This window comes from Streptomyces sp. NPDC006339 (assembly GCF_040612775.1).
GTDB lineage: Bacteria > Actinomycetota > Actinomycetes > Streptomycetales > Streptomycetaceae > Streptomyces.
Genome location: NZ_JBEXQW010000009.1, coordinates 57,241 through 113,003, shown reverse-complemented (window position 1 = coordinate 113,003; position 55,763 = coordinate 57,241). Strand labels below are relative to the sequence as shown.

51 protein-coding genes and 1 pseudogene (1 of these 52 running past the window's edge) are annotated in these 55,763 nt (G+C 72.6%); 27 read left to right on the top strand and 25 right to left on the bottom strand.

Translation table 11 applies throughout. The features are described 5' to 3' along the window. The first annotated feature begins 159 nt into the window (after positions 1–159). On the top strand, positions 160–690 hold the full coding sequence (locus tag ABZ135_RS09855) for a hypothetical protein (protein ID WP_356693677.1): 531 nt from the start codon (positions 160–162) through the stop codon (positions 688–690). Positions 691–819: 129 nt separating this feature from the next. Here ABZ135_RS09855 and ABZ135_RS09850 read toward each other — a convergent pair whose 3' ends face one another. The 3 genes from ABZ135_RS09850 to ABZ135_RS09840 form a co-directional block, all read right to left on the bottom strand. Continuing rightward, positions 820–1,404 carry a hypothetical protein gene (locus ABZ135_RS09850; protein ID WP_356693675.1) on the bottom strand — a complete coding sequence of 195 codons (585 nt, stop codon included), beginning with the start codon at positions 1,402–1,404 and terminating at the stop codon, positions 820–822. Between the two features lie 168 nt (positions 1,405–1,572). Further along, the gene (locus ABZ135_RS09845) at positions 1,573–2,337 is read right to left on the bottom strand and encodes a hypothetical protein (protein ID WP_356693673.1); all 765 of its coding nucleotides are present in this window, start codon (positions 2,335–2,337) and stop codon (positions 1,573–1,575) included. Between the two features lie 21 nt (positions 2,338–2,358). Then, the gene (locus tag ABZ135_RS09840; RefSeq protein ID WP_356693671.1) at positions 2,359–2,511 is read right to left on the bottom strand and encodes a hypothetical protein; all 153 of its coding nucleotides are present in this window, start codon (positions 2,509–2,511) and stop codon (positions 2,359–2,361) included. Positions 2,512–3,173: 662 nt separating this feature from the next. Here ABZ135_RS09840 and ABZ135_RS09835 point away from each other — a divergent pair. After that, on the top strand, positions 3,174–3,986 hold the full coding sequence (locus ABZ135_RS09835) for an SAM-dependent methyltransferase (RefSeq protein WP_356693669.1): 813 nt from the start codon (positions 3,174–3,176) through the stop codon (positions 3,984–3,986). Further along, positions 3,983–6,175 (top strand): EAL domain-containing protein, encoded by a 2,193-nt coding sequence (locus tag ABZ135_RS09830; protein WP_356693667.1) that lies wholly within the window; start codon positions 3,983–3,985, stop codon positions 6,173–6,175. Before ABZ135_RS09835 ends, ABZ135_RS09830 begins: the two co-directional genes overlap by 4 nt. Before the next feature lie 58 nt (positions 6,176–6,233). Here the strand turns inward: ABZ135_RS09830 and ABZ135_RS09825 are convergent, their stop codons facing one another. Then, complete coding sequence (locus ABZ135_RS09825) at positions 6,234–7,130, bottom strand: LysR substrate-binding domain-containing protein (RefSeq protein WP_356693665.1); 897 nt, start codon at positions 7,128–7,130, stop codon at positions 6,234–6,236. A 96-nt stretch (positions 7,131–7,226) separates the two neighbouring features. Here ABZ135_RS09825 and ABZ135_RS09820 point away from each other — a divergent pair, with 96 nt between their 5' ends. The 4 genes from ABZ135_RS09820 (at position 7,227) to ABZ135_RS09805 (ending at position 12,222) form a co-directional block, all read left to right on the top strand. After that, the gene (locus ABZ135_RS09820; protein ID WP_356693663.1) at positions 7,227–7,952 is read left to right on the top strand and encodes a succinate dehydrogenase; all 726 of its coding nucleotides are present in this window, start codon (positions 7,227–7,229) and stop codon (positions 7,950–7,952) included. A 2-nt stretch (positions 7,953–7,954) separates the two neighbouring features. Further along, complete coding sequence (locus ABZ135_RS09815) at positions 7,955–9,898, top strand: fumarate reductase/succinate dehydrogenase flavoprotein subunit (RefSeq protein ID WP_356693661.1); 1,944 nt, start codon at positions 7,955–7,957, stop codon at positions 9,896–9,898. Continuing rightward, on the top strand, positions 9,895–10,644 hold the full coding sequence (locus ABZ135_RS09810; protein WP_356693659.1) for a succinate dehydrogenase/fumarate reductase iron-sulfur subunit: 750 nt from the start codon (positions 9,895–9,897) through the stop codon (positions 10,642–10,644). The genes ABZ135_RS09815 and ABZ135_RS09810 overlap by 4 nt, the downstream gene beginning before the upstream one ends. A 63-nt stretch (positions 10,645–10,707) precedes the next feature. Beyond that, positions 10,708–12,222: a protein kinase gene (locus tag ABZ135_RS09805; RefSeq protein WP_356693657.1), complete on the top strand. Its 1,515-nt coding sequence runs from the start codon at positions 10,708–10,710 to the stop codon at positions 12,220–12,222. Positions 12,223–12,338: 116 nt separating this feature from the next. Here ABZ135_RS09805 and ABZ135_RS09800 read toward each other — a convergent pair whose 3' ends face one another. Together ABZ135_RS09800 and ABZ135_RS09795 are read right to left on the bottom strand one after the other, a co-directional pair. After that, the gene (locus tag ABZ135_RS09800) at positions 12,339–14,774 is read right to left on the bottom strand and encodes an excinuclease ABC subunit UvrA (protein WP_356693655.1); all 2,436 of its coding nucleotides are present in this window, start codon (positions 14,772–14,774) and stop codon (positions 12,339–12,341) included. 9 nt (positions 14,775–14,783) lie between these two features. Next, positions 14,784–15,167: a helix-turn-helix domain-containing protein gene (locus ABZ135_RS09795; protein WP_356693653.1), complete on the bottom strand. Its 384-nt coding sequence runs from the start codon at positions 15,165–15,167 to the stop codon at positions 14,784–14,786. A 127-nt stretch (positions 15,168–15,294) separates the two neighbouring features. Here ABZ135_RS09795 and ABZ135_RS09790 point away from each other — a divergent pair, with 127 nt between their 5' ends. Next, positions 15,295–16,206, top strand: coding sequence for an NAD(P)-binding domain-containing protein (locus tag ABZ135_RS09790; protein ID WP_356693651.1), 912 nt, complete (start codon positions 15,295–15,297; stop codon positions 16,204–16,206). 38 nt (positions 16,207–16,244) lie between these two features. Here ABZ135_RS09790 and ABZ135_RS09785 read toward each other — a convergent pair whose 3' ends face one another. Continuing rightward, entirely contained in the window at positions 16,245–16,712 is a 468-nt protein-coding gene (locus ABZ135_RS09785) for a hypothetical protein (RefSeq protein WP_356693649.1), read from the bottom strand. Positions 16,713–16,884: 172 nt separating this feature from the next. On the opposite strand from ABZ135_RS09785, the gene ABZ135_RS09780 reads away from it, so the two are divergent. Next, entirely contained in the window at positions 16,885–17,382 is a 498-nt protein-coding gene (locus tag ABZ135_RS09780; RefSeq protein ID WP_356693647.1) for a hypothetical protein, read from the top strand. A gap of 55 nt (positions 17,383–17,437) precedes the next feature. Here ABZ135_RS09780 and ABZ135_RS09775 read toward each other — a convergent pair. Continuing rightward, a pseudogene (locus ABZ135_RS09775) lies at positions 17,438–17,542 on the bottom strand (transposase); the annotation flags it as partial. Between the two features lie 95 nt (positions 17,543–17,637). Further along, a complete protein-coding gene (locus ABZ135_RS09770) occupies positions 17,638–18,678 on the bottom strand; it encodes an LLM class flavin-dependent oxidoreductase (protein WP_356693645.1) in 1,041 nt (346 codons plus the stop codon). Positions 18,679–18,974: 296 nt separating this feature from the next. Here ABZ135_RS09770 and ABZ135_RS09765 point away from each other — a divergent pair, with 296 nt between their 5' ends. The 3 genes from ABZ135_RS09765 (at position 18,975) to ABZ135_RS09755 (ending at position 21,195) form a co-directional block, all read left to right on the top strand. Next, entirely contained in the window at positions 18,975–19,991 is a 1,017-nt protein-coding gene (locus ABZ135_RS09765; protein WP_356693643.1) for a winged helix-turn-helix domain-containing protein, read from the top strand. Positions 19,992–20,089: 98 nt separating this feature from the next. Beyond that, entirely contained in the window at positions 20,090–20,644 is a 555-nt protein-coding gene (locus tag ABZ135_RS09760) for a flavoprotein (RefSeq protein ID WP_356693641.1), read from the top strand. A gap of 62 nt (positions 20,645–20,706) precedes the next feature. Further along, on the top strand, positions 20,707–21,195 hold the full coding sequence (locus ABZ135_RS09755; RefSeq protein WP_356693639.1) for a hypothetical protein: 489 nt from the start codon (positions 20,707–20,709) through the stop codon (positions 21,193–21,195). Between the two features lie 122 nt (positions 21,196–21,317). Here the strand turns inward: ABZ135_RS09755 and ABZ135_RS09750 are convergent, their stop codons facing one another. After that, entirely contained in the window at positions 21,318–21,533 is a 216-nt protein-coding gene (locus ABZ135_RS09750) for a dodecin (RefSeq protein ID WP_345484109.1), read from the bottom strand. A gap of 217 nt (positions 21,534–21,750) precedes the next feature. Between ABZ135_RS09750 and ABZ135_RS09745 the strand changes: the two genes are divergently transcribed. From ABZ135_RS09745 to ABZ135_RS09735, 3 genes are all read left to right on the top strand, one after another. Beyond that, positions 21,751–22,998 (top strand): extracellular solute-binding protein, encoded by a 1,248-nt coding sequence (locus ABZ135_RS09745; RefSeq protein ID WP_356693637.1) that lies wholly within the window; start codon positions 21,751–21,753, stop codon positions 22,996–22,998. Positions 22,999–23,148: 150 nt separating this feature from the next. Next, a complete protein-coding gene (locus tag ABZ135_RS09740; RefSeq protein ID WP_356693635.1) occupies positions 23,149–23,976 on the top strand; it encodes a GNAT family N-acyltransferase in 828 nt (275 codons plus the stop codon). Positions 23,977–23,983: 7 nt separating this feature from the next. Next, positions 23,984–24,871 carry a lysophospholipid acyltransferase family protein gene (locus ABZ135_RS09735; protein WP_356693633.1) on the top strand — a complete coding sequence of 296 codons (888 nt, stop codon included), beginning with the start codon at positions 23,984–23,986 and terminating at the stop codon, positions 24,869–24,871. On the opposite strand, the gene egtD is transcribed toward ABZ135_RS09735, so the two are convergent. The 4 genes from egtD to egtA are packed head-to-tail and all read right to left on the bottom strand — an operon-like array spanning position 24,766 to position 29,106. Continuing rightward, the gene (egtD, locus tag ABZ135_RS09730; RefSeq protein WP_356693631.1) at positions 24,766–25,731 is read right to left on the bottom strand and encodes an L-histidine N(alpha)-methyltransferase; all 966 of its coding nucleotides are present in this window, start codon (positions 25,729–25,731) and stop codon (positions 24,766–24,768) included. The genes ABZ135_RS09735 and egtD overlap by 106 nt on opposite strands. After that, the gene (gene egtC / locus ABZ135_RS09725; RefSeq protein ID WP_356693629.1) at positions 25,728–26,480 is read right to left on the bottom strand and encodes an ergothioneine biosynthesis protein EgtC; all 753 of its coding nucleotides are present in this window, start codon (positions 26,478–26,480) and stop codon (positions 25,728–25,730) included. Before egtC ends, egtD begins: the two co-directional genes overlap by 4 nt. After that, complete coding sequence (egtB, locus tag ABZ135_RS09720) at positions 26,480–27,841, bottom strand: ergothioneine biosynthesis protein EgtB (protein ID WP_356693627.1); 1,362 nt, start codon at positions 27,839–27,841, stop codon at positions 26,480–26,482. Before egtB ends, egtC begins: the two co-directional genes overlap by 1 nt. After that, positions 27,838–29,106, bottom strand: a complete 1,269-nt coding sequence (gene egtA, locus ABZ135_RS09715) for an ergothioneine biosynthesis glutamate--cysteine ligase EgtA (RefSeq protein ID WP_356693625.1) — start codon at positions 29,104–29,106, stop codon at positions 27,838–27,840. Before egtA ends, egtB begins: the two co-directional genes overlap by 4 nt. 129 nt (positions 29,107–29,235) lie before the next feature. Between egtA and ABZ135_RS09710 the strand changes: the two genes are divergently transcribed. From ABZ135_RS09710 to ABZ135_RS09700, 3 genes are all read left to right on the top strand, one after another. Further along, positions 29,236–30,057 carry a TIGR02452 family protein gene (locus ABZ135_RS09710; RefSeq protein ID WP_356693623.1) on the top strand — a complete coding sequence of 274 codons (822 nt, stop codon included), beginning with the start codon at positions 29,236–29,238 and terminating at the stop codon, positions 30,055–30,057. A 142-nt stretch (positions 30,058–30,199) separates the two neighbouring features. After that, positions 30,200–30,382, top strand: coding sequence for a hypothetical protein (locus ABZ135_RS09705; protein ID WP_356693621.1), 183 nt, complete (start codon positions 30,200–30,202; stop codon positions 30,380–30,382). A 71-nt stretch (positions 30,383–30,453) separates the two neighbouring features. After that, positions 30,454–30,840: a hypothetical protein gene (locus tag ABZ135_RS09700; RefSeq protein ID WP_356693619.1), complete on the top strand. Its 387-nt coding sequence runs from the start codon at positions 30,454–30,456 to the stop codon at positions 30,838–30,840. Positions 30,841–30,913: 73 nt separating this feature from the next. Here the strand turns inward: ABZ135_RS09700 and ABZ135_RS09695 are convergent, their stop codons facing one another. Beyond that, a complete protein-coding gene (locus tag ABZ135_RS09695) occupies positions 30,914–32,176 on the bottom strand; it encodes an MFS transporter (protein WP_356693617.1) in 1,263 nt (420 codons plus the stop codon). 123 nt (positions 32,177–32,299) lie between these two features. On the opposite strand from ABZ135_RS09695, the gene ABZ135_RS09690 reads away from it, so the two are divergent. From ABZ135_RS09690 to ABZ135_RS09680, 3 genes are all read left to right on the top strand, one after another. Then, on the top strand, positions 32,300–33,322 hold the full coding sequence (locus tag ABZ135_RS09690) for a LacI family DNA-binding transcriptional regulator (protein ID WP_356693615.1): 1,023 nt from the start codon (positions 32,300–32,302) through the stop codon (positions 33,320–33,322). Positions 33,323–33,377: 55 nt separating this feature from the next. Continuing rightward, positions 33,378–33,647 carry a hypothetical protein gene (locus ABZ135_RS09685; protein WP_356693613.1) on the top strand — a complete coding sequence of 90 codons (270 nt, stop codon included), beginning with the start codon at positions 33,378–33,380 and terminating at the stop codon, positions 33,645–33,647. Positions 33,648–33,863: 216 nt separating this feature from the next. Next, entirely contained in the window at positions 33,864–35,051 is a 1,188-nt protein-coding gene (locus tag ABZ135_RS09680) for a thiolase family protein (protein WP_356693611.1), read from the top strand. A gap of 93 nt (positions 35,052–35,144) precedes the next feature. Here the strand turns inward: ABZ135_RS09680 and trxA are convergent, their stop codons facing one another. Next, positions 35,145–35,525: a thioredoxin gene (gene trxA, locus ABZ135_RS09675; protein WP_356693609.1), complete on the bottom strand. Its 381-nt coding sequence runs from the start codon at positions 35,523–35,525 to the stop codon at positions 35,145–35,147. Between the two features lie 134 nt (positions 35,526–35,659). Between trxA and ABZ135_RS09670 the strand changes: the two genes are divergently transcribed. Then, on the top strand, positions 35,660–37,195 hold the full coding sequence (locus ABZ135_RS09670; protein ID WP_356693607.1) for an NAD(P)/FAD-dependent oxidoreductase: 1,536 nt from the start codon (positions 35,660–35,662) through the stop codon (positions 37,193–37,195). Beyond that, complete coding sequence (locus ABZ135_RS09665) at positions 37,192–38,106, top strand: hypothetical protein (protein WP_356693605.1); 915 nt, start codon at positions 37,192–37,194, stop codon at positions 38,104–38,106. The genes ABZ135_RS09670 and ABZ135_RS09665 overlap by 4 nt, the downstream gene beginning before the upstream one ends. 1 nt (position 38,107) lies before the next feature. Here the strand turns inward: ABZ135_RS09665 and ABZ135_RS09660 are convergent, their stop codons facing one another. Continuing rightward, entirely contained in the window at positions 38,108–38,665 is a 558-nt protein-coding gene (locus ABZ135_RS09660) for a TetR/AcrR family transcriptional regulator (protein ID WP_356693825.1), read from the bottom strand. Between the two features lie 210 nt (positions 38,666–38,875). On the opposite strand from ABZ135_RS09660, the gene ABZ135_RS09655 reads away from it, so the two are divergent. Next, positions 38,876–40,291, top strand: coding sequence for a cytosine permease (locus ABZ135_RS09655; protein ID WP_356693603.1), 1,416 nt, complete (start codon positions 38,876–38,878; stop codon positions 40,289–40,291). 106 nt (positions 40,292–40,397) lie between these two features. After that, the gene (locus tag ABZ135_RS09650) at positions 40,398–42,047 is read left to right on the top strand and encodes an amidohydrolase (protein WP_356693601.1); all 1,650 of its coding nucleotides are present in this window, start codon (positions 40,398–40,400) and stop codon (positions 42,045–42,047) included. A 307-nt stretch (positions 42,048–42,354) separates the two neighbouring features. Here the strand turns inward: ABZ135_RS09650 and ABZ135_RS09645 are convergent, their stop codons facing one another. The 3 genes from ABZ135_RS09645 to ABZ135_RS09635 form a co-directional block, all read right to left on the bottom strand. Next, entirely contained in the window at positions 42,355–43,017 is a 663-nt protein-coding gene (locus ABZ135_RS09645; protein ID WP_356693599.1) for a DUF305 domain-containing protein, read from the bottom strand. A gap of 85 nt (positions 43,018–43,102) precedes the next feature. Then, positions 43,103–43,591: a hypothetical protein gene (locus tag ABZ135_RS09640; RefSeq protein ID WP_356693823.1), complete on the bottom strand. Its 489-nt coding sequence runs from the start codon at positions 43,589–43,591 to the stop codon at positions 43,103–43,105. Positions 43,592–43,644: 53 nt separating this feature from the next. Further along, the gene (locus ABZ135_RS09635; protein WP_356693597.1) at positions 43,645–43,992 is read right to left on the bottom strand and encodes a tetratricopeptide repeat protein; all 348 of its coding nucleotides are present in this window, start codon (positions 43,990–43,992) and stop codon (positions 43,645–43,647) included. Between the two features lie 162 nt (positions 43,993–44,154). Here ABZ135_RS09635 and ABZ135_RS09630 point away from each other — a divergent pair, with 162 nt between their 5' ends. Continuing rightward, positions 44,155–45,120, top strand: coding sequence for a pirin family protein (locus ABZ135_RS09630; RefSeq protein WP_356693595.1), 966 nt, complete (start codon positions 44,155–44,157; stop codon positions 45,118–45,120). Positions 45,121–45,541: 421 nt separating this feature from the next. On the opposite strand, the gene ABZ135_RS09625 is transcribed toward ABZ135_RS09630, so the two are convergent. Further along, positions 45,542–46,603, bottom strand: coding sequence for a zinc-binding dehydrogenase (locus ABZ135_RS09625; RefSeq protein WP_356693593.1), 1,062 nt, complete (start codon positions 46,601–46,603; stop codon positions 45,542–45,544). A gap of 252 nt (positions 46,604–46,855) precedes the next feature. On the opposite strand from ABZ135_RS09625, the gene ABZ135_RS09620 reads away from it, so the two are divergent. Continuing rightward, a complete protein-coding gene (locus ABZ135_RS09620) occupies positions 46,856–50,071 on the top strand; it encodes a cytochrome P450 (protein WP_356693591.1) in 3,216 nt (1,071 codons plus the stop codon). Positions 50,072–50,135: 64 nt separating this feature from the next. Here the strand turns inward: ABZ135_RS09620 and ABZ135_RS09615 are convergent, their stop codons facing one another. The 4 genes from ABZ135_RS09615 to ABZ135_RS09600 all read right to left on the bottom strand — a co-directional run. Then, positions 50,136–50,780: a TetR/AcrR family transcriptional regulator gene (locus tag ABZ135_RS09615; protein WP_356693589.1), complete on the bottom strand. Its 645-nt coding sequence runs from the start codon at positions 50,778–50,780 to the stop codon at positions 50,136–50,138. Positions 50,781–50,831: 51 nt separating this feature from the next. Beyond that, positions 50,832–53,021, bottom strand: a complete 2,190-nt coding sequence (locus ABZ135_RS09610; protein WP_356693587.1) for a SpoIIE family protein phosphatase — start codon at positions 53,019–53,021, stop codon at positions 50,832–50,834. A 48-nt stretch (positions 53,022–53,069) separates the two neighbouring features. Continuing rightward, positions 53,070–53,936 (bottom strand): phytanoyl-CoA dioxygenase family protein, encoded by an 867-nt coding sequence (locus tag ABZ135_RS09605; RefSeq protein WP_356693585.1) that lies wholly within the window; start codon positions 53,934–53,936, stop codon positions 53,070–53,072. A 186-nt stretch (positions 53,937–54,122) separates the two neighbouring features. Then, a protein-coding gene (locus ABZ135_RS09600) for a transporter (protein WP_356693583.1) crosses the window boundary here: on the bottom strand, positions 54,123–55,763 show its 3' portion. 12 nt of this gene lie beyond the right edge of the window; only the last 1,641 of its 1,653 coding nucleotides appear in the window; its start codon lies off the right edge, out of view; it ends in the stop codon at positions 54,123–54,125.

The following is a 55,763-nucleotide window of genomic DNA, read 5'->3' as shown; positions in this document are numbered from 1 at the left end:
TCAGATTCCCACCCCGTTCGGCCGACATCCGGCCTCACCGGGGTGGCCCAGTGCCGAAATGCGCAGGTCGTCAGCGCTTGTGATGGTTCGTCATGGAAGACGTACTCGTCGAATCTCCCGGAGCACCGCTTTGGGGCGTCTTCCACTGGAGGTTCAACCATGCGTGCTGCACGCACTCTGGCGGTGACGGCGACCGCGTTCGCGGCGCTCGGGCTCGCGGCCCCCCTCGCCACCGCCACCAACGGGCCCAGCAGTGTCACCGTCGGTTCCTCCTCGGTCCAGCGGGGAGGTGACGGCTTCCACGTCAACGTCATGCCCTCCGCGGTTCACCAGGGGTCAACTCTCACGATCACCGTTAAGGGCTGCGCCGGGGGCACCGTCACCTCTGCCGCCTTCCCGACGGTCAGCCTTTCCGCGCCGTTCGGCGGGGTCTCGAGTGCCGTCGCCCGTGTCTACAACCACGCCACGCCCGGCGAGCACACCCTGACCGTCCACTGCACCAGCCCCAGCCGCGTGCTCACCCAGCGCTTCCGTGTGCTGGCCGGCCAGGGCACGACGGGCGGTCTGGGCGGCTCGCTCGCCCCGAGCTCCACCGAGATGGCGGTGGGCGGCAGCCTCGTCGCGGCCGCGGCGCTGGGCGGCGGCCTGTTCGTCGTCCGCCGGCGCCGCACGTCCGGCGCGGGGGTCTGACCGGCCGAACCTCCCGGTCGGCCCGCCACGCCCGTCGCCCCCGAGTCCTCTCTCAGGATTCGGGGGCGACGGGCGTGGGACGGGCCGGGGTGGTGGGCGGCGGTGCGGTTCGGGGCACCGTCGCCGCCGTCAGTGGCGCCGGCCGGCGGACGACCTGCGGCGGATCACCAGGACGGTGCCGCCGGCCGCCGCGAGCACCATGGCGCCGCCCGCCGCGTACGTCCAGGCGCTCGTGGAGTCCATCGAGCCGCCGAGGCCGCCCTGCACCCCGCGCGGGGGCGGGAGTAGCGTCGAGCTCGCCGTGGGGGTGGGGGTGAGGGTGGTGGGGGTGGCGGTCGGGGTCGGGAAACCGCTGATGGTGAGGTCGACGGTGCCCTGCACGCCGCCCGTGCAGTTGAACGAGACCGTGTAGACGGCACCCCGCTTGGCGTCGATGTCCACCGTGGCGGTGGCGGCGGAGCCCGGGGCGATCGTCACGGTGTCGAAGATGCCGGCCGAGGCCGTCGCCGTGCTCGCGCAGCCGGGGGCGCTCAGGGTGACCCGGCCCCCCGGTGCGACGACGGCGGGAGAGACGACGAAGTCGCCCGGGGCCTTCGCCCGGGCCGCCTGGGGGTTCGGCGCCGGAGCGCCGTCGGCGGCGACGGCGAGGGGGGCGGCCAGGGCGAGGGAGGCCGCCCCCAGGAGGGCGGTGGTGGCGGCACGTATCGCGCGCATGTCGGTGAGTCCTCCGGGTCCCGAGGAGCAGCCGCGGACGGGATATCCGCAAAGGGCAGGGAATGCACCTCGATGACCGAAACGCTAGGAGCCCTCTACCACAGCCGCGATCCCAGACGGGCGAATGGGGCACGCAGGTCCCCCGCACGGCCCACAGACAGGGCGCGGTCAGTCCGTGAGCCGCGGGAACAGATCGGTGAAGGGGCCTGCGGTCGCCGAGATGCCCCGCCCGTACGGGGCGTCGAAGTTCCAGATCAGGAAGAGCAGGAAGGCGATGAGCGCGCTGAACAGGCCGGCGAGCAGCAGTTCCCTTCCGGTGCGCCGGATCTGGAGGGTGAAGATCAGCCCCACCGTCACCAGGGCCCCGATGATGAGGCCGAACCACACCACCCCCGGCATCGTCTCGCCGGCACTCTGCCCGCGCGCCCCCCGGGCGTCGTCGGCGACCGACACCTGGTCCACCAGCGGTTGGTACGCCTGGCCCTCGAAGTCGTCGGCGGGCCGGTAGTCGGTCACGCTGCGGCGGACCTTCTCCAGGAGCTCCGTCCCCCGGTCGGTCAGCTCGCCGTGCTCCGCCATGTGCGGGAACTCCTCCTCGACGACGTACGACACGTACGCGTCGACATCGGCCCGGATCCGCTCCCGCACGGCCTGCGGATACACCTCCGCCCGCGCCGAGATCTCGTGCAGCGCCTGCGCCTCCTGGCGCACGGTCTCCTGGGCCGCGCTGCGCGCCTCCCAGACGCCGGCGATGGCGAGGCCGAGGACGATGGCGTACACCACACCGATCATCATCGTCATGTACTCGATGACGTCCGGGGTCTCGCTGGGGTCGTCGTCCTCGGGGATCCGGCGGTTGTTGATGACGACGATGGTGAGGACGACGGCGCACGCGGCGGCCATCGCGAGGGTCAGAACAAGCCATTCGGACACGGGTGCATCCCTCCGGAGGGATCAGCGGGAACGGGAGCGGAGGATCGCGGTCGCGAGCACCGCGGGGGCGATGATGAGCAGGGTCGTGGTGAGCACGTTCGGGGTGCTCTTCGGCTTCATCCGCGCCGCGCCCTTGTAGTGCGGCAGGGCGGCCGGTGCCGGCCGGGGGCGCACGGTCGGTGCGGGGGACGGCGCAGGCGGCGCCGGCGGCTCCGGCTCGGGAGCGGCCGGCGCGGGGCGCGCCGGTGCGGGCCCCGGCGCCACCGGTGCCGGCTTCGGCGGGGGAGCGGGCCGGGCCGTGGGCGGTGGCTCGGGCGCGGGCGGACGCGGCGTGGGTGTGGGCTTCGGCGTCGGTTTCGGCTTCGGCGGTTTGCTCGGATGGGGCGGGTGCGTGGGGTGGGGCGGATGCGGCGGGTGGGTCGGGTGCGGTGGATGGCTGGGGAAGCAGGGCCCCGGCCCGGCGGACACGATCGCGACGCTCGAACCGCCGGGACCGGTCGAGGCGTAGGCGCACGCGTCGGCGACCGCGGGCGGCGCGGGGGCGACGAGCAGCCACACCAGCGCGCCGGCCGCGAGGGACCGCGCCAGGAGCGATCCGTACCGGGTTTGACGTTTCCGCGTGTTCTGTCGTCTCACGCGTAGCCCAACGCGCCAACCGCCCCCTCGTTGCGGTCCGTTCGGAAGGAATTCGCGGCGCACGTGCCAATGGCGTGTGACCAAGAACGGATCGCGAATTTCCGTTTCTGCTCGCTCTCCCGGCGGGCGATCAGTAGCCTCAGCTCGAACGTCGGCGGCGAACACCTGGCCGCATCCCGTGGCGACTTGTTGGAGACTTGATGGAGCGTCCGGCCTGGGCTCCGCCGGGCATCGATATCTCGGTGCCGAGCGTGTCCCGTATGTACGACTTCTATCTGGGCGGCTCGCACAACTTCGAGGTGGACCGGGAAGCGGCCCGCAAGGCCATGGAGTTCCTCCCGGGTCTCCCCAAGATCATGCAGGCGAACCGCGCCTTCATGCGCCGCGCCGTACGGTACGCCGTCGACCACGACGTCACCCAGTTCCTCGACATCGGCTCCGGCATACCGACCTTCGGCAACGTCCACGAGGTCGCCCAGGCCGCCAGCGAGAAGGCCCGCGTCGTCTACGTCGACCACGACCCGGTCGCCGTCGCCCACAGCCGGGCCGTGCTCGACGGCGACGACCGCACGGCCGTCGTCGCCGCCGACCTGCGCAAGCCGCGCGAGATCCTGCTCAGCAGGGAGGCCGGCGAACTCCTCGACATGAACCGCCCGGTGGCCCTGCTGCTCGTCGCCGTCCTGCACTTCCTGGAGGACGAGGACGAGCCGTACGCGGCCGTCGCCGAACTCCTCGACGCGCTCGCCCCCGGCAGCCTCCTCGTCCTCACCCACGCCTCCTACGAGGGCATCCCGGTGTCCCAGGAGCGCGCCGGCGGCGCCGTCGGCGTCTACCGCGACATCCGCAACCCGCTCGTGATGCGCTCCCGCGAGGAGATCACCCGCTTCTTCGAGGGCACCGAGCTCGTCGCTCCCGGTCTCGTGTCGATGCCCCGGTGGCGGCCCGACCACCCGGACGAGGAGGAGGACCCCTTCGCCTTCTCCGGCTTCGCAGGGGTGGGGCGCAAGGCGTGAAGCTGCCGTCCCCGCCGGCCGGTTCCGTCGCCGACGGACCGGAGGACAGACTCAGACGGTTCGTCACCATCTGGAGCCGGGCCGTCTTCCCCGTCACCGCCACCTCGATGACCCGCCAGGAGTTGGAACAGCACCTGCTGCCGCCCGCCCGGGAGCTCTACGAGGCCCTGCACGCCCGGCCCTTCGACACCGCCCCCGCCCACCGGGTCGGCCAGGCCCTGGTGGCCGCCCACTGCACCGACCCCGACGCCCTCGCCCGCAGCCTCGGCGTCGTCGACGCCTACCTGGTGCTGTACTGCGCCGAGGACCCCGAGCACCGGGGAACCGCCGCCGCCCTGTCCACCGAGGAGCTCCGGGCCCGCTGCTCCCGGCTCCAGCACGCCATGGCCGCCGGCTTCGCCCAGGCCCTGCGCGAGCGGACCCTCGCCGAGCAGGAGTCCATCGCCCACTCGGCGCTCTCCGCCCGCAGCGCCGCCGAACTCGCCCTGCACGCCACCGAGAGCCGCTTCCGCGCGGTCTTCGACGGCGCCGCCATCGGCATCGGCATCGCCGACCTCGACGGCAACGTCCTGGAGGTCAACGAGACCCTCACCCGGATGTTCGGCGGCCTGGAGCAGACCGTCCTGTCCCGCAACATCGCCGACTGGGCCCACCCCGAGGACGGCCCGCACGTCTGGCGGCTCTACGACGAGCTGGTGCGGGGCGAGCGCGAGCACTACCGGGTCGAGAAGCCGTACTACCGCAGCGACGGCACCGTCCTGTGGACCAACCTCACCGTCTCCCTGCTGCGGGACGCGGCCGGCGCCCCCCAGTACCAGCTCGCCCTCCTCGAGGACACCACCGAACGCCGGCTGCTCAACCTGCGGCTGCGCTACGAGGCGACGCACGACGCCCTGACCGGGCTGCCCAACCGGACGCTGTTCTTCGAGCGTCTGGAGAAGGCCCTCGCGCCGGGCGAGGGCAGCCGCTTCGGCCTGTGCTACCTCGACCTCGACGGCTTCAAGGTCATCAACGACAGCCTCGGCCACTCCACCGGCGACCGGCTGCTCGTGGAGGTCGCCGACCGGCTGCAGAGCTGTGTCACCGCCCCCGGCGAGATGGTCGCCCGGCTCGGCGGCGACGAGTTCGTCGCCCTGACCACCGGACCCGGCACCGAACGGAAGGTCGCCGAGCTCGCCGACCGCATGCTCGCCGCCCTCGCCACCCCGATCAGCATCGACGGCCGCGAGCTGGCGGTGCGCGGCAGCGTCGGCGTGGTCGAGGGCCCGGCGGGCGAGCGGACCGCCGCCGAGGTGCTGCGCAGCGCCGACATCACCATGTACCGGGCCAAGTCCGCGGGCGGCAACCGCTTCGAGTACGCCGACGCCGAGGCCGACGCGCGGGCCATCACCCGCCACGGGCTGACCACCGCGCTGCCCGCCGCCCTGGAACGCGGCGAGTTCTTCATCGAGTACCAGCCGCTGGTCCACCTCGACGACGGCAGCGTGCACGGCGCCGAGGCGCTCGTACGGTGGTGCCATCCGCAGCACGGCGTCCTCGGCCCGGACCGCTTCATCCCGCTCGCCGAGAACACCGGCCTCATCGTGCCGCTCGGCCGCTGGGTGCTCCAGGAGGCGGTGCGCCAGGCCCGCTTCTGGCAGGACGGGGCCCCGGGCGGCCGCAAGGCGACCGGTCCGCTGCGGATCAACGTCAACCTGTCGCCGACCCAGCTCCACCACCCCGGCCTGGTCGCCGAGACCGTCGACGTCCTGGAGCGCTCCGGACTCGAACCGGGCGCGCTGTGCCTGGAGGTCACCGAGTCGGCGCTCATCGGTGCCGACGACGACCTGCTGAAGCCGCTGCGGCAGCTCGCCGAGATGGGCGTGGACATCGCCCTCGACGACTTCGGCACGGGCTACTCCAACCTGGCCAACCTCCGCCGGCTCCCGGTGAGCGTCCTCAAACTGGACCGCTCCTTCACCCAGGGCATGCAGCAGCACCCGGCGAACCCCGTCGACCTCAAGATCGTCGAGGGCATCGTGCACCTGGCCCACAGCCTGGAGCTCGCCGTCACCGTCGAGGGCGTCGAGACCGGCGCCCAGGCCCAGCAGCTCCGCGAGCTCGGCTGCGACACGGCCCAGGGCTGGTACTACGCCCGCCCCGGTGCCCCGGACCGGATCCACTCTCTGGTGCTGGCGGACGCGGTGTAGCCCCGAGGGCGCCCAGGCGCCGGGGGGACCCGCCCCCAGGGGGCGACCCGGTCGGCGGCTAGCCCGCGGACGTGCCCCGTCGGGTGGCCATGAGCAGTTTCTGCAGCTCGCGCGCCGCCCGCGGGGGCGCCACGTCGCTGCGGTGGGCCAGCGCGATGGTCCGGCGCAGGCCCGGCCGCGCCAGGGCGGTGACCCGCAGGTCGCGGCCCGCCCGGCCGGCCACCATCGCCGGGACGACGGCGAGGCCGAGCCCGGCCCGTACGAAGCCGAGGACCGCGTCCATCTCGCCGCCCTCCACCGTGAACGACGGCTCGAAGCCCTCCGCCCGGCAGGCCGCTACGGTCAGCTCCCGCAGGTCGTAACCGTGCCGGAACATCACCAGCGGCTGGTCGCGCAGATCCGCGATCCGCACCGGCCGCCGCGGCGCGGGCGCCGACGCCGAGGACACCACCACCAGGTCCTCGGTGAGCAGCTCCACCGTCGTCAGCGCGGGCGACGGCGTCGGCAGCGGCAGCACCACCAGCGCCAGATCGAGCGCGCCGCGCGCCAGTTCCCGTACGAGGTCGTGCGAGCCGCCCTCCTCGATGAGCAGCCGGATCCCCGGATGCAGGTCGTGGAAGGCGCGCAGCACGTCCGGCAGGAGGCCCGTGCACAGGCTGGGCGTCGCGCCGAGGCGCACCCGGCCGCGCCGCAACTGCACCAGTTCCTGCACCTCGTGCCGGGCCGTGTCCGTGTCGGCGAGGATCCGGCGGGCCAGCGGCAGCAGGGCCTCGCCCGCGTCGGTCAGGGCGATGTTCCCCCGGGCCCGGCTGAACAGCTCCGCGCCCAGCTCCTGCTCCAGGGCCTTGATCTGCTGCGAGAGCGAGGGCTGCGACACATGGACGCGCTCCGCGGCCCGGGTGAAGTGACGGGTCTCCGCGACGGCCACGAAATAGAGGAGCTGCTGGAACTGCATGACACCCACCCTACGCCGATCCATAGAAGATGCCTATGGAGATCAGCCGAACCATGTCTTGGACCTCTCAGGTCCTCCGGCCCTACCGTCGCTGGCATGGCTCTGGCAACCAAGACCGACCGGCAGTCCGGCCGGCCGCCCTCCCCCGCGCCGACCCGCGGATTCTGGGCGTCGACGATCGGCAAGAAGACGGTCATGGCCGTGAGCGGCCTGATCATGCTCGCGTACCTCGTCGCCCACGTCGCGGGCAACCTCAAGGTCTTCTTCGGCCCCGAGGAGTTCAACGCCTACGGCCACTGGCTGCGCGTCATGGGCGCCCCCGTCCTGCACCACCACTGGGGCCTGTGGATCGCCCGGATCGTGCTGCTCGCCTCCGTCGTGGCCCACGCCGTCTCCGCGTACCAGCTCAGCAGGCGCGACATCAAGGCCCGCCCCACCCGCTACGTCCACCGCCGCAAGGGCTCCTCCTACGCCACCCGCACCATGCGCTGGGGCGGCGTCATCCTCGCCCTGTTCATCGTCTGGCACGTCCTCGACCTCACCACCGGCACCCTGCACCCCGGCGGCTTCGAGGAGGGCAAGCCCTACCAGAACGTCGTGGACACCTTCTCCACCTGGTACGGCAACGTCGTCTACATCGTCGCCATGCTCGCCGTCGGACTCCACGTCCGGCACGGCTTCTGGAGCGCCGCCCAGACCCTCGGCGTCGGCAACGCCCGCCGCGAACGCCTCCTCAAGGCCGCCGCCAACGCCCTCGCGCTCGTGCTGACCGCGGGCTTCGTCTCCGTACCCGTCGCCGTCATGACCGGAGTGGTGAGCTGACCATGACCTCCCCCGACTATCGCCTCGGCGCCCCCCTCGCCGACACCAAGGCCCCCGCCGGCCCCATCGCCGAGCGCTGGGACACCCGCCGCTTCCAGGCCAAGCTGGTCAACCCCGCCAACCGCCGCGGCCACCGCATCATCGTCGTCGGCACCGGCCTCGCCGGCGGCTCCGCCGGCGCCACCCTCGCCGAACAGGGCTACCAGGTCGTCCAGTTCTGCTACCAGGACTCCCCGCGCCGCGCCCACTCCATCGCCGCGCAGGGCGGCATCAACGCCGCCAAGAACTACCGCAACGACGGCGACTCCGTGCACCGCCTGTTCTACGACACCGTCAAGGGCGGCGACTTCCGGGCCCGCGAGTCCAACGTCCACCGCCTCGCCCAGATCTCCGTCGAGATCATCGACCAGTGCGTCGCCCAGGGCGTGCCCTTCGCCCGCGAGTACGGCGGACTCCTCGACACCCGCTCCTTCGGCGGCGTCCAGGTCTCCCGCACCTTCTACGCCCGCGGCCAGACCGGCCAGCAGCTCCTCCTCGGCGCCTACCAAGCGCTGTCCCGGCAGATCGCCGCCGGCAACGTCGAGATGCACCCGCGCACCGAGATGCTCGACCTCATCGTCGTCGACGGCCGCGCCCGCGGCATCGTCGCCCGCGACCTCGTCACCGGCCGGATCTCCACCCACTACGCCGACGCCGTCGTCCTCGCCACCGGCGGCTACGGCAACGTCTTCTACCTCTCCACCAACGCCATGAACTCCAACGCCACCGCCGTGTGGCGGGCGCACCGGCGCGGCGCCTACTTCGCCAACCCCTGCTTCACCCAGATCCACCCCACCTGCATCCCGCGCACCGGCGACCACCAGTCCAAGCTGACCCTGATGAGCGAGTCGCTGCGCAACGACGGCCGCATCTGGGTCCCCAAGGCGAAGGGCGACAACCGGCCCGCGAACGAGATCCCCGAGGACGAGCGCGACTACTACCTGGAGCGCATCTACCCCTCCTTCGGCAACCTCGTCCCCCGGGACATCGCCTCCCGCGCCGCAAAGAACGTCTGCGACGAGGGCAGGGGAGTGGGCCCCGGCGGCCAGGGCGTCTACCTCGACTTCGCCGACGCCATCCGGCGGATGGGCCGCAAGGCGGTCGAGGAGAAGTACGGCAACCTCTTCGACATGTACGAGCGGATCACCGCGGAGAACCCGTACGAGGTGCCGATGCGGATCTACCCCGCCGTGCACTACACGATGGGCGGCCTCTGGGTCGACTACGACCTCCAGACCACCGTCCCCGGCCTCTTCGCCATCGGCGAGGCCAACTTCTCCGACCACGGTGCCAACCGGCTCGGCGCCTCCGCGCTCATGCAGGGCCTCGCCGACGGCTACTTCGTCCTGCCCGCCACCATCAACGACTACCTCGCCCGCCACCCGCACGCCGAGGCCGTCACCGACGACCACCCGGCCGTGCGCGAAGTCCTCGCCGAGACCGAGGACCGCCTCCACCTCCTGCTCGCCGTCGACGGCGACCGCACCCCCGACTCCTTCCACCGCGAACTCGGCGAGCTCATGTGGGAGTTCTGCGGCATGGCCCGCACCGAGGCGGGCCTGCGCAAGGCGCTGCGCCGCATCCCCGAGATCCGCGACGAGTTCTGGCGGCGCATCAAGGTCCCCGGGACGGGAGAGGAGTTCAACCAGTCCCTGGAGAAGGCCAACCGGATCGTCGACTACCTGGAGCTCGCCGAGCTGATGTGCCTCGACGCCCTCCACCGCGAGGAGTCCTGCGGCGGCCACTTCCGCGAGGAGTCCCAGACGCCGGACGGCGAGGCCGCCCGGCGCGACGAGGAGTTCTCGTACGCCGCGGCCTGGGAGTTCGCCCCCGACGGCGTCCCGGTGCTCCACAAGGAAGAACTGACCTTCGAGTACGTCCACCCCACCCAGCGGAGCTACGCATGAGGCTCACCCTGCGCGTCTGGCGCCAGAAGAACGCCGACGCCGAAGGCGCCATGGCCGTCTACGAGGTGGACGGCATCTCCTCCGACATGTCCTTCCTGGAGATGCTGGACACCCTCAACGAGGACCTCATCCTGCGCGGCGAGGACCCCGTCGCCTTCGACCACGACTGCCGCGAGGGCATTTGCGGCGCCTGCAGCCTCGTCATCAACGGCGACGCCCACGGCCCGGAGCGCACCACCACCTGCCAGCTCCACATGCGGTCCTTCCGCGACGGCGACACCATCGACATCGAGCCCTGGCGGGCCGCCGCCTTCCCCGTGGTCAAGGACCTGGTCGTCGACCGCTCCGCCTTCGACCGCGTCATCCAGGCCGGCGGTTACATCAGCGTCCCCACCGGCTCCGCCCCCGAGGCGCACGCCACCCCGGTCCCCAAGGCCGACGCCGACTTCGCCTTCGAGCACGCCGAGTGCATCGGCTGCGGCGCCTGCGTCGCCGCCTGCCCCAACGGCTCGGCGATGCTCTTCACCTCGGCCAAGGTCAACCACCTCGGCGTCCTCCCCCAGGGCGCCCCCGAACGCGAGACCCGCGTCCTCGACATGGTGGCCCAGATGGACGCCGAGGGCTTCGGCGGCTGCACCCTCACCGGCGAATGCGCCACCGCCTGCCCCAAGGGCATCCCGCTGCCCTCCATCGCGGCCATGAACAAGGAATGGCTGCGAGCGAGGCGGAAGGCCACCCGCCGCTAGGGGGGGGGCCGCTGGTAGCCTCCGTCGGGGTGTGGTGCACGGGGGCGGGACGGGGGCGGCGCAGTGGATCTGCCGGAGCGTGTGGGCGACTACACGGTGGAACGTGAGCTGGGCGCGGGCGGCATGGGGACGGTCTACCTGGCGCGGTCCCGAGGCGGGCGCACCGTGGCCGTGAAGGTCGCCCGGCCCGAGCTGGCCGCCGATCCGCACTTCCGTGCCCGGTTCCGCGCGGAGGTCGAGGCCGCCCGCAGGGTCGGCGGCTTCCACACCGCCCAGGTGGTCGACGCCGACCCCGACGCGGCCGCCCCCTGGCTGGCGACCGCCTACATCGCCGGGCCGACCCTGTCGGAACTGCTCGCCACCCGGGGCCCGATGGACGAGCCCGCGCTGCGTCTGCTCGGGGCGGCCCTGTCCGAGGCGCTGCAGGCCGTGCACGCCTGTGGTCTCGTCCACCGCGATCTCAAACCGGGCAACATCATCATGGCGGACGACGGACCGCGGGTGCTCGACTTCGGGATCGCCCGGGCCCTGGAATCGACCCGGCTCACCTCCACCGGAGCAGCCTTCGGCACCCCCGGTTTCCTCGCCCCCGAGCAGGCGCAGGGACTCCCGGTCGGTCCTGCCGCCGATGTGTTCGCGCTGGGGGCGGTGCTGGTCGCGGCGGCGGGCGGCAAGGCGTTCGGAGACGGTACGCCGATGGGGCTGATGTACCGGGCGGTGCACGAGGAGCCCGACCTGACCCACGTCCCCGAGGGCATCCGCCCGGTGGTCGCCGCCTGTCTGGCCAAGGACCCGGCGCAACGGCCCACGCCGAAGGGGCTGTTGGACCTGTTCGTGCCCGGCGCCGCTCCGCGGCCGACGGAGGTGACGCACCCGCCGACCCTGCCGGCCGGCGGGGACGTCCACCGCGCCGCGACCGTGGCCGCCCGGCCACCGGACGGCGCGCCCTGCCCCGCTCCTTCGCGCCACCCGGCCCCGGACCGGCAGGGCGGGACCGATCCCGCGCCGAGGAGGAAGAGGCGCACGAAGCCGTACGCCGCCGCAGCCGTGATCGTGCTCGCCGGTGCGGGCTACGGAGGGTACGAGTTCTCCGACCTGTCCTTCCCCGACGTCACCCACGAACTCGTCGCGCCCCCGAGCCTGTTGGGAGGCACGTACGCCCACGACGGCCGTCAGCCCCTCACCCCGGACGGGCCCTCGGACGGCTTCTTCGAGAGGGACGTGCGGAGCTTCACGGTCACGTACGTCAACACCACCGAGGGCCGCAAGTCCGAGTCGGTCAGAGTCCGGGGCAGGTTCGGCCGGTTCAAGTTCGTGGAGGAGAAGCGCGACAGCCTCATGCGGTCCTCGGAGAGGGGTGACGACGTCGTCGTCGAGGAGGCCACCACGAAGCGCCTCCCGGACGCGGGCGTGGACTTCCGCTGCGAGGCGACCACCAAGCAGACGCTGTGCGCGTGGGGAGACGCCAACACCGTCGCCGTGGTGACCTTCCCGAGCACGTTCACCGTCGAACAGGGGGCCGCGGAGACCCAGAGGATCCGCGACGAGATGCTCCTACCGGTCGCCGACGGCTCCTGACGGCTCCCGACGGGCTCCCGGGGGGCTCCCGGGGGTCCCGGGGGGCGCCCTCGTCCCGGCTCCCGGTTCGGCTTCCGGTTCGGCTTCCGGGGTGACCGGCGCGGCCGCCGCGGCCGTTACGGCGCGAGCCGGGCCGCCAGATACGGCGCCGTGCGGCTTCCCGCCGCGCGGGCCACCTCGGACGGCGGGCCCTCGGCCACGATCCGGCCTCCCTCGTCGCCGCCGCCCGGGCCCAGGTCGAGGACCCAGTCCGCGGTCGCCACCACGTCCATGTCGTGCTCGACCACCACCACCGTGTGGCCCGCGTCGACCAGCCCGTGCACCTGGCGCATCAGCACCTCGACGTCCGCCGGGTGCAGCCCCGTCGTCGGCTCGTCCAGCACGTACAGGGTGTGCGCGCGGCGCGGTCGCTGGAGCTCGGAGGCCAGCTTGATGCGCTGCGCCTCGCCGCCGGACAGCTCCGTCGCCGGCTGGCCGAGCCGCAGATAGCCGAGGCCCACCTCCAGCAGCGTCCGGAGGCTGCGGGCCGCCGCCGGGGTGTCGGCGAAGAACTCCGCGGCCGCCTCCACCGTCAGGTCGAGCACCTCCGCGATCGTCCGGCCGCGCAGCCGCACCTCCAGGGTCTCCGGGTTGTAGCGGGCGCCGTGACAGTCGGGGCAGGGAGCGTACGTGCTCGGCAGGAACAGCAGCTCCACGGAGACGAACCCCTCGCCCTGGCAGGTCTCGCAGCGCCCGCCCGGCACGTTGAAGGAGAACCGGCCGGCCTTGTAGCCGCGCGCCCGCGCCTCCTCCGTCGCCGTGAACAGCTTGCGTACGACGTCGAACAGCCCTGTGTACGTGGCCAGGTTGGAACGCGGGGTGCGCCCGATCGGCTTCTGATCGACCGTCACCACGCGGGCCACGCGCGCGTCCTGCCCGGAGGCCGCCTTCTCGGTGAGGGCGCTCACCAGCGTCGACTTCCCCGATCCCGACACGCCCGTGACGGCGGTCAGCACCCCCAGCGGGAACGCGGCGTCGACACCGCGCAGGTTGTGCCGGGTGACCGGACCGGTGCGCAGCAGGCCGGCGGGCTCGCGCACCGCCCGCCGCGGCACCGGCTCCCGGTCGAAGAGGAAGCGCCGGGTCGCCGAGTCGGCCACCTGCGCGAGCCCCGCCGGCGGGCCGCTGTACAGCACCCGGCCGCCGTGCTCCCCGGCCCGGGGGCCGACGTCCACCAGCCAGTCGGCGTGCCGCACCACGTCCAGGTGGTGCTCGACCACGAACACGGTGTTCCCGGCTGCCTTCAGCCGGTCCAGAACCACGAGCAGCGCCTCCGTGTCCGCCGGGTGCAGTCCCGCCGACGGCTCGTCGAGCACGTACACGACTCCGAACAGCCCCGCCCGCAACTGGGTGGCGAGCCGCAGCCGCTGCAGTTCCCCGCTGGACAGCGTCGGGGTCGCCCGGTCCAGGCTCAGATAGCCCAGGCCCAGCTCCGTGACCGTCGCGATCCGTGCCACCAGGTCCTCGGTGAGGACCCGGGCGGTCTCGGAACCGCCGGACGCCGCCCCCTCTGCCGCCTCCGCCAGCTCCGCCAGCGGCAGGGCCGCGAGCTCGGCGATCGTACGGCCCGCGAAGGTCACCGCCAGCGCCTCCGGCCGCAGCCGGCTGCCGCCGCACGCCGGGCACGGGGCGCTGGTCAGGAACCGCTCGGCCTTCGCCCGCAGCGTCGCGCTCTTCGAGTCCGAGAAGGTGTGCATCACATAGTGCCGTGCGCTCATGTACGTGCCCTGGTACGGGCGCTGGATGCGGCCCGCCTCCCGGACCGGGTGGACCGTCACCACCGGCTGCTCGTCGGTGAAGAGGATCCAGTGGCGGTCCTCGGCGTCCAGCTCCCGCCAGGGCCGGTCCACGTCGTGGCCGAGCGCGGCGAGGACGTCCCGCAGGTTCTTGCCCTGCCAGGCCCCCGGCCAGGCGGCGATGGCGCCCTCCCGGATCGACAGCCCAGGATCGGGCACCAGGAGCTCCTCGCTCGTCTCGTGCACCCGGCCCAGGCCGTGGCAGGACGGACACGCCCCGGCGGCGGTGTTGGGGGAGAAGGCGTCGGAGTCCAGCCGGTCGAGGCCCGGCGGATAGTCACCCGCCCGGGAGAACAGCATCCGCAGGGAGTTGGAGAGCGTCGTCACGGTGCCGACCGAGGAGCGCGCGTTCGGCGCGGCCCTGCGCTGTTCGAGCGACACCGCCGGGGGCAGCCCCGTGATCTCCCCGACCTTCGGCGCCCCCACCTGGTGGATCAGCCGCCGGGCGTACGGCGCCACCGACTCGAAGTAGCGGCGCTGGGCCTCCGCGTAGATCGTCCCGAACGCGAGCGAGGACTTGCCGGAGCCGGACACCCCGGTGAAGACGGTGATCGCGTCGCGCGGGATGTCGACGTCGACGCCCCGCAGATTGTGCTCGCGGGCGCCGCGCACGCGGACGTACGGGTCGGGGCCGGGGCCGGGGCCGGGGCCGGGGCCGGGGCCGGGGGCGTGGGCGTGGATGTGGGCGGTGCCGGGGTCGGGGGAGTGCTCGGGCATCCCTCGATCCTAGGAGTCCGCGGCCGCCGGAGGCCGACCGCCCGGCTCCGCCGCACCGCCGCTCTCCCGGATGGCCTCCAGACGCTCCAGGTGCTCCTCGCCCCACTCGCCGAGCGGGACGAGAGCGGTGACCAGCGACCGGCCGAACGCGGTGAGCGAGTACTCCACCTTCGGCGGCACCTGATGGTGGACCTCTCGGTGCACGAGGCCGCTCGCCTCCAGCTCCCGGAGCTGCAGGATCAGCATGCGCTCACTGATGCCGGCCACGGTCCGGCGCAGCTCGCCGAAACGCAGCGGTCCTTCGCCGAGCCAGAAAAGGATCAGCCCCTTCCATTTCCCTCCCATGACGTCGATCGCGGCGTCCAGACCGCAGGTATAGCTCCGCTTCTGCATCAAACCCCCACCCTCACTGAAAAAAATGTAAGTACCCGAGGAAATTGTAGGTACTTGTAGAAAAGTTGGTGCCGTCACAGCATGGTCGGGCGCAGCCATCCCCTACCGGCATCCGACAGGAGAAACCATGACCGGGCGACCCCGTACCCCCGTGACCGTCTTGGGACTGGGCTCGATGGGCCGTGCGTTGGCCGAGGCGTTCGTCGACGCGGGGCACCGGACCACCGTCTGGAACCGGACGGCGTCGAAGGCCGAACCGCTCGTCGCCAAGGGCGCCGTCCAGGCCCGCACCGTGGACGAGGCGGTCGCGGTGAGTCCGCTGGTCGTCACCTGCCTGACGACCTACGAGAACACCATGGAGGCCCTGGAACCGGCCGCGGCCACCCTCCGCGGGCGGGCCCTCGTGACGCTGAACAGCGGTGCGCCGTCCGGCGCCCGGCGGATGGCCGCCTGGGCGCTCGGGCACGGCGCCCGCCACCTCGACGGGGCGATCAAGAACGTTCCGTCCGCCGTGGGCGCCGACGACACCCTCCTGTACTACGCGGGCGACCGGACCGTCTTCGACGAGTTCGCCCCGACGCTACGGGTGCTGGGCGGCGACACCGTCCACCTCGGCTCCGACCCCGATCTCGCCGCCCTCTACGAGATGGCGGTCGGCGGCACCCTGCTGCCCGCGCTCGTCGGCTTCTTCCAGGGCGCCGCGGCCCTGCGGGCACGCGGCCTGGAGGCGGCCTCGATGGTGCGGTTCACCACCAAGTGGTTCGAGATGATCAACTCGGTGCTGCCGGTCTTCGCCGACGAGATCGACCGCGGCGACTACAGCGACGCCGCGTCCTCGGTCAACCTCTTCCTGGAGGGAGCCGCGCACGACCGGGAACTCACCGAGGAGGCGAACCTCGACGCCGAGTGGCACCGGCCCTTCCACGACCTGCTGCGCCGAGCCGTCGAAGCCGGCCACGGCGACCACAGCATCTCCGCCCTGACCGAGGTCCTCAGAAAACCCGCGCCCACCACCCCCGACCAGCCCCTGGGGGCGTGACCAGGCCACTGCAGGTGCCTTACGGCCGAGCCCCAGAGCTACTGGGCTGTCTCGGCCGACTCCTGGCTCAAGCGCAGTTCGTTCACCGCCTCTGCCGCTTCCTTGCGGACCTCGGGGTGGGGGTGGTGAAGGAACCGCTCGACGATCGGCAGTGCCGCCTGGTTGTGAGTCGAACCGAGGATTGCCAGCACGTAGTCCAGGAGCAAGGGTTCGAAGCCGTCCGCACCGACGGCGAGTGGCTCCACCACCCGGTAGGGAAGTTCGTAGTGCGTGGAGGCGATGCAGGCTGCGTGCAGCGCTGACTCCCGTACCGGGTAGCCCTCGTCAGCAAGCGCGACCGTGACGAGGCGCTCGACGGCCCGCTCGGCATCATCCGGCGTCAGGCGGCCCGTCTCCAGCACGTCGCTGACGACATCGAGGCAGAGGTCCCGGCGGCCCGCATCGGAGCCGTTCAGCTCCTCCCAGGCCGATTCGATCAATGCAGTCAGCCCCTGATACCCGTCCACGGCCAGAGCTTAGGAGACGGTCGCCATCTGTCACGTACTCGTTGAAGTGCTCAGCCAGGTAAGGATGAACGTGCTCAGCTTGGTGGACGGCAGCTTGCCGGCCTTGTCGCGGTAGACCTCAGAAAAGGAGGGCTCCTTGTTGCTCGGGTCGGAGAGAACGGATGATCGACGCATGGCCATGAACCGAGGTGCCTTCGACGACGTCCCGTTGACCATGCTCTTCCCTGTCCTGTCGCCCGCCGACGTGGAACCTCTGAGGCATGTGGCTCGGGCCGTCGATGCGGCTCGCGTCGACGGAGAGGGAGCGGAGTGGGAATGGGCACTGCAAAACGCGGTCTTCCCGGGCACACAGCCGTGGACGCCGATCATCCTCGGCCTGCATGTCATCGAGCATGCGGCTGGGAGCGATGAGCCGGAGTTCCAGCTTGAAGTGGTGTGGACAGACCAGGGCCAGCTCGCAGTCGACGCGGCGGTGAGCGTGGCCTGCTGGTGCGACACCGATCACGCCACCCATGACATCGACGCTCTCAGGCTTGTCGTCGGCGAGGAGAACTCGCTGCCTGGCGCCTTCCAAACAGGCACTGAGCGTGTGATCGGATGGCTGACCGACCCTCGCGACGCGGACTACTGGCGTGCCCGAGCGGGACTGCCCGCCCGCCAGCATTGCTAGGAAGCTGGCGGGGCGACGGATCCGGTGTCCGCGGCCTGATCGGCCCGCCAGGGCCGAGGTGGTTCTTGATCTCGTCGAAGACGAGCTCGATCTCCCGGCGTTCCGGGTAGAGCGCGACCAGCTCGGCGGCCGGATACTGCTCGGGGTCCAACAGCGTCGTGCCCGGATAGGCGACCTTCTCCTCAGCTTAAAAGCGATTGCATTGGCGTGACCAGGCCCCCGATTGTGCAACGGTGACGCCCCGGGCGGGCCCGGTCAGACCCTGGCGAGGCCCGCGAGGTGGGCGAGCCTGCGGTAGGAGTCGAGGAGGGCGGTTCGGTCGTACGTGCTCGTCGTCACCAGGATCTCCTGCGCGCCGGTCTCCTTCACCACCCGCGCCAGCTCCGCGGCGACCTGCTCCTCGGTGCCGTACACATGGCCCCGCAGGCCCGACGCGTAGAAGTCGCGCTGCTTCTCGGTCATCTCCAGGGCCTCGATGCGCTCCGGCGGGGCGAGGGGCGGGAAGACGCCCCGGGTGCGGGAGTACGCCATCGACCATGCCTCCGGCATGAGCATCCGGCGGGCCTCCTCCTCCGTCGCGGCCACCGCGACCGTGCCGGCCACGACGACGTACGGCTCGGCCGACCAGGCGGAGGGGCGGAAGCCGGAGCGGTAGCCGTCGATGGCCTCCAGCAGCCGGGACCGGCCCCGGAGGTCCCCGATGACCAGCGGCAGGCCCGCCGCCGCGGCGATCGCCGCGCCCTCACCGGTGGCGAGCACGTACGGCGGCACCCTCAGCCCCTCGGCGGGGCGGGCGTGCACCTGAGGGTGGGCGGTCTGCTCTCCGGTGAACCAGCCCAGCAGCTCGTCCAGTTGCTCGGCGAACCGGTCGGCGTCCTCCTTGTCACGGCCGAGGGCCCGCCGGATGCCGTCCGTGAAGCCGACCGAGCGGCCGAGCCCCATGGCGATGCGGCCGGGGAAGAGCGACTCCAGGACGCCGAACTGCTCCGCCACCACCATCGGCTGGTGGTTGGGCAGCATCACCCCGCCCGTGCCGACCCGGATCCGCGTGGTCGCCCCCGCCACCGCCGCGGCGAGCACGGTCGGCGCCGAGCCGGCCACCCCGGGCACGCTGTGGTGCTCCGACACCCAGAACCGGTGGTAGCCCCACGCCTCCGCCTCCCGGGCCAGGCGCACGGTGTCCCGCAGCGCCTGGGCCCCGTCCTCGCCCTCCCGGGTGCGGGAGCGGTCGAGGACGGAGAAGCGGACTCCGTCGAGGGACGCGGAGGACGCGGCGGCTGCGGAGGACTCGGTCATCGTCGTCATGGTGCTCACGCAGGGTTCAACACCGCGGGCCGCCGAGGATTCCCGGCCGGCCCCGGGACCGGCCGGGCCTGAGGCACGGACGGCGGGAGCCGAGTCGCCGACGAGGGCCATGACCGCGCTCCCGGGGAAGCGCGACGCGGCTCCCTCGTGGCCTTCCTGGCGCGGGCCTGGGGGAAGCGGCCGGGGTGGTCGGCGCCCAAGGCCGCAACCCCGGCCGCGCGCCGCCTCCCACTCGTCCCCCGGCGTGCCTAAGCTCCTTCCCATCGCGGAGAGTTGGGGGTGGAAACGTGTCCGATCGCGTCGTGCACCTGGGTCCGATGGACCGGGTGACCGTCCAGGTGCGGCGGCATCCCGGGGCGACCCTGTTCTCCGTGCTCAAGGACGTCTTCGCCGGGCACGGCCACGGTGTGCCACCCCTCTGGCGGGAGACCGTCCGCCGCGCGATCCCTCCGCGCGCGGCCGCCGTCGCCGGACCGGTGCTCGCCGCGCGTGACTGCTGGATACCCGACCGCATCGCACTCGTGGAGAATCTCCGCAGTCCCGACTTCCGGACCCTCGTCCAGGACCTGGACGAGACCGACCCGCACCTCCTGGCCGCCGAAGTGGCGGCGTACCACGCCACCGCCACGCCGCCGGGGTGGCGGCGCCTCCTCGACGACCCGGCCGGTTTCCTGACCGCGTACCGGCAGCTCGTCGAAGCCGCCTGGACGGCCTTCGCTCCGCTGTGGAAAGAGGCCGACGCGCTCATCGACAGAGAAACGGAGCGGATCGGGATCGCCGTCGTCACGGGCGGCCTGGACGGACTGCTGGCCGGCCTCGGCAGCAGTCTCCGTTACGAGACGGGGGCGCTGCGGCTGCCGCACGCCTGCCCCACCCACCTCACCGACCTGGGCCGCCGTCCCCTGGTGATGGTGCCGCTGGCGTCCGGGCCGCGCGCTCACATGTACGGCGCCGACCGCGGCGACGCGTTCTGGATCGGATACCCCGTACCGGGACTCGGCCGTCTGACAGGCCGCCGGCCCCGATCGCCCCAACCGGTGGGCGGGGTGGACGCGTTGGGAGCCGTGCTCGGCGAGGTCCGTGCGGAGATCCTGCGCCATCTCACCCACAGACCGACGGTCAGCGACCTCGCCCGCCACCTGGGGGTCGGCGTCAGCACCGCCACCTACCACTGCCGGCAACTGGCGGCGGCCGGCCTCCTGCACCGCGAGCGACACGGCAGGGAGGTACGCCTCCTCCCCACGGAGCGCGGCACCGCGCTCACCGGGCTCCTCGCGGCCCCCTTCCCCCCGGCGGGACGGTAGACCCCCTTCCCTGGGCGGGACGGTGACCGCCTGCCGTGGGCGGACGAGTCGGTGGGCTCCGGCATCGGGAGCGGTCCGGGTGTGATCGGATATCGACCATGATCACTTCGACCTTGTACCTGTTCAGCAGCGCGGCGCCGCCCGTCTTCGACGTGGCCCGGGCCATCGAGGAGGCACAGGCCGACGGCTGGGACGTGTGCCTCGGTCTCACGCCGACGGCGGCCCGCTGGCTCGCCGACTCCCTCGACGGCCTCGCCGCCCTCACCGGCCACCCGGTGCGATGGGACTACCGCCTCCCCGGCCAGCCGCCCCTGTGGCCGCAGCCGGACGCGGTCGTCGTCGCGCCGGCGACCTTCAACACCGTCAACCAGTGGGCGCTCGGGATCACGGACAAGTGGCTCGTGGGCGTCGTCGCCGAGGGCATGGGCAAGGGCATACCCATGGCGATGATGCCGTGTGTGAACACCGCGTACGCCGCCCATCCCCAGTTCGAGCGGTCGATCGAGACCCTCCGGGGCGCGGGCGTGCGGGTCCTCTACGGCGACGGCGGCTTCGTCCCGAACGAACCGGGCCGGGGCGACGCGGCCGTGTACCCCTGGCGTACCGCCCTGGACGCCGTCTCCGACGTCCTCGGCCCGGGATCCCCCGCCTGAGAGACCTTCCCCGCCGCCGGGGATTCGCCGGACGGACGGCTCGGGCTGCCTACGCTGGGGGAGTGACCCGACACCGCAGGCCCGTGGCCGTCTTCGACCTCGACAACACCCTCGCGTCCACCGCCCACCGGCAGCACTTCCTGGAACGCCGCCCGCGCGACTGGGACCGGTTCTTCGCCGCCGCGCCCGAGGACCCTCCGCTTGCGGAGGGTGTCGGGATGTGCAAGGAGGCGGCCAAGGAGTGCGACATCGTCTATCTCACCGGACGGCCGGAACGCTGCCGCCGTGACACGCTCGACTGGCTCGCCGCGCACGGCCTCCCGGAGGGGCCGGTGCACATGCGGCGGGACCGCGACTTCCGTCCCGCGCGGCAGACCAAGCTGGAGCTGTTGCGCCGGCTCGCCCGGGACCGCGAGGTCCGGGTGCTCGTCGACGACGACGAGCTCGTCTGCGACGCCGCCGAGGCGGCGGGCTTCACGGTGGTGCGCGCCCGGTGGGCGGTGCCGTCGGAGGCGCTGAAGGACGCGCAGGAGCGGGAGGGGCGGACCTGAGCGGCCGATGGCCGATGGGATCCAACCTCGATTGGATCCAACCTCGATTGGATCCAACCTCGATCGGATCCAACCTCGATCGGATTCCGTCGATTGGATCCCATCGATTGGATCCCATCGGATCAGTCGCCGTCCTCCAGACGGAAGCCGACCTTGAGCCCCACCTGGTAGTGCTCGATCGCCCCGTCCACGAGGTGCCCGCGCACCTGCGTGACCTCGAACCAGTCGAGCCCCCGCAGGGTCTGCGAAGCCCGCTGGATCCCGTTGCGGATGGCCTGGTCGACGCCCTCGGTGGACGTGCCGACGATCTCGGTGACGCGATAGGTGTGGTTCGACATGGGTGCCGGACTCCTCTCGGTGCCCTCGGTGGGTTCCCTCCACCGTGCCCCACTCCGGCCGGGTCCGCGACACGTCGCGGCCCGGGCAGGACGTGCCCGGGGACTTGACCTTCCGCTTTGGTCCAGACCAGAATCCAGGCCACATACCCGCGCGAACCTCCCGTCAGGTCCCCCCACACGTCGGGTCGACAGCCCTCCCCGCAGAAGGTGACCTCACGTGAAGAACCGCCGTCTCGCCTGCCCGCTGGCAGTCGTCTCCGCCCTCCTCCTCTCCGGCTGCGGCCTCCTCCCGGGCGACGAGAACACCACCCGCACCGTCACCATCTGGCTGATGCGCGACAGCGTGAGCGACGACTTCCTCCAGCGGTTCACGCGGTCCTTTGAGGCCGAGCACGACGACATCGAGCTCGAGGTCACCATCCAGGACTGGACCGGCATCGGGAAGAAGGTCACCGACGCCCTCGACGGCCCCGGCGGGCCGGACGTCATCGAGGTGGGAAACACCCAGGTCGCCCAGTACGCCGACACCGATAAGCTCTACGACCTCACCCTGGAGTCGGTCCGCGACCTCGGCAGGGAGGACTGGCTCCCCGGCCTCGCCGAACCCGGCAGCATCGACGGCTCCCAGTACGGCATCCCCTGGTACGCAGCCAACCGCATCGTCATCTACAACAAGGACCTCTTCGCCGACGCCGGGGTCAAGCCGCCCGCCACCCGCGCCCAGTGGCTCGACGACACCGAGAAGCTCAACCGCGGCGGCACCCAGGGCATCTACCTCGCCGGCCAGGACTGGTACACCCTCTCCGGCTTCATCTGGGACGAGGGCGGCGAACTCGCCGTCGACAAGGGCGGCCTGTGGACCGGCGCCCTCGACAGTCCCGCCGCCCTGCGCGGCATGGACTTCTACAAGCGGCTCCAGGCCCTCGGCAAGGGCCCCAAGAACGCCGACGAGCAGAACCCGCCGCAGGCCGAGGTCTTCGCCAGGGGCGACGTCGCCCAGATCATCGCCACGCCCAGCGCCCTCCCCGTGATCACCAAGGCCAACCCCGGCCTCAAGGACAAGCTCGGCTTCTTCCCCATCCCCGGCACGAAGCCCGGACAGCCCTGCGCCGTCTTCACCGGCGGCTCCGACCTCATCATCCCGGAGAACGCGCCCGAGCGCGCCGCCGCGCTCGAGGTCGTCAAGGCCCTCGCCGGCGAGAAGTGGCAGGGCGAACTCGCCAGAGCCATGAACTACGTGCCCAACAAGACCTCCCTCGCCTCCCTCGTCGCCGGCCAGGAGGCCACCGCCACCATGGCCGTCGGCGCCGCCCGCGGCCGGGCCACCCCCAACTCGCCCCAGTGGGCCGACGTCGAGGCCGACAACCCCATCAAGCCCTACATGACCGCCGTCCTCACCGGCGAGGACCCGAAGAAGGCCGCCCGGGACGCCTCCGAGCGGATCACGGACACCCTTGCCGAATAGGGCGCCCCCACACCATTCAGCGCCTCCACACCAACCGGCCCCCGGCCGGTCACGTCGAATCCAGCCACCCACGGAAGAAACGAGGAGTCGGGCCACCGCTCGCACGGCCCGGCTCCCTTCCGCCCTTCCGTACCGCCGGAGGAACCCGACATGGCCGCCGTACCCCTCGCCCCGCCCGTCGCCGAACCGGCGGGCCGGTCCCTCAGCCCCGTACCTCCCCGGCAGCGGGCCGGGGAGGAGCCGACGCCCCGCTACGTCGTGGGCCTCGCCCGCGACCAGGAGGACGTCCGCGCCGCGCAGCGGCTGCGCCACCTGGTCTTCGCCGGCGAGATGGGCGCCCGCATCGACGGGCCCGAACCCGGCCTCGACAGCGACGCCTTCGACGCCTACTGCGACCACCTCCTCGTACGGCGCGAGGACACCGGCGAGGTCGTCGGCACCTACCGGGTGCTGCCGCCCGAGCGGGCCGCCGTCGCCGGACGGCTCTACTCGGAGAGCGAGTTCGACCTCACCCGGCTGGCCCCGATCCGCCACGACCTCGTCGAGGTGGGCCGCTCCTGCGTCCACCCCGCCCACCGCAACGGCGCCGTCATCGCCCTCGTCTGGGCCGGCCTCGCCCGCTACATGACCCGCACCGGCCACGACTGGCTCGCCGGCTGCTGCTCCGTCCCGCTCGCCGACGGCGGCACCCTCGCCGCCGCCACCTGGGACGCGGTCAAGGCCAAGCACCTGGCCCCCGAGGAGTACTGGGTCACCCCGCACCGGTTGTGGACGCCCGACACCGCCACCCCGCCCGCCGCGGGCCGGGTCGAACTGCCGCCGCTGCTGCGCGGCTACCTGCGGCTCGGCGCCTGGGTGTGCGGCGCGCCCGCCCACGACCCCGACTTCGGCGTCGCCGACCTCTACGTCCTGCTGTCGCTGCGCCGCACCAACCCCCGCTACCTGCGGCACTTCCTCTCGCTCGCCCCGGCCCGGTGAGCGGACGGTGAGCACCACCGCGGCCCCGTCGCCGTGGCTGCCCACGGCACCGTGCACGCCCGGCCGGTGCGCCGCCCACCCCGGTCCCGCCACCCCGCGCGGCGCCGCCGCCCGGGGCGCGCTCCGGCTGGTCGCGGGGCTCGCCACCGTACTCCTCGGCGTGCTGCTCGCCCCGCTCACCGCCCCGCTGCCGGCGGCCGGACGCCTGCTGCTCGTGCGGTACTGGTGCCGGGCCGTGCTGCGCGCCTTCGGGGTACGGATCCGGGTCACCGGCCGGGCGGCACCCCAGGGCGTCCCGCTCCTCGTGGTCGCCAACCACGTCTCCTGGCTGGACGTCCCGCTGGTCGCCGCCGTGCTCCCGGGGCGGATGCTGGCCAAGCGGGAGGTGCGCGGCTGGCCGGTGCTCGGCCCGCTCGCCGCCCTGGGCGGCACGCTCTTCGTCGACCGCGAACGGCTCCGGAGCCTGCCCGGCACAGTGGACGCGACGGCCCGCGCCCTCGCCGCCGGCGGCCGGGTCGTCGTCTTCCCGGAGGGCTCCACCTGGTGCGGGCGGGCAGGCGGCGCCTTCCGTCCGGCCGCCTTCCAGGCGGCATTGGACACCGGATCCGATATCCAACCCGTACGGATCGACTACCGGCCCGCCGGACCCGCCGCGTTCGTCGGCGAGGACACCCTCGGGGCGTCGCTGTGGCGGATCGCGACGGCGCGGCGGCTCGAAGCGGAGATCCGGATATTGGATCCGATATCCAGTCTCCGATATCCGGACCGCCGCACCCTCGCCCGCGCCGCTCAGTCCACCGTCGCCAAGGACAGCGCGAACCGCCCCTCCCCGTCCGTCCACCAGCGGGCGAGCGAGAAGCCCGCCGCCGCCAGCTCCGCGCGCACCCCCTCCTGACGGAACTTCGCCGACACCTCCGTCCGCAGCTCTTCACCCGCCTCGAACGGCACCACCAGATCGAGCTCCGGGATCTTCACCGACAGCGCGTGCCGCGCCCGCAGCCGCATCTCGATCCACTCGCACTCCCGGTTCCACAGCGCCACGTGGTCGAAGTCCTCGGGGCGGGCGTCCGCCCCGAGCTCCCGGTCGAGGACGGCGAGCACGTTCTTGTTGAAGGCGGCCGTCACCCCCGCCGCGTCGTCGTACGCGGCCACCAGCGTCGCCTCGTCCTTCACCAGGTCCGTCCCGAGCAGCAGCGCGTCACCGGGCGCCAGCATCCCCCGGACCGCACGCAGGAACTCTCTGCGCTCCCCGGGCAGCAGATTGCCGACGGTGCCGCCCAGGAACGCCACCAGCCGCGGACCGGGCGTGTCCGGCAGGTCGAGCCCGTGGGTGAAGTCGGCGACCAGGGCGTGCACCCGAAGGCCCGGCCGCTCGGCCAGCAGCGCCTCGCCGGCCCCCCGCAGCGCCGACTCGCTCACGTCCACCGGCACATAGGCCGCCAGCTCCGGCAGCAGCGCGTCGATCAGATGGCGGGTCTTCTCCGACGAGCCGGACCCCAGCTCCACCAGGGTCCGCGCCCCGGTAGCGGCCGCGATCTCGCCGGACCGGTCCCGCAGGATCTCGCGCTCGGCACGCGTCGGGTAGTACTCGGGCAGCCGGGTGATCTCCTCGAAGAGTTCGCTTCCCCGCGCGTCGTAGAACCACTTCGGCGGCAACTCCTTCGGATCGTGGGTCAGCCCGTGGAGCACGTCGGCGCGCAGCGCGGCGTCCGTGGCGTCCTCGGGAAGGGTGCGGGTCAACCGGAACGGGCTCACGGGGAGGGCTCCTTGAGCGGGGTGAGGACGACATCGGTTTGGGAGGCGGTGAGGACCGTGCGGTCCGGCACCTCCGTCCAGCGCGGATCGTCGTCGTACGGTTCGGAGGCCACGACCGTCCGGCCGGGCCCGGTCAGGTACCAGAGCGAGTTCCCCCACGCGGTCGCGGTGATCGTCGCCCCGTCCATGAGCAGCAGGTTCAGGCGGGCACCCGGAGCGGCCTCGGCGACCTCCCGTACGGTGTCGGCGAGCGCCCGCTCGGGCGCGTCCCCGGCCCGCAGCCGGTGCAGGACCAGCGCCCACACGAGCGCGGAGTCGGTGCGCGCCTCCAGGGCGAGAAGCTCCGCCGCCGGCAGCGTCGCCGCGAGGGCGGTGAGCGACCCGGGCCACCCCGGGACGGCCCCGTTGTGGCTGAACAGCCACCGGTCGGCGGCGAACGGCGCGGCCGCCGCCTCCCCGTCCGCGCCCGGCACCGTGGCGCCCCGCACGGCGCCGAGCAGCGCTCCCGCGCGCACCACGCGGGCCAGGTCCGCGAACGACAGGTCGCCCCAGACCGGGCCGGTCCTGCGGTAGCGCGCGGGCACCGGGTCGCCCTCCGCGTACCAGCCGACCCCGAAGCCGTCGGCGTTCACCACACCGCTGCTCTGCGTGCGCGGCTGCCACGCCTGCCGCTCCAGGGAGTGCGGGGGCCGCAGCAGCAGCTCCCCGAGGGCCACCGGCGCGCCGACATAGGCGAGGTGCCGGCACATCAGGCCGGCTCCGCGTCACGCGCCGTGCGGAAGCCGGAGAAGATCTGCCGCCGCACCGGAAGGTCCCAGTTGCGGAAGGTTCCCCGGCACGCCACCGGGTCCACGGCGAACGAACCGCCCCGCAGCACCTTGTGCGCCGGCCCGAAGAAGACCTCCGAGTACTCCTTGTACGGGAAGGCCCGGAACCCCGGGTACGGCAGGAAGTCGCTCGCCGTCCACTCCCACACGTCGCCGATCAACTGGCGTACGCCCAGCGGGGAGGCGCCCTCCGGATAGCTGCCGGCGGGCGCGGGCCCCAGATGTCGCTGCCCCAGGTTGGCGTGGCCTGGCTCCGGGTCGGCGTCGCCCCACGGATAGCGCCGCGACCGGCCGGTGGCCGGGTCGTGCCGGGCCGCCTTCTCCCACTCGGCCTCGGTGGGCAGCCGCCGTCCCGCCCAGCGCGCGTAGGCGTCGGCCTCGTACCAGCTCACGTGCAGCACCGGCTCGTCCTCGGCCACCGGCTCGGTCACCCCGAAGCGGCGGCGTAGCCACTGCCCTCCCTCACGACGCCAGAACAGCGGCGCCTCGACGCCGTGTTCGCGGATCTGTGCCCATCCCTCCGGCCGCCACCAGCGCTCGTCGTGGTAGCCGCCGTCGGCGATGAAGGCCAGGTAGGCGCCGTTGGACACGGGCGTGGTGTCGATGAAGAAGGCCGGGACGATCCGGGTGTGCGCGGGACGCTCGTTGTCGAGCGCCCACGGCTCGTCGGAGGTGCCCATCGTGAACGGGCCGCCCGGCACCAGAACCTCCCGCTGCGCCGGCGGTCCCGCGGCCGTGACGGGCGGGGGAGGGGCGGTGAGCGCCGCGGGGCCCTTCCGTAGCTGATGGGTGATCAGCATGGTCTCGTCGTGCTGCTGTTCGTGCTGGGCGATCATCCCGTACGCGAAGGCCGCCTCCGTCAGCGGACCGGTCGCGTCCAGGCGGGCGCCGTCGAGGACGCCGAGGACCCGGTCGCGTACATCGGCGGCGTAGGCCCGCGCCTCGGCGGGCGTCAGCAGCGGCAGCGAGGGCCGGGTCGCGCGCGGGTGCTGAAAGGCGTCGTACAGCGAGTCGATCTCGGGCCGCAGCGCCTCGCGGCCGGCCACCGCCCGCCACAGCCACTGCTCCTCCTGATTGCCGATGTGCGCGAGGTCCCACACCAGCGGAGACATCAACGGCGAGTGCTGGGCGGTCAGTTCGTCCTCGTCCACACAGGAGGTCAGCAGCGCCGTGCGCTCCCGTGCCGTGGTCAGCGCCTCCACCGCCCGGGACCGCAGCGCGGCCTCGTCGGGCGTGCCCTCGTCGGGCGGGGCCGCGCCGGGCGCGGTCTCCGGCGCGGTCATGACGCCACCTCCTGCAGTTCGTCGGCGGGGCAGCCGCCCCCCAGCACATGCCGTTCGTGGAACGCCGCGACCGACTCCACCACCCCGGCCGACGCACCGATCCGGGGCAGCGCCTCCAGGGCCGCCCCGAACACCGCGAGCGCCGCCGTGTGCAGCAGCGGGTCCGCCAGTCCGTCCCGGGCCGCCGCCCGCCACAGCGGGTTGCGCGGAGCGGGCCCCTGGCCGGCGAGCGCCTCCAGCGGCCGCATCGCCCGATGGGCCGCCTCGGCGGCCCGAGCGTCCTCGAACAGGGCGGTCGTCACCGCCACCGGCACCATCCAGCCGTCCAGGCCCGGCTGTGCGTCGATCATCCGCAGCTCCAGATGCCCGCGCGGCCGCACCGGCGGGAAGAGGGTCGTCAGGTGGTAGCGCAGGTCGTCCGCGTCGGCCGGCCGGGGCCGGCCCGTACGCAGCCACTCCCGGAACGTCAGCCCCTCGGGCACCGCCCACGGCCCGTGCGGGGTCCGTACGCACAGCACGGGTGTGTCCAGGACGTGCGCCGCCCACTCGGCGCGCGGCTCGCCGTCCGGCGGCGGGGCGAGCGCCCGGGTCGGGTCGAGATCGGTCCACAGCGCCTGCCGGGTGGAACGCCAGCCGGTACGCCGGCCGCCGTGCACGGCGGAGTTGGCGAAGGCCGCCACGAGGACCGCGCCCAGCAGGTGCGCGAGCTTCCAGCGCCTCCGGTAGCCGAGCGGTCCCGGCCCGTCGACACCGGCGTCGAGACAGATCTGCACGGAGGCCGACTCGCACATCATGGCCCGCCCGGCCGGGCCGTTCCTGGCGAGGGCGGCCTCCATGGCGTCGTACCGCGGCTCGTGCAGCACGCGCGCGCGTGGCGCGTGCCACGGGTCGACCCCGTAGCCGCTGAGACCGAGTCCGAGGGGGGCGAGTGCCTCCCGCACCGCGCGCAGATCGGCGGCGAGCGAGTCCAGGCACTCCATGAGGGAGGCGGCGGGCAGCGAGCTGAGCTCCAGTTGCCCACCGGGTTCGAAGGTGAGGGCCGCGACCAGCGGCAGGGTCCGTACGGTGTCGATCGCCGCGGCCAGCCGGCGCGGCGGGACGGGAAGGCGGGGATCACGCAGCTCGTGGACGAGCCACTCCAGTTCGACCCCGACCGTCCGCGGTGGTCCGGTCTTGAAACAGATACATCGCAGCAGGTCCTCGGCCTCCTCCTCGGTCAGAGGAGGACCACCCCGGGGTATGCCGTCCGGCGACGGTGCCGTCATCGCTCCACCTCCTGGGAAAGCGTTGATTCCACCTAAAGCCACCCGGCACGGGCGTGCAAGAGCGCCTCAGCGGCGTGGCCGGGAAAAACCGTTGCCACCCCGGAGGCGAGTCGATCATGCTTTCGGGTCATGAGCGCACGACTGCGGGCCCTCGCCCGCGAGACCGAGGAGATCGTGGCGGCGGGCCGCTACACCGCCCCGGACGGCCGGACCGTCACCCTCGCCGAGCACCTGGCCGCGGCCCTGGCCGGAACTCGTCTGTACGGCCCCGAACCCGTCGCCGTCACCCCCGACACCGACCGCACGACCGTCCTCCAGGTCACCGCGGAGAGCAGCCTCGCCGCCGCCCGCCGCATGACCCGCGCCGACGCCGGCGCCCCTGTCGCGGTCCTCAACTTCGCCTCCGCCCGCAACCCCGGCGGCGGCTACCTCAACGGCGCCCAGGCCCAGGAAGAGGCCCTCTGCCGGTCCTCCGCGCTCTACGCCACCCTGCTGCGGGCCCCCGCGTACTACGACCACCACCGGGCCGAGAGGGACGCTTTCTACACCGACCGGGTCATCCACTCGCCCGGCGTACCGGTCTTCCGCGACGACCGCGGCGCACTCCTCGCCGAGCCCTTCACCGTCGGCTTCCTCACCTCGCCCGCGCCCAACGCCGGGGTGATCCGCCGTCGCACCCCCGAGCTCGCCGACCGCGTCCCCGCCGCTCTCGCCGCCCGCGCCGAGCGGGTTCTGGAGACCGCGGCGGCGAACGGCTACCGCAGGCTCGTCCTCGGCGCCTGGGGCTGCGGCGTCTTCCAGAACGACCCCGCCGGGGTCGCGGGCGCCTTCAAGGCACTGCTCACCGGGGACGGGCGCTTCGCCCGGCACTTCGACGAGGTCGTCTTCGCGATCCTCGACCGCACCCGCGAGCAGACCACCCTCGGTGCCTTCCGGCGCGTGCTCGGCTGAGCTGTCCGCCGGGACGTCCGTCCGTCGGGACGTCCGCCCGTCGGGACGTCCGCTCGCCCGGCCGTCTGCCCGCCCGTCCGCCCACGCGCCTGACATGCGGCTTTCGTACCCCCGTGCGAGTCTGGGAACGAGATTTCCCCCGATGGGAGGCACGATCGTGGGCAAGAAACAGACCCGGGTCAACAAGGGCGCCCGCACCGGAGGCCATGAGCACCGGGCCGCGGTCACGGCCAAGGAGACCCAGCACTCTTCCTCCTCCGAGGCGCCGCGTCCGGCCATCGACGTTCCCGCCCACCGCAAGGAACGCAAATTCGGGCACAACTGAGAGGCGCGTGAAGGCCGTCGGGACGCTGCGTGGATGATGGTCCCCCGTTCACGCACGCCCCAGGGGGGAACATGCGCACCACCCGTGTCACGGCCGTCCTCGCCGTCGCCCTGCTCGCCGGACTCACCGCCTGCACCTCCGGCGCGGAACCGTCCCGGCAGGCCGAACCCACGGCCGTCGTTTCGGTGGACACCGTCCCGACGGCCACGACGGCTCCGCCCGAGCAGCCGGCGGCGGGCGGTGGCATGCCCGACCTCATCGGCGGCAGCGTCGCCGGAGCCTACGGCCAGCTCTCGGGCAGCATGAGATTCGAGGACATCTCCGGCAAGGGCCGGATGGTCCCCGTCCAGTCGTCGGCCGCCGCCGACTGGAAGATCTGCACCCAGGACCCCGCCCCCGGCGCCGCCGTCACCGGGACCATCGTCCTGGGCGCCGTGATGAAGAACGAGACCTGCTGACGAGCGCCGGGCGTACCCACGGGGTCCGGCCCGGCACGGAGACGGGGCCAGAAGGTGCCGACCGGTCCGGGGTTCAGCGCACCGTACGGATGGGGCGCACGGCGAGCGCGCCGAGGACCGACAGGACGGCGGCGACCAGGAACAGCGCCGTGTACCCGCCGCTCAGCGAGACGATCAGCGAGGCGATGAACGGCGCCACGATCTGCGGACCGGCGTTGGCGATGTTCAGTACGCCCATGTCACGGGCGGCGTCCTCCGCCTTCGGCAGCACCATGGTCACCAGCGCCGTGTCCACCGCCATGTAGCAGCCGAAGCCGAGCCCGTTGACGACCGAGAAGACCAGCATCGCGGTCCAGCTCGACGAGACGGCCGGGACGAGCAGCGCGACGGCCGCGAGCGCGGCGGAGGCGCCGACGAAGAGCTTGCGCCGGTCGTAGCGGTCCGAGAGCCAGCCGCCGAGGACGGTGGAGACCACCATGGCCACCGAGTTGAGGGGCATCAGGATCGCCACCGCCTCCTCGGCGCTGAGCCCGGCCGGAAGCTCGGTGTGGTCCTTGAGGATGTAGAGCTGGAATCCGGCCACGGCGAAGTAACCGAGCACGAGCAGCGCGCGGCCGATGAACGCCCAGCGGAAGTCATGGGCCTTGAGCGCGCTGCCGAACGCCGCCACCTGCGCCGCGACCGGCATCGGGGCCTTGGACGGCATGCGCTCCTCGCGGGCGCAGGAGGTGAACAGGACGGAGGTGACGGCGACCACCGCGCCGAAGACGAGATAGCCGGTGCGGTAGTCCTCCGAGAAGGCGGCGCCGACCAGGGCGCCGATCGTGGATCCGACGGGCAGGCCGAGGCCGACGGCCGCCGAGGCCCTGCCGCGCGAGGCGAGCGGGACCCGGTCGGGCACCACGGAGGTGAGAGCGGCCTGATAGACGTTCATCACGGCCTGGCCGAGACACCAGGCGATCATCACCAGCAGGATCGTGTGCACGCTGCCGAGCAGCAGCATGACCGGCAACGCGAGCAGACCGCCCGCGAGGATCCACGGGTTGCGCCGCCCCGAACGGTCCGACAGCGCGCCCGCCACCGGATTGAAGACGGTGGCGAAGATCGCGGAGACACCCGAGACCAGCCCGAAGTTGGCCACCTTGTCCGCCGGGGATATGTCCTCGATGTGCAGCGCGAGGAGCATGCCGGGGACGCCGACGTACAGCGCGTACATCGCGGTGTTCCCGGCGAGCAGAAGGGGGAGCAGGCCGCGCGGGGGACGGGGACCGGTGGGGACGGGGACGGTGGTGCCGGGAGCGGTGCCGGCGGACGCGCCGGAAGAGGAAGGGGCCACGGTGCCCTCCTTGGGGGGACGGTGGGTGACACGTGTCACTGACGCGTGTAAGCCTTGTCTAGCACTCGATTCCGGCCATCCGCCAGACCCCGTGCCGGATCGTTCTGGAAAGATGCCGGATCGATGAGCCAGTCACCCAAGCAGTCCGCCGGACGTTCCGTCCCCACCAGCGCCGATGTGGCCCGGCTCGCGGGGGTCTCCCGTGCCACCGTGAGCTACGTCCTCAACAACACCGCGGCCGTACGGATCAGCGAACCCACCCGCCGGCGGGTGCGGGAGGCCGCGGAGGAGCTCGGCTACGTCCCGCACGCCGCGGCCCGCAGCCTGCGCGCGGGGCACAGCCGGATGGTTCTGATGCCCACCGCCCACGTGCCGATCGGCCCCCTGTACAGCCGTTTCTTCAACGAACTCCAGTGGGCCCTGCGCCGCTTGGACTACACGGTGGTGCAGTACGGCAGCGTCGGCCTGGACGCGGACGAGGCCGCCCGCGCCTGGGCCGAGCTGCGCCCGGTCGCGGTGGTCTCGCTGGGGCAGGTGGGGCTGACCCCGTCCGGGGTGCGGCTGCTCAAGCGCGCCGGGGCCCGGGCCGTCATCACGGTGGGCCCGCAGCAGGTCGTCGGCAGCCACGCGCTGGTCATGGACCAGACGCGGGTCGGCCGGGTGGCCGGTGACCATCTCGTCGAGCGCGGCTGTCGTGCGCTCGGGGTCGTGATGCCCGAGGAACCGGGCCTGGAGATGTTCTCCGTGCCGCGCCTCGAAGGCGTGCGGGCGGCGGCGGAGCGGACCGGCGCCACCGTCGTACCCCTGCCGCTGCGCTACGAGGAGGAGCCGGCGAACGAGTTGGCCGCGCGGTGGCGCGCGCTCGGCCTCGACGGGGTCTTCGCCTACAACGACGAGTACGCCATGCTCCTCATGCGCGCCCTCCAGGACGCCGGGATCGCGATCCCGGAGGAGACGGCCGTGGTCGGCTCGGACGACCTCGTGCTGGGACGGCTGCTGCGGCCCCGGCTCAGCACCGTACAGATCGACATGGTGGTCGGTCAGGAGCTTGCGGAACTGGTCGACCGGGCGGTCCGCGACCCCGAGGCGGCACCGGAGCGCCAGGAGCTGCTCGCCTCGCGCATCGTGCGCCGCGAGTCGAGCTGAGCCGCCCGGGCGGCGCCGGGAGGCCGCGTCCGCGCGGTCGGCTTAGCGTCGGTTCATGAGCACACATCCGAAGCGCTTCGAGATCCTCCTGGTGCCCGCCCACGTGGTGGACCGCGGTGACGCCTCCGTGGACGACAGCGCCGTCCGCTCGGCGGTCGTCGAAGCGACCGGCCGCGTCGGCGAGTCCGGCTATCCGATCTACGAGGGACACGGGCTGATGGCCGACATCGATCCCGAGACGCGGACGGTGGAGGCGCTGCTCGTGGACGGGCGCGAGCTCGACTACGGCCTGATGGCGCTGATCAGGGGACCCAGGACGGCCTGAAGGGCCGTTGACAGGAGGCCCGGAGCGGCGGAGACTCGGGCCCGCGAGGACGAAGGATGGTTCACCAGGCGAACAGCGGCGGGGATCGCAGGCGGACCCCAGGCCCCTGGACCCGCCCCCGGGCCCCGGCCCTCGGGCCCGGACACTCGGGTCCGGCTCCGGATCCCGGCTCCTCGCGCCGTTGCCCGTACGCGAAGGTCCCGTGGGAGAGAACCGATGAGCATCCACGACGTCTACATCGTCGACGCCGTCCGCACCCCGATCGGCAAGTTCGGCGGCGCGCTCTCCTCGGTCCGGCCCGACGACCTCGCGGCCCACGTCGTGCGGGCCCTCGTCGACCGCACCCCCGACCTCGACCCGGCCCGCGTCGACGACGTGTACTTCGGCGACGCCAACGGCGCGGGCGAGGACAACCGCGACGTGGCCCGCATGGCCGTCCTGCTCGCCGGCCTGCCCACCTCGGTCCCCGGCGTCACCGTCAACCGGCTGTGCGGATCGGGCCTCGAGGCCGTCATCCAGGCCGCCCGCGCGATCGCCCTGGGCGACGCCTCCGTCGCCATCGCCGGCGGCGTCGAGTCGATGTCCCGGGCCCCCTGGGTGCTGCAGAAGCCCGAGCGCGGCTTCCCGGCCGGGCACCAGCAGTTGCACTCCACGACCCTCGGCTGGCGCATGACCAATCCGCGCATGCCCGCCGAGTGGACCGTCTCCCTCGGCGAGGGCGCGGAGCTCGTCGCCGACAAGCACGCCATCGGCCGTGAGCGGCAGGACGCCTTCGCCCTCGCGAGCCACCGCAAGGCCGCCGAGGCATGGGCCAAGGGTCTGTACGACGGTGAGGTCGTCGCCTACGAGGGCGTCGAGCTCGTACGGGACGAGTGCATCCGCGACACCACCTCGCCGGAGGCCCTGGCCAAGCTGAAGCCCTCCTTCCGCCCCGACGGCGGCACGGTCACGGCCGGCAACTCCTCCCCGCTCAACGACGGCGCCGCGGCCCTGCTCCTGGTCGACGAGGAGGGGCTGCGCGAGACCGGTCGTGAGCCGCTGGCCCGCATCCGTGCCTCCGCCGTCACCGGTATCGAGCCGCAGCTCTTCGGACTCGGCCCGGTGGAGGCCGTGCGGCGGGCTTTGGACAAGGCCGGCCGTGACTTCTCCGACCTGACGACCTTCGAGCTGAACGAGGCGTTCGCCGCCCAGGCCCTCGGCTGCCTGGCCGAGTGGCCGGAACTCGACCCCGCGATCGTCAACCCGCGGGGCGGCGCCCTCGCGATCGGCCACCCGCTGGGCGCCTCCGGCGCCCGTCTCGCCGGCGCGGTCGCCCATCAGCTCGCGGCGGCGGGCTCCGGCACGGGCCTCGCCGCGCTCTGCATCGGCGTCGGCCAGGGCCTCGCCCTGGTCCTGGAGCGCTGACGCCCCGCGCGGACGCGGAAGGGGCGGCCCGGCACTGCCGGGCCGCCCCTTCCGCTCACGCGGAGGGCGGGGCGGGTCGCCCCTTCGCCGCGGTCAGCCCTGCTGCGGAGCGCCGCCCTGCGCCGCGGCGATGGACTTGCGCACCTCGTCCATGTCCAGCTTGCGGGCCTGGCCGATCACGTCCTCCAGGGCCGCCTCGGGCAGGGCGCCGGGCTGCGCGAACACCGCCACCCGGTCCCGGACGATCATCAGGGTCGGGATCGAGCGGATCTCGAACGCCGCCGCGAGCTCCTGCTGCGCCTCGGTGTCGACCTTGGCGAAGACGAGGTCCTCGTGACGCTCGGAGGCCGCCTCGAAGACGGGGCCGAACTGACGGCACGGACCGCACCAGGAAGCCCAGAAGTCGATCAGAACGAAGTCGTTCTCACTCACGATCTGGTCGAAGTTGTCCTTGGTGAGCTCAACGGTGCTCATGCTTCCTACCTTTCCGGTGTCCGGCGTCCTTGGTGCGCCGCCCTCACCGTCCCCTGGGGACCCGTCCGGCACAACGGCGTATCGAGCCGCGCTATTCCGTGCCGTTCGGGCCCCTTCCCCGCAGACTGGACGTCATGACACGAGCGGCGGAACACGAGCGCGGACACGAACGCGAGCACGAGCACGATCACGATCACGAGCGCGCCTACGACGTGGTGGTCCTGGGCGCGGGCCCGGTGGGCGAGAACGTGGTGGACCGGGTCCGGGCGGCCGGGCTCAGCGTGGCGGTGGTGGAGGGCGAACTGGTCGGCGGCGAATGCTCGTACTGGGCCTGCATGCCCAGCAAGGCGCTGCTGCGGCCCGCCATCGTCCGCTCCGAGGCGCGCAGGACGCCCGGAGTGCGCGGTCACGTCGACGGGCCGCTGGACGCCCAGGAGGTCCTCGCCCACCGCGACGCGGTGGTGGGCGACTGGAAGGACGACGGGCAGGTGGAGTGGGTGGAGTCCACCGGGGCCCACCTCTACCGCGGCCACGGCAGGCTCCACGGCCCCCGCCGCGTCACCGTCCAGGGGCCCGAGGGCGACCGCCGCGTCCTCACCGCCCGGCACGCCGTCGCCGTCTGCACCGGCAGCCGCGCCGTCCTCCCGGACCTGCCCGGGCTGCCCGGCGCCCGGCCCTGGACCAGCCGCGAGGCGACGAGCTCCGGCCGGGTGCCCGAGCGACTGGTCGTCGTCGGCGGGGGAGTGGTGGGCGCGGAGATGGCGACCGCCTGGCAGGCGCTCGGCTCGCGGGTCACCATGCTGGTCCGGGGCGAGGGACTGCTGCCCCGGATGGAGCCCTTCGTGGGCGAACACGTCGCCGCGGCCCTCACCGAACGCGGCGCCGACATCCGCACCGGCGCCGCCGTCACCGCGGTGGTACGGGACGGCGGCACCGGCCCGGTCACCGTCGTCCTGGAGGGCGGCGACCACGTCGAGGGCGACGAGGTGCTCTTCGCGACCGGCCGACAGCCGCGCACCGAGGACATCGGCCTCGACACGATCGGCCTCGAACCGGGCTCCTGGCTCTCCGTGGACGACAGCCTCCGCGTCGACGGGCACGACTGGCTGTACGCCGTCGGGGACGTCAACCGCCGCGCCCTGCTGACCCACCAGGGCAAGTACCAGGCACGGATCGCGGGCGCCGCCATCGCCGCCCGGGCCACAGGAGCCGCGGCGGGCGCCGGGGGCACGGGGGCCGCGGGGACGGCCTCCCCGGATGCCGGGCCCTGGGGCCCGCACAGCGCCACCGCCGACCACGCCGCCGTCCCGCAGGTCGTCTTCACCGACCCCGAGGCGGCCTCCGTCGGACTCACCCTGGCCGCCGCCGAGGCGGCGGGACACCGGGTGCGGGCCGTCGACCTCGATCTCTCGGCGGTCGCGGGCGCCGGTCTCTACGCCCAGGGATACCGCGGCCACGCGCGCATGGTCGTCGACCTCGACCGCGAGACCGTCCTCGGCGCCACCTTCGTCGGACCCGGCATCGGCGAACTCCTCCACTCGGCCACGATCGCCGTCACCGGAGAGGTCCCGATCGCCCGCCTCTGGCACGCCGTTCCCGCCTACCCGACCCTGAGCGAGGCGTGGTTGCGGCTCCTGGAGGCGTATCGGGACGGGGCGGGCACGGCATGAGCCCCGGGGAGCGTGCCCGGGGGGAGCGTGCCAACGAGTACGACGCCTCCTGCGCCCGCTGCGGCGGCCCGGTGCCCGCGGGCGCGGGGCTGCTGCGGCACGGCGCCAGGGCGTGGGAGGTCTACCACCCGGAGCACGCTCCCGATCCCGGCCCGCCGCCGCCCGGTGACCACCCCGGGTGGCACCGGCGGCGGCTGCTGTCCTTGGACATCGGATCCACGGGTCATCGGCCGGCCGTCGATCGGATCCGATCCGCGGCGCTGCGGGGCAGCGACGGGACGGCGCACGACTGGATCCTGGATCCAGGATCCGATATCCCGTCTGCGGAGGAGGGATCCGATGCCGTGGAGGCGATCGGATCCGATATCCAGCAGGCAACTGGATCCAATATCCCGGATATTGGATCCAACCTCCCGCAGCCCCTCCCACCCCGCCCCGCCCTCGACGAGCTCGCCACCCTCGTCGCCGCCCACCTCGCCGCCGGGGAGCTGCTGGTCGTCTGGTTCGCCCCGCACGTCCTGTCGACCCTGCACGCCGAACTCCTCCGCCACGACCTCGCTCCGCTCACCGCACGCGTCCCCGCCGGTGTGGCACCGGTGTGCGACCCGCTCGTCCTCGACCGGCACGTCGACCGCTATCGCCCCGGGAGTCGCTCCCTGCGGTCGGTGGCGGAGTGGTACGGCGTGCCGCACGTACGCCCGGGCGACCCCGGTTCGGACGCCGAGGCGGCGCTGCTCCTGGCCCGGACCGTCGCCGCCCGCCACCCGGCGCTCGCGCGGCTGTCCCGGCCGGCGCTGCACACGGAGCAGATCATCTGGTACGCCGAGCAGACGAGCCGTCATCCCGACGCCCCGGCATGGCCGTTCGCCCCCGTCGAGCCGCTGCCGTGGGAGCCGCCGCCGGAGGGCTGACTCAGGCCCGAGCGACCAGCAGCCCCGCCGCCGCCCGGGCGGCGTCCAGGGCGCTCCGGGTGTCGCGCCCCGACTCCTCGCCGAGCACCACCCGGGTGCTCAGACCGTCGAGGAGCGCGAGGAGTTCGGAGGCGCGTGCGGTCACGTCCGTCGGGGCGAAGTGCCCCTGGTCGATGCCCTTGGCGAGCAGGGCCTCCAGGTCCTCCTGCCAGCCCCGGTCGAGCTCCGCCTGCGCGGCGCGCAGTTCCTCATTGGCCGGAATGCGCGCCCACAGTTCGATCCAGAGGGTCCAGCGCGGGTCGCGCGGGCCGCGCGGCAGATAGAGCCGCAGGAACAGGTCGAGCCGGCGCGGCGCGGTGACCCTGCGGGCGAGCAGCCGCCGCCGCTCCTCGGCGAGGGCCGCCTCGCTCCACCGCAGGGCGGCGAGCAGCAGCAGGTCCTTGCTGCCGAAGTAGTACAGGATGTGGCCGCCGCTGGTGCCGAGCCGCTCGGCGAGCGCGGACATGGTGAGCGCGCCGAGGCCGTCCTCGGCGATGGCGGTCATGGCCTCCTCGAGCATCCGCTCCCGCGTGATGCTCCCGTCCCGCCGCCGTCCCGGCCGTGCTGCGCCTGCCACCGTTCCCGCCCTCGTGCCGACTCCCGCGTACGGGTCGACCCTAACCGCAATCCGCGGGGGTCTTGACGTGGCCGGATCCAGCCTCCATCTTGAATGCCGTTCAAAGAGTTAGAACGCCATTCAAGATGTGAGCGGTCACGAAGGAGGTGCGGAGTGCTCGGAAACGACACGGCGCCCGCGAGAGCGGGCGCGGACGGCGACGCGGGCGGCGACCAGGTCTTCCAGGTCGAGGGCCACGGCATCGACCCCATCCCGGACGGGGAACGGCACGGCGGGGCCAAGGACCTCTTCTGGCTGTGGTTCGGCTCGAACCTGACCTTCACCTACGTCATCAACGGCGCCCTCGCCGTCGCCTTCGGCCTCTCCTTCTGGCAGGCCACCGCCGTCGTCGTGATCGGCGGCCTCTCCTTCTTCGCCATCAGCGCCGCCGGGCTCAGCGGTGTTCGCACCGGCACCGCCACCCTCGTCATCTCCCGCGCCGCCTTCGGCGTCCGCGGCAACTGGCCCGCCGGACTGCTGAACTGGGTCGTCAGCATCGGCTACACCATCGTCAACACCGTGGTCGGCGCACTCGCCCTCGAAGCCTTCCTCGCCGAGCTCGGCTGGAGCGGCGGCCACCTGCCGCGCGCCCTCGCGCTCGCCGTCACCCTCACCCTGACCTTCGCGGTCGCCCTGTGGGGCCACGCCACCGTCCAGTGGGCCGAACGCTGGGCGGCCTACGCCCTCGCCCTCGGCTTCGCCGCCCTGCTCCTCTTCGTCCTGCCCGGCGCCGACACCACCGCCCCGGCCGCCGCACCCGGCGCCTCTGCCTGGAGCCTGGCGTTCGTCGTCATGCTCGCCGGCCCCTTCTCGTACGTACCGATGCCCGCCGACTACACCCGCTACCTGCCCCGCACCACCTCCCTCAAGGCGCTGACCTGGAGCGGCGGGCTCGGCGGCCTCGTCTCCTCCGTGGCCCTCGGTGTCGCCGGCGTCGCCGCCGCCACCCAGACCGACATGACGGACGCGGTCGCGGGCACATCGGCGCTGCTGCCCGGCTGGTTCCAGCCGCTCTTCCTCGCCCTCGTCCTCGGCGGCTCGGTCACCAACTCGATCATCACCCTCTACTCCTCCAGCCTGAACCTCCAGGTCCTCGGCATCCCCTGGAGCCGCGCCCGCGCCATCGTCATCAGCGCGATCGTCACCGCCGCAGGCTCCCTCGGCGCCCTCTTCCTCACCGACTTCACGACCTCGCTGCTCTCCTTCCTCTCCCTCCTGATCATCGTGTTCGCCCCGTGGGGCGGTGTCTTCCTCGCCGACATGGTGCTGCGGCGCTGCACCTACGACTCCGCGGCCCTGCACGCCGGCGCGGACGGGGCCTACTGGTACCGGGGCGGCTGGCACCCGGCCGGTCTCACCGCCCTCCTCGCGGGCATGGTCTTCGCCGCCGTCACCTGCGACTCCGCCCTGTGGACCGGCCCGCTCGTGGCCCCGCTCGGCGGCGCCGACCTCTCCCTCCTCGGCGCCGTCGTCTCCGCCGCCGTCCACCTCCTCCTCGCCCGCCGCACCGCCCGCCCCCTCGGCACCTGACCCGCCGAGCCCGGTCTGCGACCGCCGCGCCCCGCACGGTCGCCCGCCGGCCCGGGCCCCCGGACCCCGCCCCGTACCGCCGTACCGCACCTGGAGAAAGACCCGTATGAACCGCCCCGCCCCCGCCGACCTCCTCCTCACCCGCGCCCGCGTGCACACCGTCGATCCCGCCCTTCCCGAGGCCGAGGCGCTGGCCGTCCGCGACGGCCGGATCGTCTGGATCGGCGACGCCACCGACGCCGACGCCTGGGCCGGCCCCGGTACCCGCGTCCTCGACGCGGGCGGGCGGCTCGTCCTGCCCGGCTTCGTCGACGCCCACAACCACGTCCGCCTCGGCTCCGACGACGCCTGCGTCCAACTGGCCGGTGCCCGCGACCTCCAAGAGATCCACGCCCGCGTCCGCGCCTGGCGGGACGCCCACCCCGACGCCGCCTGGATCGAGGCCGAGGCGTTCGACTACTCCGCCATCCCCGGCGGCCGGATGCCCACCGCCGCCGACCTCGACCCCGTCACCGGGGACACCCCCGCCCTCGTCCTGAGTTACGACGTCCACACCGCCTGGCTCAACACCGCCGCCCTGCGACGCCTCGACGTCCGCGCGGACCGCACCGAGCTGCCCTTCGGCACCGCCGTGACCGACCCCGCCACCGGCGAACCCACCGGTTTCGTACGGGACTTCGCCGTCAAGGGCCTCTCCCGCGAAGGCCACCGCGCCCTGCGCGAACTCGGCGTTCCCTGGGCCTCGCCCGACCGCCAGTACGGCCGCCTCGCCAAGAGCCTCGACGCCGCCATCGGCTACGGCATCACCACCGTCGTCGAACCCCAGAACTCCCTCGACGACCTCGCCCTCTTCCGGCGCGCCCGCGCCGAGGGCCGGCTCCGCTCCCGTATCGTCGCCGCGCTCTTCCATCCGCGCGGCACCACCGACGCCGAACTGGACGAATTCGCGGCGGCGGCCAGGGAGTTCGCCGACGACCGGCTGCGTGTGGGACCGCTCAAGCTGTACATCGACGACGTCGTCGAGCCCCGCACCGCCGCCCTGCTCGAACCGTACGCGGGCTGCGGACACCACCGCGGCGACACGTTCTACCCGCCCGAGGAGTTCGCCGAACTCCTCACGCACCTCGACGCGCGCGGCTTCCAGTGCTTCGTCCACGCCACCGGCGACCGCGGCATCCGCACCGTCCTCGACGCCGTGGAGGCCGCCCGCGCCGCCAACGGCCCGCGCGACGCCCGGCACCAGATCGTGCACGTCGAATGCCTCGACCCCGCCGACACCCCGCGCTTCGCCGAGCTCGGCGTCACCGCCTGCATGCAGCCCCGGCACGCCGCCCCCGACATCGCCGGCCCCGGCCAGGACTGGGCCGAGAACATCGGCCCCGAGCGCTGGCACAAGGCATGGCCGCTGCGCAGCCTGCACCGCGCGGGGGCCCTGCTCGCCCTGTCCAGCGACTGGAACGTGGCGGAGATGGACCCCATGATCGGCATCCACGCCGCCGTCACCCGCCGCCCGCCCGGCGGCGGCGAGGCGTGGACCCCCGGCGAGACCCTCGACGTCACCACCGCCGTCGAGGGCTACACGCTGGGCTCGGCCCGCGCCAACTTCCTGGAGGGGGAGAGGGGTTCGCTCACCGTCGGCAAGCTCGCCGACTTCGTCGTCCTCTCCCGGGACATCCTGCGGGCCGATCCCGACGACATCCCCGGCACGGTCGCCGAGACCGTGGTGGTGGGAGGCGAGGTCGTGCATACGGCGTGAGGGCGCGGCCCTCGGGCGGGGAGAGGGGCGGTCCCGCGCGCGGGGCGCGGGCGCGGGACCGCCGGTGGGACGAGGCGGCCGGGCCGCCCGGAGCGCCGGACCGACCAGGCGGACCGGCGGCCGGGCCGGCCGGGCGGCCGGGATCAGCTCGGTATCGGCCCGACCAGCCGGACCTGCAGTCCGGCCGGCAGCCGGGCCGACCGGACCGGCGGGATCAGGCCGGTCAGCCCGCCCGGCCCGCCCGGCCCGCCCGGCCCGACGAGCCCGACGGGCCTCGCCGTCGGGTCGGGTCGGCCCGGGACGACGGTCAGAGTCGCTCGAGGATCTTCTTCAGCTCCGCGATCTCGGCGGCCTGCGTCCGGACCACGTCGTCGGCCACCTTCTTCGCGGCCGCGTCCTTGCCGTCCTTCTGCTCCGTCTTCGCCATCTGCACCGCGCCCTCGTGGTGCGCGATCATCAGCTCGGCGAACTTGCGGTCGAACTCCTTGCCCTTCGCGGCGGCGAGATCCGCCATGTCGGTGTCGGACACCATCCCGGCCATGCCGTGACCACCGTGGCCGCCGTGGCCCGGGGACTCGGGCTTGCCCCAGGTCTTCAGCCAGGACTTCATCTTCTGGATCTCGGGGTCCTGGGCCTTCTCGATCTCACCGACGAGCTTCTTGATCTCCGGGTCCTCGGCGCGGCCGTCGGCGAGCTTCGCCATCTGCAGGGCCTGCTCGTGATGGGGAATCATCATCTGCGCGAACGTCACGTCCGCGTCGTTGAAGGCCCCGGTCCCGGTCCCCGTGCCGGCGGAGGCGTCGGCGGAGGCATCACCCGGGGTCCGGGGGGACGTGGCGGAGGGCGTGGCGCCGTGGTCCATGCCGTCGGCGGAGTCGTCGGAGCCGCAGGCGGAGAGCAGGAGCCCGGCGGCGGCGACGGCGCCGACCAGCGTGAGCTTGCGGACGGCGGGGTGGGGGAAGGCACGCATGCGTGTACACCTCGTGTGCTGTCGTTCTGGAATCGGGTCGAACACGTCTGCGGGCAGCGTGAGGTGCCCGCGGTGGCGCGTCGGCCTAGATCCGCAGGACGGACAGCCGTGCGAGGTCGGGTGGCCGGGGCGGCGGGGCGTTCGGGCCCACGGCGGGCAGCACCCGCGCCAGGAACTCGTCGACCCGCGCGGTCCGGCGGAGGAGCGCGGCCCGGAGGAGCGCGGCGATCAGCCAGACGCCGAGGACGGCCACGCAGAGCGTGGTGACGTCCATCCCGGTGCCGCCGGGGTCGTGGGTGCCGCCGGGGTCGTGGGACGAGGACCGGGCCGGGGCCACCTCGCTCCGCGAAGCCGGGCCGGGGCTGGTGGCGGCCGGGGCCGAGTCGTGCAGGGCGCCGCCGTGGTGGGCCGCGGCGGTGACGCCGCCCGCGCCCGCCGCGCCCTCCTCACCGGACGACCCGCGCGGATGACCCACCGAGTGCATCATGAACACGCCGAGCGCGAGCACGACGACGAGCAGCAGGTGCGCCAGGGCGCCCGCTGCTCGGGTACGTCTGTGTCGCTCGCGTCCCATGTCCACGGACCGAGCTTATCGGATACCCCCGGCCGGTACCCGCGGGGTGGGTCTCACTCGGCGGTGTCGCCAGCCATGGCGGCGGCGAGCCGCAGGTGCGGCGCGGCCTCCTCGGCCCGCCCCTGCCGCTCCAGGGTGCGGCCGAGCATCAGTCGGGCGTAGTACTCGACGGGGTCCCGCTCCAGGACGGCCCGGAGCTCCTCCTCGGCCCGCGCGAGCTGGGCGGAGTGGTAGTACGCCCGGGCGAGGAGCAGCCGCTGGGCCGTCTGGTCCGGGTGCTCGGCCACCAGGCCGCGCAGGATGCGGGCGGCCGTCAGGTACTCCTTCGCCTCGAAGAACAGTTGCGCGCGGCTCCACCGGTCGGCCGCCGTGCCGAACTCGTAGTACGTGTCCTCGCTCACCGTTCACACTCTCTCTGTCGTCGCGATCGGAGTTCCGGACGCCCGGGGAGCCGGAGGTCCGTGGGTCCGCTGTCGTCAACCCGGCGAAGTAGTTTAAAATTCCACCAACATTGTGGCGTGGTCCGCCCCGCGCGGCGCCCCGACAGGAATAGGTTGAGCGGCATGAGCAATCTTGATCGCCAGGCCACCCTCCAGGTCTGCGGTGGCCGGGGCTTCGTCGTCGCCGAACCGGTACGAGAACTCCTCAGTCCCCGCCACGTCCAGCTCGGCGAATCGACCGAGGTCCGCCGTCTGCTCCCCAACCTCGGCCGCCGCATGGTCGGCGCCTGGGCCTTCGTCGACCACTACGGGCCCGACGACATCGCCGACGAACCCGGCATGCAGGTTCCGCCCCACCCGCACATGGGCCTGCAGACGGTGAGCTGGCTGCACGAGGGCGAGGTGCTGCACCGTGACTCGACCGGCAGCCTGCAGACCGTCCGCCCGCGCGAACTGGGCCTGATGACCTCCGGCCGGGCCATCTCCCACTCCGAGGAGAGCCCCCGGTCCCACGCCCGCTACCTGCACGGCGCCCAACTGTGGGTGGCCCTGCCCGACGCCCACCGCCACGTCGAGCCTCACTTCCAGCACCACGCCGAGCTCCCGCAGGTCACGGCACCCGGCCTGACCGCCACGGTCATCCTCGGCGCCCTCGACGGCGCGGTCTCCCCGGGCCTTACGTACACCCCCCTCGTCGGCGCGGACCTCACCCTCGCCGCCGGCACCGAGGCCCGCCTCCCGCTCGACCCCGACTTCGAGTACGCGGTCCTGTCCATGTCCGGCGAGGCTCACGTCGACGACGTCCCCGTGCTCCCCGGCTCCATGCTCTACCTCGGCTGCGGCCGCACCGAACTCCCCCTGCGGGCCGCCTCCGACGCGGGCCTGATGCTCCTGGGCGGCGAGCCGTTCGAGGAGGAGATCGTCATGTGGTGGAACTTCGTCGGCCGCACGGACGACGAGATCCGCCAGGCCCGCGAGGACTGGATGTCCGGCACCCGCTTCGGCGAGGTCAAGGGCTACGACGGCGCCCCCCTCCCCGCCCCGGAGGTCCCGGCGACCCCGCTGAAGGCGCGGGGGAGGGTGCGCTGACCTGGGGTTGCCTCCTCGCAGCCGATGTCCGAAGCAGGCTTGCTCGGCTGTGCCTCCGACTTTCGGCGTGCCGCCGGGAGCGATGGTTTCGCACCTTCTCTCGTGTGTGCCGGGGGAAGTGGCTTCCCCGCTTGGTAGCCGTACTGGCGACCTGGCGTGCCCGGCCCCCGAAGCAGTGCCGATCATCGCCTTGGTCAGAGGGCGGGTTTCGGGTGCTGCTCCCGTCGCGCACTGTAGTCTCGCGGGTTGGCAGCCGAAGGCGACCATCGCGTTCGTCTTCAACACGGTGATCGTGGCCGGCATGGTCGCGGCGCTGGACGGTGGGCAGGGAGGCTGACGGGTTCCGCCGGTTTCCGGGCGACGGTGGGGCGGTGGTGGTTCGTCCGCGTGTGAGGAGCGAGCTGCCACCGCCCCATGCCGCTCAGGGAGTGAGAACGAGGCGGATCGGGTCTCCGATCTTCTTCTCCAGGCGGGCGACGGCCTCCGCGGCTTCCGCCAGCGGGACGTGGGCGCTGACGGAGGGGCCGAGGTCGATCCGTCCGGCGGCGGCCAGTCCGACGAGCTGTTCCACGTGCTCCGGCTCGGAACCGTAGTGGCCGCGGACCTGGTTGACGTTGAAGCAGAATCCGATGCTGTCGGCGATCGTGACCGGCTCCGGGGTGAGTCCGGCGAGGACGAGCGAACCGAAGGGGCCGAGGACCGACGCGGCCTGGACGCGGGCGGCACCCACGCCGGCGAAGTCGAACGCGACGTCGAGGCCGCGCCCGGCCGTCGCCTCCCGCACCGCCTCCGCGAAGTCCGGGGCGAGGGGGTCCAGGGCGACGTCCGCGCCGAAGAGGAGGGCCCGCTCGCGGGCCGAGGGCAGCGGGTCGATCGCGAGGATCGGGGCCGCGCCGACCATCCGGGCGAGCCGCGCGGCGTGGGCGCCGAGGCCGCCCGCGCCCCAGATGCCGACCGACTGGGCGGGGCGGACCGCGCCGGTTCCCACGATCGCGGCGTACGGGGTGGAGACCGCGTCGGGGATGATCGCGGCCTGGTCGAAGGGCAGGTCGTCCGGGATGGGCAGCAGCGTGCCCTCGCGGGCGATCGCGTACTGCGCCCAGCCGCCGTCGTAGTCCAGGCCGCGGGTGATCGGCCGGTGGCACGTCATCCGTCGCAGGCAGCCGCCGCAGTCGCCGCACGCCTCGCCGGCCTGGAGGACCACGCGCTGTCCGGGCGTCCAGTCGCCCTTCACGTCCGGGCCGAGGGTGTGGACGACTCCGGCGACCTCGTGGCCGAGGGTGACGGCGCCCGCCTTCGTGACGGCGTCGGTGGGGAAGAAGGGGCTCAGGCTGCCGTCGATCAGATGGATGTCGGACAGGCAGACGCCGGCGGCCCGCACCTCCACGAGGACCTCGCCCGGGCCGGGGACCGGGATGGGGACCTCTTCGACGGCGAAGGTACGGGTGTCCAGGCGCAGCCGCCCGGCCAGCATGGTGTTCATGCGGAGACCTCGATGTGTTCGGTGGAGGAAGCGCGCGTAGAGCTCAGGCGCTCGACGTGGTCGACTGACCGTGTCGCTTAACCGTGTCTACTGACGCTGTCACCTGTCAAGCCGCTCCCGCCGGACGTTCACGGCATGCTCCGAGTTCCGTCCAACGACTGTGTCGTTCAGTACAGTCATTCGACATGTTCACCTGACAAAGTCGCGTGTATGTTGGCTGGTGACTGCTGGAGTGCAACGAAAGGCACGCTCATGACTCAGGTGTCCGTAGGCGCGGCGCGGGCGATCCCCGAGCGCCCCCCGCTGCCCCTCGTAGGCCACGCGTTCAACGTTCCGGCGGGCGCGGACTTCCTGGCCTACCTGCTGAAGGAGTTCAAGGAGTTCGGGCCCGTGTACCGGCTGCGGCTCTTCGGGAGGGACACCGTCATGGTCGGCGGTCTGGACCTCGTGACCGAGCTGTCGGACGAGACCCGCTTCCGCAAGCACGTGCACGCCGACCTGGTCGAGGTCCGGGCTCTGGCCGGGGACGGTCTGTTCACCGCCTACAACCACGAACCGAACTGGCGCAAGGCCCACGACATCCTGATGCCCGCGTTCTCACTCGGCGCGATGCGCAGCTACCACGACCCGATGCTCAAGGTCGCCCGTTCGCTGATCGACAAGTGGGACCGGCTGGCCGGAGTGCAGTCGGTGGACGTGCCCGACGAGATGACCCGGCTGACCTTCGACACGATCGGCCTGTGCGGCTTCGGCTACGACTTCCAGTCCTTCCGCCGCGACGACCTGCACCCGTTCGTCGAAGCGATGTCCCGGGCTCTCGTCTTCGCTCAGGAGAAGGGCGAGTCCATCCCGGGCTCCGAGCTGTTCAAGAGGAAGAAGGTCGAGCAGTTCCGCGCGGACATCGACCTGATGACGGACCTCGTCGACGACGTGATCAGGGAGCGCCGCGCCTCCGGCGACACCAGCACGGACGACCTGATGGGGCTGATGCTGCACACGAAGGACCCCGTCACCGGCGAGCCGCTGGACGACGTCAACATCCGGCACCAGGTGATCACCTTCCTGATCGCCGGCCACGAGACCACCAGCAGCGCGCTCTCCTTCGCCCTGTACTACCTGACCAAGCACCCGGAGGTCCTCGCCCGGGCCCAGGCCGAGGTGGACGCTCTGTGGGGCGACACCGAATCCCCGGACCCCCAGTACGGCGACATCGGCAAGCTCACCTACATCCGCCAGATACTCAACGAGAGCCTTCGACTGTGGCCGACGGCGCCCGCGTACGCCGTCGAGCCGATCGAGGACACCGTCATCGGCGGCAAGTACCCCGTACGCAAGGGCGAGTCGCTGATGGTGATCGCCTCGGCCCTGCACCGCGACGCGGCCTGGGGGGAGAACGTCGAGCTGTTCGACCCCGAGCGCTTCACTCCCGAGCGGGAGGCGGCCCGCTCGGTCCACGCCTTCAAGCCGTTCGGCAACGGCGAACGGGCCTGCATCGGACGCCAGTTCGCGCTGCACGAGGCCACCCTGCTGCTCGGCCTGCTGGTGCACCGCTACCGCCTGATCGACCACACCGACTACCAGATGAAGATCAAGTCGACGCTGACGATCAAGCCCGACGGGTTCAGCCTGAGGCTCGCCCGCCGCACCAGCGACGAACGGCGCCTGCCCGTCGCCGCGGCGGTGGACGCCACCGCGGGCCGGGCCGCGGCCGTGACGCGCCGGGCGAACGGGACCGCACTGACGCTGCTCCACGGCTCCAACCTCGGCACCTGCGCCGGCATCGCCCGCGACCTCGGCACGGACGGCGAGGAGCACGGCTTCGCCCCGACCGTCGCCCCCCTCGACGCGTACACGGAGAGGCTGGCCGGCTCCAAGGGCCCCGTCGTCATCGTCGCCGCCTCCTACAACGGCCGCCCGACCGACGACGCCGCCGAGTTCGTCGCCTCCCTGGAGAACCTCGCCCCCGGCTCGCTCACCGGGCTGCGCTACGCCGTCCTCGGTGTCGGCGACCGCAACTGGGCCGCCACCTACCAGCGGATCCCCACCCTGATCGACGAGCGCCTGACCGCCGCCGGCGCCGTCCCGCTCCTGGAGCGAGGCAGCGCCGACGCCTCCGGCGACTTCGGCGGAGCGGTCGACCAGTGGACGGAAGACCTGTGGAAGGCGCTCCTGGAGGAGTACGGCGAGGCGGTCGCCGGTGAAGCGGCCGCCCCCGCACCCGTGGCGGACGGGGAAGGACTGTACGAGCTGGAGGACACCTCGGAGTCGGTCCTCGGCGGTCTCGCCGAGCGCCACGGCGTCCAGCCGATGGAGGTCCTCGAAGCGTACGAACTCGTCGACACCGACCACGAGCTGGGCCGCTCCAAGCGGTTCCTGAGGCTCCGGCTGCCCGAGGGCGTCACCTACCGCACCGCCGACCACCTCGCCGTCCTGCCCAGCAACCCCGAGGACCTCGTCCAGCGCGTCGCCGACCGCTTCGGCCTCGACCTGGACCGCACCGTCCGGCTGCGCGCCCGCCGCCGGAGCCGGAGCGCCCTGCCCGTGGACCGGCCGCTGACCCTGCGCCGCCTGCTCACCGACTTCGTCGAGCTCCAGGACGCGGCCACCCAGGAGCAGGTCGCCGTGCTCGCCGAGCACACCGAATGCCCGCCCGAGAAGCAGCCGCTCACCGCCCTCGCCACCGCCGACCCCGAGACCTTCCGGGAGCAGGTGACCGTCGCGGGGCTCAGCGTCCTGGACCTCCTGGAGCGCTACCGCGCGTGCGAACTGCCCTTCGAGCGCTTCCTGGAGCTGCTCCCGGTCCTGCGTCCCCGGCACTACTCGATCTCGTCGTCCGCCGCGGCCCGGCCCGGCGAGGCCGACCTGATGGTGTCGCTGCTCGCAGCGCCCCACCGGTCGGGCGAGGGCACCTTCCGGGGCATCGCCTCGCACTTCCTGCAGACCGTGAACGCGGGTGACGTGATCCAGGCCCGGGTCCTGCCGTGCAGCGAATCCTTCCGCCTCCCCGAGGACACCTCCGTACCGGTGATTCTGGTCAGCGCGGGCACCGGACTCGCGCCCTTCCGCGGAGCCGTCCTGGACCGCCACCACACGGGCTCGACCGGCACCCTGCTCTGCTACTTCGGCTGCGACCATCCCGACGTGGACTTCCTGCACCGGGAGGAGTTCGAGGCGGCCGAGGCGGACGGCGCCGTCAGCATGCGTCCCACCTTCATGCACGCGCCCGAGAACGGTGCCCGTTTCGTCCAGGAGCGCATCGCCCGCGAGAGCGAGGAGGTGTGGTCGGTCCTGGAAGCCGGTGGGCGCGTCTACATCTGCGGCGACGGCCGTCGCATGGCACCCGCCGTACGGGAGGCGTTCATGGCGATCTACCGCGAACGGACCGGTGAGAGTGACGAGCGGGCCGTGGCGTGGCTCGCCGCGCTCGTAGGGTCCGGACGCTACGTCGAGGACGTCTGGGCCGGCTGATCCTCACGCAGAAACGGTGGTGGGTGCACCTTCCGGGTGCGCCCACCACCGTTTTCGCGTCGCGTCAGGCCATCGGTACGTCAGGGGTCATCGGTACGTCAGGCAGGTCGAGGTCCCCCTTGGCCAGCGCCACGGTCGCGCCCACGAGTGCCCTGAGTCCCGTCCGCTCGGTGGCCTCGTCCGGCAGGCACTGGAGGACCTGCATGGTGAGTCCGTCGAAGCCGGAGAGGAAGAACCGGGCCACCGTCTCCGGAGACTCGGCCAGTTCCTGCCCCGTCCTCTCGGCCGTCTCCGCGATCACCTGCGCGGTCACCTCTATGACCCGCCGGTAGTGGCTCTGCCGGGCCTCGTTGAGGCCGGGCACGCGCAGGGCGAACATGGTCAGCTCGCTGAGCAACTGGTGGTGCGACGTCGGCTCGCGCACCGTGCCCCACAGGGCACCCGCCAGCGCGCTGAAGGTCTCCTCGAAGCCCGCGTCCTCCGGCGCCGCCCGCCGCACCTGCGCGACCAGCTCGTCGGTGATCTGGTCCATGACGGCTCGGTACAGGTCCTCCTTCGTACCGAAGGTGTAGTGGACGGTGGCCTGCGCGACACCGAGCTCCGCGGCGATGGCGCGGGTGCTCCCCGCGGCGACGCCCTCCCGGGTCATGAGGTCGATGGCCGCCTTGATCAACTGAGGGCGGCGCTCCGCCGCGGAAACATGAGCCATAGGCCCACTATATCGACTTAGTCGATCGATCAAGTCGGCCCGGATCAGGCGTTACGTCACTTCGGCAATCGACGCGCTGTCCGCGGGGAGAGCCTGCTCGGCCCAGATGACCTTGCCCTCGCGGCCGTGTCGCGTCCCCCAGCGCTCCGCGCACTGGGCCACGAGGAGCAGGCCGCGACCGCCTTCGTCGAAGACGCGGGCGCGGCGCAGATGCGGGGCGGTGCTGCTGGCGTCCGAGACCTCGCAGGTGAGCGTCGACTGGAGGATCAGCCGCAGCCGGATGGGGCTCTTGCCGTAGCGGATCGCGTTCGTGACCAGTTCGCTGACGACCAGCTCCGTGGTGAAGGAAAGTTCCTCCACTCCCCAGGCCGTCAGGACGTCGGAGGCGAAGCGGCGGGCCCCGGACACGGCCGCCGGATCGGACGGGAGGTCCATCGTGGCGACGTGGTCCGGGTCGAGGGCGTGGGTCCGGGCGACGAGCAGGGCGACGTCGTCGGCGGGGCGGCCGGGCAGCAGTGCGGCCAGGAGCCGGTCGCAGATCTCCTCCAGCGAGTCCGGCGCCGAGGTGAGGACGTCGTGCAGCGTGGCGAGTCCTTGGTCCACGTCACGCGCGCGGCCGGCGATCAGCCCGTCGGTGTGCAGAACCAGCAGGCTGTCCTCCGGAAGCTCGAACTCCGCGGTTTCGAACGGGAGTCCACCCAGGCCGAGAGGCGGTCCGATCGGTACCTCGGGCAAGGCCCCGCTGATCTTCGAGGGGGTCACCACGGTCGGCGGGACATGGCCTGCACTGGCCAGCGAGCACCTGCGCGAGACGGGGTCGTAGATCGCGTACAGGCAGGTGGCGCTGGTCTCGCCCTCGTCCGCCGACTCCTCGCGCTGCATGCGGATGACCACGTCGTCCAGATGCGTGAGGAGTTCATCGGGCATGAGGTCGATGTCGGCGAAGGCGCGGACGGCTGTACGGAGCCGGCCCATGGTGGCGGCGGCGTGCAGGCCGCGACCGACCACGTCGCCGACGACGAGAGCGACGCGGGCCCCGGACAGGGGAATGACGTCGTACCAGTCGCCGCCCACGCCGGCTCGGGATCCGGCGGGCAGGTAGCGCGAGGCGGTTTCGACGGCCGCGTGTTCCACCGTGTTCCGCGGCAGCAGGGTTCGCTGGAGGGCGAGCGCGGTGGAACGTTCATGGGTGTACCGGCGGGCGTTGTCGATGGACACCGCCGCCCTGGAGGCGATCTCCTGCGCCAGCAGGAGGTCGTCGTCGTCGAAGGGGGCCGAGGTGCGGTGGCGTACGAACTGCACCAGGCCGAGGGTCTCCCCACGGGCGTGCAGAGGCACGAGGAGTACGGAGTGAAGCCCGAGGTCACGCAGCACTCGGCCGTGGAATTCCGACGGCGCCACCCACGGGGGCATCTCGGTCCCCGCGATGTGGTGCAGGACGGACCGTCCGGTGGTCAGTGCGCGAACCGGTTCGGAGTCGTCGGGGTAGGTGTGGGTCCCACCGACGCGGAGCGGGGACTCCGGACAGTCGTCGAGGACGGAGCGCTGGGCGACGCGGCGCTGCGTCAGGGCCTCCGGCGGACCGGTGCCGGTCTCGTCGAGTGCGGAGACGAAGAGGTCGACGGTGACGAAGTCGGCGAAGTCCTCGGTGCAGACCTCCGTCAGCTCCTCCGCGGTGCGGGAGATGTCGAGCGTGGTCCCGATCCGCTTGCTCGCCCTGTCGGTGAGGGCGAGCCGACGCCGCAGCAGACGGTCGCGTTCCTCCTGATAGGCGGCGACGACCTCCTCCGAGGAACGGTCCACGTAGTCGAAACCGATCGCGACCAGCCTCACCGTGGCCTGGTTGATCATGCGCCAGTCGTCGGTGAGGCGGGGAGCTTCGGCCTGGAGCTGTTCGAGCAGGGTGAGATGGTCGAGCCGGTAGGCGCGGAGGAGCCGGCTCACCGGGATCCCCCGCCGGGCGTAGAGGCGGGCGATGTCCAGGGCTGCCGGAGGAGCTTCCGGCGCGCTCGCGCCGGGGTGGGCCTCCAGGAGATCCAGCAGGGCGGTGACGTGCTGGGCGGTCTCCTCCAGGGTCAGGGCCGCGATGTCCGCGTTCTCCCACAGTTCGGGGAGTTCGCCGTTCAGACGCTGGAGAAGCAGGCCGGACAGCTTCTTCACCTCGGGTCTGAGGTGGCGGGCCATCTGACCAAGGAACGCATCGACCTCGGTTCCCATAGTGCGAATGTACGGGAAAGCCATGGCGTGCGCTCCTCGGACGGCTGTGGCGGCCTCTGATCGACCCGGACCTCAGAGACCGAGGTGGTCGCCCAGGTCGGCGTAGTCGACCTGCCACAGGCCGGGAGAGCCCGTGGGGTACTGGGAGCGGAAGCCGAGCATGCGCTGGACGCGCGGCGAGAGCGTCTTGGCGAGCTCCCTGTCGACCAGGAAGGGGTACGCCTCCTCACCGGTGAGGAAGCCCGCGTTGAACGCGAAGGCGAGGCCACGCCGGTACTCGTGGTCGGTCCGGTTCGCCCCGCCGCCGTGCGCGGTCTTGCCGCTGAAGAGAAGGACGTCCCCGGCGTTCATGACGGCGGGGATCGTCTGCTCGGGCGTCCCGCGGTCCTCGAAGTCGCTCCAGTGGTTGCTTCCGGGGATGACGCGGGTGGCGCCGTTCTCCTCCGTGAAGTCGGTCAGGGCGACCAGGAAGTTGATGGTGACTTCCGGCCCGCCGGGCCCCATGCCGATGAACGGGAACCAGTTCTCCAGGTCACGGTGGAGCATCTGCGCCTTGTTGCCGGGGCCGATCTCGATCACCTGGGCGGTGGTCATCCAGTACGTGCCCGACTCCTGGAGGAAGACCAGGTCGCTGATCTCGTGGACCAGGGGATGGTCGATGACCTCGCTGCGGAACGTGGCGCTGTGCGTCACCAGGTTCGTGAGGCGCTTGGTGTTGCTGCCGTGGAACGCGGCCACGATCTCGTCCTCGTGCAGGGACCCCGGGGCGAGCGCCCGCAGCGGCTGCTCGATCTCGGCGTTGAAACGGACGAGCTGCTCCTGTGTCAGAAAGCCCTCGATGATGACGCCGCCGTCACGCGTCACGATCTCGAGGATCTCCTCCGCCGGCGTGTCGTTCGCCACGGACGTCAGCGTCTGGGTCTTCTTCTGGGTCGTCATGCGTGTCCTCTTCCTCGATCCGAAGCGCGGTTGATCAGGTGGGCTCGGTGGTCAGGCGTTTCCGCGTTGTTCCTGTGGTGGTCGTCTCACTGTCGCCAGCCGGTACCGCAGGCGAGAACGACAGCGGGCACCTGCTTCGCCCGGGCCCGGTGCACGATGCACAGTCCGGTCGCGGGCACGGCGGAGCTATCCGCTCACGGCGTCCTTGCCGGAGCCGACGCGAGCTGCGGGGGCGCTACGGGCAGAAACGGGTCCCGGCGCCGTGTGCCGGCGGTGTGTGGTCCGCTCCCAGGGACGCGTGCTGCCGAGCCATCCGAGGAGGAAGGCCGCCGGTACGGAGATCAGGCCGGGGGTGTGGAGCGGGAACAGGTTGAAGTCCTGCTCCGGCAGCAGCGCGTATTTCGTCCCGGACACAGCGGGGGAGGCGAGGGTCAGGAGGGTGCACAGGGACAGCCCTCCGTAGACGAGCCACAGTAGCCCGCGGCGGTTGAAGCCGGTCCAGAGGAAGGAATAGACGACGGCGGGGAACACGCAGGTGGCCGCGAGGCTCAGCGAGAAGGCGAGGAGGAACTCGATGGGATAGCGGTGTACGGCGGTGGTGAGGAGAAGACTCACGACGCAGAGCGCGACGACGGACAGCCGCAGGACCGCCGGCTCTCCGATCCCGATCCGGGTACGGCCCTCCCGCCCGAGCAGGTCGCGGGTCACGGAGACGGCGGCGGCGAAGGTCACGCTCGCCACGGCCGTGAGCACGGCGAGGAAGGCGACACAGGCCACGAGGGTGATGAGCACGACCCGGCCGGTGGAGTGGTGGGGGAGGACCTCCGACGCCAGGAGGATCGGGGCTCCCTGCCCCTTCGCGTCGACCGCTCCGATCCGACCGCTGCCCACCACCCCGGCCGCGGCGAAGCCGGTCGTGATCAGCAGCAGGTAGAAGAGGCCGGTCAGCCCGACGGCGACGCTCAGTGAGCGCCGGGCGGCGGGCACGTCCCGGCTGGCGCTGACGCGCAGGAGCAGGTGGGGCATCATCGCGGTTCCGAGGATGACGACGATGTGGTCACTGAGCGTGCCGAGCGGTCCGCCTCCGGCGGAGTGCTCCCACAGTCCGGGGCTGAGGTATCCGCCCGGTGACACGCTCGTGTCCATGGCCGCCGACAGCAGGGATCCGGGACTCCAGTCGAAAAAGCGGAGCGCCAGCAGGGTCACCGCGGCGAGCGTCACCAGGGCCACGGGCACTTTGGCGACCTGCACGAAACTGGTGCCGCGCAGATCGGCCACCCCTGCGAAGCACGTGACCAGGAATCCCATCAGCACCGTGCACACCACCTGGGCCCGCTCGCTCGGCATGCCGATCAGCAGGGCGGTGGTGATGCCGCCGGCCCGCAGTTGCACCATGAGCAGGGGCACGGCGATGCACAGGGTCACCACGGCGCCGGCGATCCCTACTCCCGGCCCCTCGGCGCGCAGGGAGAACAGCTCGCCCAGGGTGTAGCGGCGGGTCGCGCGAATCCTGGGGGCGAGGAGCAGGAAGACGCCGAGTGCGAGGGCGCTGTCGACGGCGGTCGAGACTCCGTCGTAGCCGAAGAGGGCGATCGCTCCCGGCAGCGAGACCAGGATGATGACCGTGATCTGTTCTCCCGCCATCGCGACGCCGTTGAAGACGGGCGGGAGGGACCGGCCGGCGACGTAGAGGCGTTCCGGGTCGTCGTCCTGCGTGGCGAGCGTGAAGACCCACAGCAGGCAGAGGCCGATGAAGATGAGGAAGGCGCTGATGACCGCGCCCCTCGCGGCGGTGCCGATGAGATCGGGCGAGCCGACGCTCAGGAG

Bases quoted from the DNA above. Each gene is read 5' to 3' on its own strand.
- ABZ135_RS09795 (WP_356693653.1), bottom strand. From the start codon at position 15,167: ATGCAGAAGCGGAGCTATACCTGCGGTCTGGACGCCGCGATCGACGTC.
- ABZ135_RS09645 (WP_356693599.1), bottom strand. From the start codon at position 43,017: ATGCGTGCCTTCCCCCACCCCGCCGTCCGCAAGCTCACGCTGGTCGGC.
- ABZ135_RS09815 (WP_356693661.1), top strand. From the start codon at position 7,955: ATGACCTCCCCCGACTATCGCCTCGGCGCCCCCCTCGCCGACACCAAG.
- ABZ135_RS09660 (WP_356693825.1), bottom strand. From the start codon at position 38,665: ATGCTCGAGGAGGCCATGACCGCCATCGCCGAGGACGGCCTCGGCGCG.
- ABZ135_RS09770 (WP_356693645.1), bottom strand. From the start codon at position 18,678: ATGACCGAGTCCTCCGCAGCCGCCGCGTCCTCCGCGTCCCTCGACGGA.
- ABZ135_RS09610 (WP_356693587.1), bottom strand. From the start codon at position 53,021: ATGGCTTTCCCGTACATTCGCACTATGGGAACCGAGGTCGATGCGTTC.
- ABZ135_RS09665 (WP_356693605.1), top strand. From the start codon at position 37,192: ATGAGCCCCGGGGAGCGTGCCCGGGGGGAGCGTGCCAACGAGTACGAC.
- ABZ135_RS09760 (WP_356693641.1), top strand. From the start codon at position 20,090: ATGATCACTTCGACCTTGTACCTGTTCAGCAGCGCGGCGCCGCCCGTC.
- ABZ135_RS09825 (WP_356693665.1), bottom strand. From the start codon at position 7,130: ATGCAGTTCCAGCAGCTCCTCTATTTCGTGGCCGTCGCGGAGACCCGT.
- ABZ135_RS09640 (WP_356693823.1), bottom strand. From the start codon at position 43,591: ATGGGACGCGAGCGACACAGACGTACCCGAGCAGCGGGCGCCCTGGCG.
- ABZ135_RS09620 (WP_356693591.1), top strand. From the start codon at position 46,856: ATGACTCAGGTGTCCGTAGGCGCGGCGCGGGCGATCCCCGAGCGCCCC.
- ABZ135_RS09835 (WP_356693669.1), top strand. From the start codon at position 3,174: ATGGAGCGTCCGGCCTGGGCTCCGCCGGGCATCGATATCTCGGTGCCG.
- ABZ135_RS09700 (WP_356693619.1), top strand. From the start codon at position 30,454: ATGCGCACCACCCGTGTCACGGCCGTCCTCGCCGTCGCCCTGCTCGCC.
- ABZ135_RS09650 (WP_356693601.1), top strand. From the start codon at position 40,398: ATGAACCGCCCCGCCCCCGCCGACCTCCTCCTCACCCGCGCCCGCGTG.
- ABZ135_RS09790 (WP_356693651.1), top strand. From the start codon at position 15,295: ATGACCGGGCGACCCCGTACCCCCGTGACCGTCTTGGGACTGGGCTCG.
- ABZ135_RS09750 (WP_345484109.1), bottom strand. From the start codon at position 21,533: ATGTCGAACCACACCTATCGCGTCACCGAGATCGTCGGCACGTCCACC.
- ABZ135_RS09810 (WP_356693659.1), top strand. From the start codon at position 9,895: ATGAGGCTCACCCTGCGCGTCTGGCGCCAGAAGAACGCCGACGCCGAA.
- ABZ135_RS09705 (WP_356693621.1), top strand. From the start codon at position 30,200: ATGGGAGGCACGATCGTGGGCAAGAAACAGACCCGGGTCAACAAGGGC.
- trxA (WP_356693609.1), bottom strand. From the start codon at position 35,525: ATGAGCACCGTTGAGCTCACCAAGGACAACTTCGACCAGATCGTGAGT.
- ABZ135_RS09855 (WP_356693677.1), top strand. From the start codon at position 160: ATGCGTGCTGCACGCACTCTGGCGGTGACGGCGACCGCGTTCGCGGCG.
- ABZ135_RS09780 (WP_356693647.1), top strand. From the start codon at position 16,885: ATGGCCATGAACCGAGGTGCCTTCGACGACGTCCCGTTGACCATGCTC.
- ABZ135_RS09710 (WP_356693623.1), top strand. From the start codon at position 29,236: ATGAGCGCACGACTGCGGGCCCTCGCCCGCGAGACCGAGGAGATCGTG.
- ABZ135_RS09680 (WP_356693611.1), top strand. From the start codon at position 33,864: ATGAGCATCCACGACGTCTACATCGTCGACGCCGTCCGCACCCCGATC.
- ABZ135_RS09670 (WP_356693607.1), top strand. From the start codon at position 35,660: ATGACACGAGCGGCGGAACACGAGCGCGGACACGAACGCGAGCACGAG.
- ABZ135_RS09625 (WP_356693593.1), bottom strand. From the start codon at position 46,603: ATGAACACCATGCTGGCCGGGCGGCTGCGCCTGGACACCCGTACCTTC.
- ABZ135_RS09605 (WP_356693585.1), bottom strand. From the start codon at position 53,936: ATGACGACCCAGAAGAAGACCCAGACGCTGACGTCCGTGGCGAACGAC.
- ABZ135_RS09850 (WP_356693675.1), bottom strand. From the start codon at position 1,404: ATGCGCGCGATACGTGCCGCCACCACCGCCCTCCTGGGGGCGGCCTCC.
- ABZ135_RS09800 (WP_356693655.1), bottom strand. From the start codon at position 14,774: ATGCCCGAGCACTCCCCCGACCCCGGCACCGCCCACATCCACGCCCAC.
- ABZ135_RS09820 (WP_356693663.1), top strand. From the start codon at position 7,227: ATGGCTCTGGCAACCAAGACCGACCGGCAGTCCGGCCGGCCGCCCTCC.
- egtC (WP_356693629.1), bottom strand. From the start codon at position 26,480: ATGTGCCGGCACCTCGCCTATGTCGGCGCGCCGGTGGCCCTCGGGGAG.
- ABZ135_RS09615 (WP_356693589.1), bottom strand. From the start codon at position 50,780: ATGGCTCATGTTTCCGCGGCGGAGCGCCGCCCTCAGTTGATCAAGGCG.
- ABZ135_RS09685 (WP_356693613.1), top strand. From the start codon at position 33,378: ATGAGCACACATCCGAAGCGCTTCGAGATCCTCCTGGTGCCCGCCCAC.
- egtA (WP_356693625.1), bottom strand. From the start codon at position 29,106: ATGACGGCACCGTCGCCGGACGGCATACCCCGGGGTGGTCCTCCTCTG.
- ABZ135_RS09630 (WP_356693595.1), top strand. From the start codon at position 44,155: ATGAGCAATCTTGATCGCCAGGCCACCCTCCAGGTCTGCGGTGGCCGG.
- ABZ135_RS09690 (WP_356693615.1), top strand. From the start codon at position 32,300: ATGAGCCAGTCACCCAAGCAGTCCGCCGGACGTTCCGTCCCCACCAGC.
- ABZ135_RS09740 (WP_356693635.1), top strand. From the start codon at position 23,149: ATGGCCGCCGTACCCCTCGCCCCGCCCGTCGCCGAACCGGCGGGCCGG.
- egtB (WP_356693627.1), bottom strand. From the start codon at position 27,841: ATGACCGCGCCGGAGACCGCGCCCGGCGCGGCCCCGCCCGACGAGGGC.